We start from the raw sequence: 57,671 nt of genomic DNA on the forward strand, positions 1-57,671 counted from the left end.
TGATTACAATCGCACTCGCATCCATTCGTCAATTGGTTACCTCACCCCGCATTTATGCGAAAAAAGGTACTACGAGCAACAGCAGATCGCTTAAATTGTGTGTCTACTTTCTTGACAAAGGTACATATTTTAGATGGGACGACTGAAATGGAGCGAATAAGCCATATTTTATTGGCTATATTTGAGGAGGCCAGTTCCAAGCTCGCCCCTCTTCCAAGAGGCGGACGTTTTGACTCACGCCGTTGCACGGCGGGGGCGACAATAGGCGAGATAGCGAGGGTGTAGAGGCGGCGAAACGACGAGCAGAGATATGCTAGTTTGTGACCGAAGGAGATGCGAGGATGAAAGGCAGAGTAAGCGGGGCGAGCGACGGGTAGCGGCAGCGGCAACGGCGCGATAGCGAGGGTGTAGAGGCGGCGAAACGACGAGCAGAGATATGCTAGTTTGTGACCAAAGGAGATGCGAGGATGAAAGGCAAAGTAAGCGGGGCGAGCGACGGGCAGCGGCAGCGGCGCGATAGTGAGGGTGCAGAGGCGGCGAAACGGCGAGCAGAGATATGCTAGTTTGTGACCAAAGGAGATGCGAGGATGAAACGCGGGTAAGCGGAGCAAGCGACGGCGACGGCAAGGGTGCGTTAGTGAGGGTGCAGAGGCGGCGAAACGGCGAGCAGAGATATGCTGGTTTGTGACCAAAGGAGATGCGGGGGGGTAGAGGCGGCGCAACGGCGAGCAAGGGAAAGGTTAGTTGGCGAGCATAATGGAAATACGAGTATGAAACCCCGATTTGGCACCTTACCCGACACAAAAAGCCGTCCCACTGCCGGCAAACTCGCTGACGGCGGGACGGCTTTTACGAGCTCACGCTTTCTTGCACACGTGAACATAAAACGGAAAAAAATTAATGCGTTCCTTCCACGCTAAGCGTCCGGCCTTGCGTGTCCTTCTTCATCGTGGACTGCGCAATGCGTTCCTGCAGCTTGGCATAGTACAAATCTTCGTCGATCGGCAGGTTGACCCAGTTGTCCGTCCATGCCGACAAATGCATCGCGTTCGACAGCGTCAGCCCCTTGATGCCTTCTTCGCCCGGCGCCAGCAGCGGCGTTCCTTTCAGCACGGCGTTCACGAAGTCCTGCGTGATGCCTTTGTGGCCGGTTTCTTCGCCTTTGACCGGGATTTCGCATTTCCAATTCTCCGGCTGCCCGAAGCCGCCCTTCCACGTCGCGTTGAACTCCGGCTCCGGCACGCGCAGCCGCCAGAACGTCAACTTGCCGTCTTCGATGACGATTTTGCCCCGGTCGCCGGTAATTTCGTACCGATTCGTTCCCGGCGCTTCGCCGGTTGTCGTGACGAACAAGCCCGTTGCGCCGTTCGCATACTCGACATAAGCGGTAACGTCGTCTTCCACCTCGATGTTGCGATACTTGCCGAACGAACAAAACGCGCGCACCCGCTCCGGCATCATGTCGATCGTCCATTGCCACAAGTCAAGCTGGTGAGGGTCCTGGTTCAGCAGCACGCCGCCGCCTTCTCCCGCCCAAGTGGCGCGCCAGCCGCCGGAATCGTAGTAGCTCTGCGAACGGTACCAGCTGGTGATGATCCAGTTCGTGCGCCGGATTTGGCCGAGTTCGCCGGAAGTGACAAGGTCGCGCAGCTTCTGGTACAGCGGGCTCGTGCGCTGGTTGTACATGATGCCGAACACTTTGCCCGACTGCTTCGCCGCTTCGTTCATCTCGCGCACTTGCTTCGTGTACACGCCGGCCGGCTTCTCGACCAGCACGTGCAGCCCTTGCGCAAACGCCTTCGCGGCGCTGACCGGGTGATTGTAGTGCGGCGTCGCGATCAGAACGGCGTCGATTTCGCCCGAGGCGAACATCGCATCCGCGCTGTCAAACAACTTCACTTGATCGCCGAAACGAGATTTGACCCATTCCAGCCGGGCCGGATTCTCGTCGCAGATAGCCGCCAGCGTCGCGCCTTTCACTTCGCGCTTCATCAGGTACTCGGCATGCATGCTGCCCATATTGCCGACGCCGAGGATGCCCAATCTTACGTTGTCCATAGTCTCCTCCTAGATCGTATTCGCCAGGAAGTCCGAAAGCTCCGCGGCCTGCGTGCGGCCGGTTGCGGCGCGCCGTCCATCGCGTGGCGTAGGGGTGGTATCATTATACCTTACGCCACCGCAAAGAGCCAAGCCTTTCATGAGCGGCCAGGGCCGCGCCGCAGCGTGAACAGCGTCGCTTCGGGGCGGCACAGGAAACGAACCGGCAGGATGGTCGTGCCGATGCCGCGGTTCGTATATACGAGCAGTTGCTTGTCGTCCGGGCCGATACGATGCAAGCCTTGCACATACTTCGCCCCGTATTCGGGCAAAAATACGGCGCCGGCAAACGGCAACCGGACTTGCCCGCCGTGCGTGTGGCCGGAAAGCTGCAAATCGGCGCCATACCCGGCGGCGATATCGGCGAATTCCGGCTCGTGGGCCAGCAGCAGCGTAAACGGCCTGGCTCCATTCGCTCCCCCCGCCTGCGGCCCCAGCGCCCGGACGGCATCAGGCTCGCCGTGCACCATATCGTCCACGCCGGCGATACGAATCAACGCTTGTCCGCGCGTAACGAGCCGGCTCTCGTTGACCAGCACCTGAAATCCGGCCTGCTGCAATATCGACGTCACGGTCGCGGCGCTCATCATCCGGCGATAACCCCAGTAATCGTGATTGCCCAGCACCGCCCATTTGCCGAGCGGGGCGCGAATGTTGCCGAGCAGCCGGACAACCTCCTCCTGTTTCTCGTGATCGCTGCGGGAATCGTACAGATCGCCCGTAAACACGAACAAATCCGCTTCCAGCCGGTTCACCCGGTCGATCAGTTCTTCCAAATGCCTGTTGTACAAATGATGCCCGAGATGAATGTCGCTCAGCTGCACGATGCGCATGCCGTGGAATTCCTGCGGCAAGGATGGAAAGGCAAGCGCAACGCGCTTCAGTTGGACCCAGAAACGTTCCCCCCAGCCGGCATATACGCCTGCAGCAGCGGCTGTGGCGGCCATTCCCAGGCAGAAGGCCAATGCTTTTTTCAAAAAACTCCTTCGGCTGATCGAAACTTCATCGTTCACTTGGGATCACCTCGATTGCAGCATGCCCTCAGGATGCCATATTTTTCTCCTCCGCACAAATCGGGCTCCAGCCGCCGCAAATATACTGGACCTAGGCCCAGCTTGTCGTCCTTCCGCGGACCGTTCCGCGCCGGCGAAGCCGTCCTTTACAATGATAGTAACGATACTATGCGACGAGGTGTTTGCGATATGAACTCGAAAGCCAATAGCGGACAACGCGTGCTCATCCTGACCGGACAATTGGGCGACGGCCATCGCCAGGCCGCCTGCGCGATCGTGGAAGCGTGGCGCGAGCTGAAGCCCGGCGCGGAAGTGCATGTAATCGACTATCTCGAATGGACGCATCCCCATCTGCACGAACTCGGCACCAGCTGCTACAAGAAGTGGGTCACCACGATGCCGTCGATGTATGGCTATTTGTTCGAATTGACGCGGCGCCAGGGCCTGTTCTCCAAAATGTTCCGCAAACTGCGGCTGTTCCGTACCGAGCGCATGATGGCGCTGCTGGACGAGGTGCGTCCGGACGTTGTCGTCAGCACGCTGCCCGCCGCGGCAGGCGCCATGTCCTTTCTCAAGGAGCACGGGCTGACATCGGTGCCGACAGTCACCGTGATCACCGACCACACCGATCACAGCTATTGGCTGCACCCGAATACGGACCGCTACCTGGTCGGCTCGCAGCGCACGCGACGGATGCTGATCAACCAGCAGGTGCCGGGGGCTCGCATTGAAGTGACCGGCATCCCGGTACGGCGCCAGTTCGGCTCCGTGGACGGCGACCGGGCCGCGCTGCGCGAGCGGCTCGGGCTGAAAGCCCACGCCCCGGTCGTGCTCGTCATGGGCGGCGGCTTCGGCATGATTGGCCTGCCGCTGCTCGATCTGCTGACGGAAGGCGATCTGCCGGACAATCTGCAGTTCGTGATCGTTTGCGGACGCAACGAAAAGCTGCTGCGCAAGCTGACCGCCGAGCTCGGCGACATGGGAGGCCGCATAAGACTGACCGGCTATGTAGACAATGTGCATGAGTGGATGGCGGCCGCCGATCTGATCGTGACCAAGCCCGGCGGCTTGACGGTATCGGAAGCGCAGTCGCTCGCCTTGCCGATGCTGCTGTTCCAGCCGCTGCCGGGGCAAGAACAGGACAATGCGGATTACCTGGTCGAGGCGGGCGTCGCCCTGCAAGCATACAGCCGCAGGGAACTTGCGACAATCTTGATCTCCCTCTTTCAAAATCCGCAATTACTTACTACAATAAGGAATAGAGCGAAACGACTGCAAACGGAAAGCGCCAGCGCGAACGTCGTCTCCGCCATCGCCCTCGCCTGTCCCGCCGCGATGGCCGCCGCCGGACCCGTTCCGGCCCCGGCCCTGTTGGCCGAAGCCTGACTATTCGCCCGTTGCTGCCGCACAACCGATAAGGGACTGATGCGAAATAACGTGACGGATATCCCGCAGGATTTTGCCGGAGGACAAGGAATCGAAACCGCCGCGTAGCGGAGCTACGCAAGGTTGAAGAAGACGCAGTAATCCGGCAAAAGACAAGGGATAGACCCATGTTATTTCGTAGCAGTCCCTAAGTTGAAGATTCGGCCGACCGAACCCGCTGCGGCGCTTCGGTCGGCCGATCGTTCGATCGTTTCCGCTAGCTGCAAGAGGAGGGAAAGATCGTTTCCATGAAAGAGAAGCTACTATGGGCATGCCTGATCTTTCTGACCGTCTACATGGCCATCCCCTGGATTGTAACGCGCATTCTCGGCCTCGGCATCTTCCGCCGCGCGCGCAGCCACCGGCAAATCGCCTTTACGTTCGATGACGGTCCCGATCCCCGCTATACGCCGGAATTGCTTGATTTGCTGCAGGCGTACGGCGTGAAAGCAACGTTCTTCGTGCTCGGCGCCAAGGCGGAGCGTTATCCCGAGTTGATCCGCAGGATCCATGCCGAAGGCCACCAGATCGGCATCCACAACTACACGCACTTATCCAATTGGCTGATGACGCCATGGACCGTCCGCAGCAAACAAGTCGGCCGCACCGAAGCGATCATTGCCGATATTACCGGCGTCCGCCCCACGTATTACCGCCCGCCCTGGGGGATCATCAACTTCGGCGACTTCTGGCTGCGCAGGCGCTATCGCATCATCCTCTGGTCGCTGATGGGCCGCGACTGGGACCACGGCGTTGGCCCGGAGAAGCTGAAGCAACGACTGCTGAACGGCATCAAGGGCGGTTCGGTCGTGCTGCTGCACGACAGCGGCGACACGTTCGGCGCGGACGAGGACGCGCCGGCGCACATGCTGCGCGCGCTGCGGGAAGTGCTGGCCGAGGTGACGGCCGACGGCTACGAATGCGTGCGCATCGACGAGCTATACGCCGCGGACAGCAACCCCGCCGCGGCGCTCGGCATCCCGCGGCGCATGCTGCGCAGCGCCTGGATGCTGTGGGAGCGGCTGTTTCTGAAGCTGCTGAACATCCAGACCGTCAACAAGCTGGACCCGCTGCTGAAGCTGCGCGTGATCGAATATACCGGCAGCGAGCCGCTTACGTTTCCCGACGGCGAGCAGTTTCGCAAAGGCGACCGGATCGCCGAAATCCATTTCGACAACGACATGCTGCTGCAGTTCAGCGTCGAGTCGCGGTCGCCCGTGCAGATGGCGCTCCACATCATTCGCGGCATGGAGCGGCAGCTGCCGATGATTCTGAAGCTGCTGAATAGCGATCCGAAATATTCGGATGTCAAGGGGCTGTACGGCATTACCATGATCCACCGCGGCAGCAAAAACCTCGGCTTCGCCGTATTCGACCTGCCGAAGGGCGTTTTCGCTGTTGTCACCCGCTACTACTTGCGCGTCGTGATGTATATGCTGCATCCGCAGGGCAAAGAACGGCTGAAGACGAAACCGGAGCTGCTCGTGCCGAAAATTATCGCCATGTCCCGCAAGGAAATGATGAGCCGCTATATTGCCTGAAGCACCCGCACCATCGGGGCAACGAGAAAACCCGGACCAGATCGGTCCGGGTTTTCTTCATTGTTGCAGCGCAGATGCTTATTCGTTCGGCAGCTGCAGCGGTTGCGCGGCAGGCGCCGACGGTACCGCGGCCGCCGCACTCGCGCCACGCTGCGTCAAGCCTTTGATCAGCTTCTCCACATCGATGCCGGATACGCTCTTCAGCATTTCCGGCGCCGTCGCCATCAGCGACGTCACGTAATTGCTCACCCGTGCCGCACCTTCGCCGTGCCCGGTATCGACGACGGTCAGCTTGTCGATGTTCTTCATTGGTTCGGCGATGCGTCCCGCCAGCTCCGGCAGCATCTTCACGATGATGTCGAGAACCGCCGCCTCGCCGAACTTCTGGAACGCCTCGGCCAGCTTCTCCTTCGCTTCCGCTTCGGCAAGTCCGCGCAGCCGCGTTACTTCCGCCTCCGCGGTACCTTTCGCCCGCTCGGCGTCGGCCACCGCAAGCCCCTCGAGCCGCTTCATCTCCGCATTCGCTTTTGCTTCCGCTTCGATGCGGTACTGCTGGGCATCGGCTTCGCGCATGCGCTTCGCCTTGTCCGCCTCCGCCGCCTGTTCGACTGCGTACCGGTCGGCGTCCGCCTTCTTCTTCACTTCCGCGTCGTATTGTTTCTCGCGAACGAGAATTTCTTTCTGCTGCAGGTCGATTTCCCGCTCCTTGCGCACGATCTCGACCTTCATCTGCTCCTCGACGACCGTCTGCTTCGCCCGCGCTTCCTGGATGAAATACGCCTGATCGGCTTCCGCGCGCGCCGTATCCTGCTCCTTCTTGAACGCGGCTACCTTCAGCTCGCGCTCTTTCTCCGCTTCCGCGATGTTCGTGTCGCGAAGCAGCTCGGCCTTCTGCCCTTCTTCCGCCGCCCGCGCCTTCTGGATGCGCGAGTCGCGCACCGCTTCCGCTTCGGCAATTTCCGCATCGCGCTTGACGATGGCGATACGCGGCTTGCCGAGCGCGTCGAGATAGCCTTGCTTGTCGCGCACGTCCTTGATGGTGAACGATACGATCTGCAGCCCCATCTTCTTCAAATCTCGCGCCGCAACGCCCTGCACCTCTTGCGCGAACTTGTCGCGGTTGCGGTATACTTCTTCGACCGTCATCGAGCCGAGAATGGCGCGCAGGTGGCCTTCCAGCACTTCCTGCGCCTCGCTCTTGAGCGCGTCGATCGGCTTGCCCATAAACTGCTCCGCCGCGGTCGCGACGTCTTCGACGGCGCCGCCGATCTTGATGATCGCCACGCCGTCGGCGATTACGGGCACGCCTTGTTCGGTGTATACTTCCGGGGTCGACACGTCGAGCTTGTGCGACAGCAGCGACAGAAACTCCACTTGCTGGAACACCGGCCAGATGAAGGCGCCGCCGCCGCGGACGATTTTGATTTTGCGGCCGGCTTCGTTCTCGTCCTGCGACACGTTTTTGTTGCCGAGGAACGAACCGGAAATAATCATCGCCTGATCGGGTCCAACCGTTTTGTACCGCGCCCAGAACGCCAGCCCGAAGATGACGATGACCGCCACGACTGCAACAGGGATAATGAGAAAATCGGGAAACTGATCCATACTATCAAACTCCTTCGCTTGTATTTTCAAAGCGGGATACATACACCGCGCCGTCGTTCACTTCGACGATCACGACTTGTTCCCCCGCCTGAATGGCCACGTTCTCGAAGCTGACCGCCACCTGGTTCGTGTGCCCCGCCCCGGTGCGGATCAGCACTTCGCCGAAGCCGGAAACGGGAATCGGCACGATCACTTCGCATATCCGGCCCGCCAGCTCCGCCATCGCAAACCCGGTCGACCGTTCGCTGCGCTTCATCGGCCTGACGTAGAAGGCGAGAATGAGCCAGCCGGAGATGGTCGCAAGCAGAAGCGCGGCGATCGCCGCTCCTATGGCGCCGAAAGGGGAATATTCCAGCAGCAGAATGCCTGCGCCGCCGAAGATCGTCACCGCCCCGGCCACAACCATCGGCTGGAAGAAGTCGACGGATAGAAAGTCGAGCACCCCGTCCATGGCTTGGCTGATTACATCGCCGAGCAGAACCGAAACGACGGACAGCAAAATCCCGAATGCAAAGCATCCCCAGAACAGTTGCTCCAAAACGATCCCTCCCAAGGCAAGTCATCGTTGTTCCAGAAGCTGGACATATCGGCGCGAAAGAGCGAAAAAACAATTGATATCAGGAAAAATGCGGAGATTATTGCGGAAATCCGGCTTAAAACAGTCAATTTCGGCGTTCTATCGTTATATACGCCGAATTTTGACAAAAGTTTCAGCATTGGCAAACTTTCTGGTAAGCTGATCATGACGGCTTGTAAGCGGAATCGCGAACAAACACACGATGATGTTTACGGTCGAAATCGACGCAAGTTGCAAAGCGAGTCAGGAGAATCCGAACGAAATGAGTAAACATGGTAAAAATATACGGATTTTCAGCGGCGGCCAGCTCGGCGAATGGGCGCTGGCCGGCATCGCCCCTAGCGACATCCTCGTCGGCGCCGACCGCGGCGCGTTGTTTCTGGCACGCTCCGGCCTGCACCTGCATTGCGCCTTGGGCGACTTCGACTCGGTGACCGCCGAAGAGCGGGCGGAAATTGCCTCAGCCAGCCTGGAAACGCTTGCAGTCGATCCGGTCATGAAGGACATGACCGACACCGAAATGGCGTTCGAATGGGCGATGGCGCAGCGCCCCGCGTCGATTGCCGTCTGCGGGGCGCTCGGCACGCGTTTCGACCATGCGCTGGCGAACGTCCATCTGCTGCGCCGGGCGCTGCGCGGCGGCGTGCCGTGCGCAATCGAGGACGCGCACAATAGCATCGAGCTGATCGGCCCCGGCCGCAAGCAGCTCGTCCCGGGCCGCTTCGCCCACGTTTCGCTGCTGCCGCTTACGGATGAAGTCAGCGGCATTACGCTGACCGGGTTTCGTTACCCGCTGCACCGTGCGCGGCTTGCCATCGGCCAATCGCTCGGCGTCAGCAACGTGCTCGAGCAGCCGTCCGGCACGATCGAAGTCGGCACGGGCGAGCTGCTCGTCATCCGCAGTTCGGATTGAATCTGCAATTATATCAGCCTGATCGCGCGGATCACGTTGTCCGCGTAGGCAATTTTGATCACGTGGCTGCCTTTGTCGTAGGCCAGCGTCGCCCCGGACAGCTTCATGACCGGATCCGCTCCAAGGCCGTAAAACAAATCGTCCGCCATCGTCCGCACGCATTCGGCGCGCTCGTCCTCTTCCAGCGCTTCCCAGTCGGCCGCTTCCATCTCCAGCCATTCGTGCACGCCTTCCACGCCGCCGATCGCGTCGGTCAGTTCGTCGATAATGGCTTCGTATTCCCGGTTGAATTTGACGCCCATCGTTTTTCCCTCATCTTTCGTTTGCGCCATGTGCTCCAGCCAGCTGCAAATTGTTGATTGCTGCTACCTGCATTTTACACGAACCGGACGCAAAAAGACACCAGGCAGGAATTGGCGGTCCGATGCAGAATTGATGATGCAGAATTGATGTTGAGAAAAGGCGGCGATGGCTGCCCATTATTTTGTTACCGGACAGGGGGATCATCCTTTTGACTGCAGTAGAAAGACGATTGGCCGAGCTTCGCGCCTTCCAGGCGCCGCTTACGGCGCAGCCCGACCTCGAGGCGTTCTGGGAACGCACGCTGGCCGAGAGCGCCGCGCGAACGCTTGACGGCGAAAGGACATTGACCGCAACGCCGCTGGCTCACGCCCGCGTTTATCGCGTCGCCTACCGCGGCTTCGACGAAACGCCGATTCACGGCTGGTATATGCTTCCCGCCTTCCCTGCCGCGGGCGACGGCGCCAAGCTGCCTTGCGTCGTGCTGTTCCACGGGTACCATGGCGACAGCGGTTTCCCCGAGCAGCATGCCTCTTGGCTGCTGATGGGCTTCGCCGTCTTCGCCATCGATATTCGCGGCCAAGCGGGGGAAACGGGCAACCTGCTGCCGCAGACGCACGGCATGACCCGCGGCTGGGTCAGCCAAAACATTCTCAACCCGTACAGCTGTTACTATCGCGCGATCACGGTCGACTGCGTGCGCGCCGTCGATTGGGCGGCGGAGCAGCCCGAGGTCGACCCTTCGCGGATCGCCGTAGTAGGCGGCAGCCAGGGCGGCGGCCTGTCGCTCATCACAGCGGCGCTGAGCGACAAGCCGGCCGCGGCCATCGCCACCGTGCCGAACATGTGCCACATGGACTTCGGCATCATGAACTCCACCGGCTCGCTCAGCGAATTGGCCGGCTTCGTCTCGCGTTTTCCCGACAAGCTCGGCGACGTGCTTCGAACGCTCAGTTACTTCGACAACATGAACCTGGCGCACCGGATCACCATTCCGATCTTCGTATCGGCTTGCCTGAAGGATACCGTCTGTCAACCGGAAATGGTGTGCGCGGCGTTCAACCGCATCGCCTCGAGCGAGAAGCGGCTCGACCTGTACCCGTTCGACGGCCACTACGTCAGCCCGTTCCACCATCGCGAATCGCTCGACTTCCTGATCCGGGCGCTGCGCGGCCAAACGGCAGGCTGACTTGCGTAAGCGGGCGGCAACCGGCGCATACTATTTCGTGATTCCATCACGGAAGACGGAGGTTGCCCGCATGTCCAAACATAAACGCATGAACCCGATGTCCGGCGAACCGATCGATGTCGACGGCGTCTACGCCAACGAATGGGGCCGCGAAGAAATGCTGAAGATGGGCGATACGTTCCCCGCCGACCCGCAGCTCGGCAGCACCGAATGGGAGTTGGTCAGCTTCCCCGTCGACAACGAATCTCTGCGCCATACCGTCGATCCCGAGCTTCGCAACGAAAGCGACGAGCGCAAAAACCGCAGCCGCATGCCGCACCGCCCAGGCGAAGAGCGCGGCGACCAGTAAGCGCCCCGACGTGCAAAGGCCCCGTACCCGGATGATCCGGTACGAGGCCTTTTGTTGTGTTAGCGCGCCAGCCGCTTAAAGCCCGCTCCACCAATCGCTGATCCAGCGCCATGCCGGCGCGCTTACCGCGGCAACCGCGATCGCGGGGAGCAAGTTGGCGACGTTGATTTTTTTGATCTCCAGCACGTTGAGCCCGACGCCGACGATCAGCACGCCGCCTACGGCCGTAATTTGGCCGATCATGCCGTCCAGCGCCGTTTGGCCGATCCAGCTCGAAAGAAACGTCGCCCCTAGCGCGATGCCGCCCTGGTACAGAAACACCGGCGCCGCGGAGAACAGCACGCCGACGCCGAGCGTGGAGGCAAACATGATCGCCGAGAAGCCGTCCAGCATCGCTTTGGAATACAGTATATCGTGGTTGTGCCGAAGGCCGCCGTCCAGCGAGCCCAGCACCGCCATCGCCCCGACGCAATAGATCAGCGTCGTCGTGACGAATCCTGCCGCCACCTTGCCGTTCCCGCCCCCGCCGAGCGAGGCTTCGAGCTTGCGGCCGATATACTCGAGCCCGCGCTCGATCTTCAGCACTTCGCCGAGCACGCCGCCGACCACAAGACTGAAGATCAGCAGCAAAATATTGTCCGCCTTCATCGCCATCATGCCGCCCAGCAGACAAACAGCGAGGCCAATGCCTTGCAGCACCGTCGTGCGGATGCCGGAAGACAGCTTCGGCAGCAGCAGGCCAAGCAGCCCCCCGCCGACGATGGCCAGCGCGTTTACAATCGTCCCCCATAGAACCATTCGTTGCCCTCTTTCCCGCACAATCCCGTACCGACCGAAAGCCTGTCCATAACCCTAGTAAAAGGTTTATGATGAAAACATTCATGCCGTTGATCCGCAACCTTAACAAGTATAGCAGATTCCCTATCCTTGCTGCGGGGAATTTTGCGTACGACAACAAAGCCGGGAGGTGCGGCACACATGCCGACAAACGAAGCTTTTGACATTTACGACGCACAGGGAAACCCGCTGGGGACCGCAACACGCGCGGACGTACACCGCGAAGGCTACTGGCATCGCACGTTCCATTGCTGGGTCGTTCATCCCCGTTGGAACGGCGAACCGTCGGTTCTGCTGCAGCTGAGACACAAAACGAAGGATACGTATCCGGACAAACTGGATATTTCGGCCGCGGGCCATTTGCTGGCGGGGGAACTCGTGCCGGACGGCATTCGCGAGCTGAAGGAAGAACTGGGGCTTGACACCGCGTTCGACGAGTTGATCGACTGCGGCATGTCGGCGGCGGAAAGCATTGTGCCGGGACAGTGGACCGACCGCGAGTTCAATCATATTTTCGTATATGAATGCGACAAGCCGCTGCGGGAATACGCATTTCAGCGCAGCGAAATCGCCGGCCTGTTTTTTGTGAGCCTGCGCGATTTCAAACGGCTGGTCGCAGGCGAAGCGGCAACGATCGCCGCCCGCGGCATCGTAGTGAACAAGGACGAGACGGATGTCGCGGATGAAGACCGGACGATCGGCCTGGACGATCTGACGCCGAATTCAGCCGCTTATTACGAGCGGCTGTTCGCGGGCATCGAACGCATCGCTCCCGCCGCCGGGATCGGGAGGGAAGCCCAGTGAAGCTGTTCATTGTCGACGCGTTTGCGTCGTCGCCTTTTCGCGGCAATCCTGCCGCGGTATGCATCCTTCAGTCGCCGCTCACGGACGCTCGCATGCAGCAAATCGCCGGCGAAATGAATTTATCCGAAACGGCGTTCCTGTTGAACAAGGAACAACATTACGAGCTGCGGTGGTTTACCCCGCTTGCTGAAGTAGATCTATGCGGCCATGCGACGCTGGCGAGCGCGCATATTTTGTGGGAAGAGGGGCTTGCCGGCGGCGATGCGACCTTGTCGTTCTCGACGCGCAGCGGCATATTGTCCGCCAGCAGGAAGGGAGACAGGATCTCGCTGCATTTCCCGCTGGAGCCGGACAGCCCCTGCGAGCCGCCGCAAGCGTTGGTCGACGGATTGCGAACCCCGTTTCGGTACGCCGGGCGCAACCGGTTCGACTATATCGTCGAGTGCGCAACCGAAGCGCAGGTGGTGAACGCGGCGCCCGATTTCTCCCTGCTGCGAACGCTGGATGCCCGCGGTGTGATCATGACGAGCCGTGCGGACGATCCGCGCGTCGACTTCGTGTCGCGCTGCTTCTTCCCTGCTCTCGGCGTGAACGAGGACCCGGTGACTCGGCGTGAACGAGGACCCGGTGACCGGTTCCGCGCACTGCTGTCTCGGTCCGTACTGGCAGCGGCGGCTCGGCAAAAACGAATTGACCGCCATTCAGCGTTCGGCAAGGGAAGGGGAGCTTCACCTGCACGTGCTGGAAAGCGGAATCGTGATTTCCGGGCAAGCCGTCACCACCCTCCGCGGGGAATTGATCGTCTAAATCGCCGCCTCCCCTATTCTGCCGAACACAACGATTCATCTTCTGCTCGGTTATCGTACTTTAATAAATCAGCTTCAAAAACAATACGAGGGGCTGCTTTTTGGTGCAAAAACAGATGCTCGGCGCGGGCTGATCTTAGCTTAAATGTATAAATACAGTTAAAAGCTGCCACACAGGCTCGTTTGATGCATTTATGTGCAAATGTGCGCTTGAATTCTCCAAAATGAACCACATATCGGAAAATAACGGGGATTACGTGTATTTTTACAGTTTAGTTGTCCGCATCGGCGGTTTAGGTCGAATTTAAGTGTATTAATGTCCTTAAAGGTAGCCAATTCCCCCCTTGTACAATAAGGCCATGTTTTATTGCCTATTTCGCCAAAAACGGGCAGCCGCTTCGAAATAGCCAGCGAATTCACTGGCTATTTCGCTTGAAATGCCTATTTGAAGGCGATCTGGGGCAAATAACCAATGTTTTCACTGGCTATTGCAGGCGGGCCGGGCGATAGGGGGCCAATAGGCCATTTTTCATGGGCTATTTTCGTTGCCGAGCAATAAATCGGTCCACCAAGGGGAGCGGCTCGCCAGGATAGGCTTCTTGCAGCAGCACGCGAGTACGCTCGTACACGAAACAGCGAAGCGGAAGGATTGCTCTGGAGAAGCTGAGCGCTGCGTTCGCCTTTGTTTTCGGATGGTTACCTTGGCCCCTTAATTCCCGGCATCCGAAATCAACAAGCGATCGGAGGAACAGCCCTTCCGCGCAGCGGCTGCAGTGTGAAGCTCGGTTGCGCTTCCTAGCTCCAGCTATATATGCAAAAAACCGCCCCCGGCGGCAAAAAAACTGCTGCGGGGCGGCTCGAGTTCGTGCCCGTTTACTTCTTGTACTTCGCAATCACATCGTTGGTCTTCGCGGAAATATTGGCGATCGCCTGCTTCGGTGTCGTCTGGCCGATGAACAACCGCTGCATCTCCGGAAACATCGCCGCTCGCATCTCCGGATAACCTTTGATCCCCCAGCCCGAATCGACGACCGGCCATTCCTTCGTCTTCATCGACAGCTTGGCCAGAAAACGCAGCTCGGGATCGCTTACCACCCAGGCCGGTTCGTTGCCGAGCGGGTTGAACGTTTTGGTCGCGCCGGCAAAAATCGTATTTTCGTTCATCGACCAGTACAGAAACTTTTTCGCCCATTTCTCGCGCGTCGCATTCCCGGTCTTGAACGCCACGCCGAAGCCGATCTCCGTCTTGAGCGCCGACTTTCCCGGCGTCGTGGACGGAAAGTTGACGTACATGTACTCGTGCGGGGCGGCAACGGAGCCATCCTTCAGGCCGTTGACAATCAGATCGGAATGCGTGGCGTTCGCGACAATCATGCCGTTCTTGCGCTGCCTCCACAGATCGAGCGCATTGACCGAGGTCAGCGTTTCCGGATGAGGGTTGACAAGCCCTTCATCGACAAGCGACTTCAGGAATGCCAGCGCCTGCTCCGAACCCGGACTGTCGGCCGCGGTAAACTTGGAATAATCGTCGTTGAACAGCTTCGCCCCGAACGACACCAGCAAATTGTTGTACAACTGGTCCCCCTGCTCGTTCAACGCAAACAACGTCAGCCCGTACACGCCTTTCTCCTTGTTCGCCACCGCCTTGAGCGCCGCCTTGAATTGCTCCGGCGTCCAGGTGCGATCGGGGTTTTGCGGCAGCAGGTTCTCCGCCCCCGCTTCCTTCCACAGCGACCGGTTCAGCAGTAAAGCGACTTGCGTCGCGTAATAGGGCATCGTGACGATGTCGCCCTTTACCGACACCATCTTCATGATATCGAGGTTTTTGTGAATTTGCACCAAATCCGTCGGAGGCAAAATATCGTCGAGCTTGAGCAGCGCCCCCATCTGCCCGTAAGCGAGCGTCCGTCCCGGGTAGTCCATCAATATGTCGGGCGTCGTTCGGGAGGCGATGGCGGTCGTTATTTTTTCATTGACGAGGTCGAACGGGATAATTTCCACATTCACTTTGACGTTCGGAAATACCTTGTTCCATTCCGGCACCAGATCGTCCTTCACCCATTCGCCCGGCTTCTGCCCCGGTTTGTAGGTGCCGACCTGGGTCATCCAAATCGTCAGTTCCGCCTTTTCATTGCGATCGTAGTTCTGCCCTGGCGCGGCGGAAGCCGGCTGGCTTGGTTTAGTCGTGCGGCCGGCGGAATCGCCGCTTGCCCGGCTGCAACCGACGGCGAATGCCGCCATTGCCGCAACAAGCAGCACCGACAGCCCGATGCGCGTTGTTCGTTTGCCGGATCTATGCCGTTTTTTCATGTTCGGCAACCTCCCCTACCTTCGACCTTACCGTTTTCCGCCCCCCGCAGTCAAGCCCTGTCTGTCTTAAACGACCTTTCCGACCCTGCGATTCATCAAAAATGCAGGTTCGATTCGCAAAGGTCCGCACGGCATTCGCTGCGTCAGCGGCAGACGGACGTTGCAGGATTTTGCCGGACGATAGCGAATGTTGTCTACGGGGCACGGCTCCATTCCAAAGTCGAGGAAGGATGATCGTTTGTGAAGGACAAGTTGAAAGGCCTGGTAGTTGGCCTGACGTTGGGCACGCTGGTAACCGGTTCGCTCGCATACGCCACGAACAGCACGTCGATCGACGTTTATTTCCGCCAACTGAAGTATATGGTCGAAGGTGTGGAGAAGCCGATGGGCGATTCGCAGGGCTTCATCTATCAGGACACCGCCTACGTGCCGGTGCGGTACGTCAGCCAGGCGCTCGGCAAGGACGTCAATTTCGACAATGACACAGGCACCGTCTGGATCGGCAAAAATTACGGCGGCGACGGTCGGCAGCAAATTGCGGCTTATCAAGGCGGCACGGTGACGAAAGCGGAGTTTGACAGCTACGTGGCGGCGAACTCCTTCTACAACAGCCGCATGCTAAGCGGCACCCAGGAGTCGCAAGTGCGCGGCTACATCGCCATGAAGCTGCTCGCCGCGCAGGCCGGCGACGCCTACGACGCGGATGCGGCCAAATCGGTCGACGCCCAGTGGGGGCAGGTCGTGCAATATTTCGGCTCTCCGGAAGCCGCACTTGCGCAGATGAAGCAGTGGAACGCCAATGAATACGACTTGCGGCAATATTTGACGCTGATGTTCAAACAGACCGCCGTCCTGAAAACGAAGGTGGACGACTCCACGCTGAAGACGCAGTACGACAAGCAGCGCGCCGCCGATCCCGCGGCGTTCGTGACGGCGTCGGTGCGGCATATTCTGATCGCCACGCAGGCAAGTACAGCCGGCGGAACGGCGCGCACCGACGAACAAGCGCTCGCCCGCGCCAAGGAAGCCTTTGACAAACTGGCGGCCGGAGGCGATTTTGCCGCGCTGGCGAAGGAATATTCCGACGACCCCGGCTCGAAGGACAACGGCGGCTTGTATGCGGATGCCGACTTGCAAGGCTACATCGAGGAATTCAAGAACGCTTCGGCGACGCAGGAGATCGGCCAAATCGGCGAGCCGGTGAAAACGGCGTACGGCTATCACATCATTAAAGTCGAATCGCGCAAAGTCAAAACGTTCGACGAAGTGAAAGAGCAGCTGCGCCAGCAAGCGATCAGCGGCATCTACCAGCAGTTCGCGGCAACGGAGCTGCCGGGGCTGATCGAGTCGATCACGCTGCCGCAACCGAGCGCTCAGCCGAGCGCGGCGCCGCAGGAGTAAGCGGCGGAACGAAAGGAACCTCCCCTGTCTCATCGACAGGGGAGGTTCTTGATTTATCGAGTCTGTCGGGCGCTCCAGACATGTAACGCTTTCGAAATAGGCCATTTTTTATGGCCTATTTCGCAGCAACAGCGGCGGGCACGCCCGCCAGCCCTAACGCCCGCCCGGCGTCAGTTGATGAACGCCGCCTTCTGCAGCAGCCGCTTCAGCATAACCGCGGCTTCCGCGCGCGAAGCGTTTGCGGCCGGCTCGAAGCGGCCGTTGTCGCGGCCGTCCGCGATCCCGGCGGCGGCGATCGCCGTTACCGCCGGCTTCGCCCAGCTTGCGATCGACGCGTCGTCGGCAAATGCCGGCGTACTCGCCTTCGCGCCTTTGCCTTCCGCACCCGCATAGGCGAGCGCGCCGGCAACCATCACCGCCAGCTCCTGGCGGGTAATCGGAGCGTCCGGACGGAATGTGCCGTCCTCATAACCGGTGACGAGCTTCGCCTCGTAAGCTGCCGCAACGGTGCCGCTGTACCAGGTGCCGGCCGCAACGTCGGCGAACGGCTTGCCGCTCTCCTCGCCGAGCCCAAGCGCGCGGACGAGGAGCGTCGCGAATTGCGCCCGGGTCACTTTCGCTTCGGGAGCGAACTCGTCGTCGGCCACGCCCAACACGATCAGCTTCGTCGCCAGCAACTCGACATCCGCCTTCGCCCAGTGGGAAGCCAGATCGGCGAACGATTTGCTCGCCTGGATCACGGTGTACACGCTGTTGCCGTTGCGCTTGAGCGTTGCCGTCCAGCTGCCGTCGCCGCCCCGCTCGAAGGTGGACGGAACGAACGAAAACGTGCCGTCTTCATTCAGCACCACGCCGGTAGACTCGTTCGGGTTGACGTTGTTCGTATTCAGGCCGATCGACCGGCTGACATACGTCGAGCCGAACGACGAAATCGTCTGCGAGCGACCGTCCGGCGTCGTCACAGTGAGCGAAAAATCGACCGCACCGGCAATCATCGTGCCGCCGCTGCCCGCTGCAGCGTCATTCGCCTGCCCTTGCTGCTGCGGCGTTGCGTTCGATACGGTCACGTTCACCGTCAATTGATCCGGCGAAACGCCAAGTTCTCTCGCAATCGCGGCAAAATCGACAGCAGCGACCGGCAAGTGGTACGAACCGTTCTCCGTGGCAAAAATAACCGTTCCGTTGCCGCCATCCGCCGCCGATTGCAGCGTAGCCAAACCAACCTGCACCTGGACGGAATCGCTGCCGGTACCGGCGACCGCAACGGTGACCGGGCCGCCGGCGGCGTTGGCGATCGCCTGCCGTAAATCGCTGTCGCCGACGGAAGCGACGGCTTGCGTGCTGCCGTCCGGCGCCGTCGACACTTCCGGCTTCACCGCAACTGCAGGCGTCGCGGTTGGCGACGGAGTTGGCTTAGCGGACGGCGACGGGCTGGCCGAAGGCGTCGGCGAGCTTGACGAACCCGGCGAGCCGGAGCCGCCGGTCCCGTCGCCGGAGCCCGTACCGCCGTTGTCCGTATTCAACGTGATCGTTTGCGACGCCGTTTCGTTGCCCGCGCCGGCGATAACGGTCAGCGTGCCGAGCGCCGTGCCGGGGATATGGAAATCGAACGCGTATTGTCCGTTCGCGTCCGCTTTGACGACATCCGTCGCCACAAGCTGGCGATTGGAGTCGATGACGCGAAGCGTCACCCAGGCTCGCGCAGCGTACGTACCCGACACGTGTACGGAATCGCCGTAAGCAACGTAGGTGCGATTCGCGGCGAGCGATACGCCGGACGCCGACGCAGCCGGCAGAACGGCAGTAAACAAAAGGACGGCAAGTAACAATAACGCAACCGTTTTTTTCATCGTCGCCACCGCCTAGTACTGCAGAACGATCGGGTTCACCGCCGGATCGTCGGACAAGTCGTCCACCATGTAAACTTCAACGATGTCGCCGGGCATGACGTTGAATTGCGCTTTTGCCGCGGCCTGAACGGTGTCGTAGTCGGCTCTGACGGCAACAAGTCCGAGCTGCGTGCCGTTCCGCGAATGTTTGAACACCAGCGTCTCTTCCCCGGCATGCGCCACTTGCGGCGTTACCGTCGCGCCGAACGTCTTGAAGCCCGAAACGCCGGCATTGACCGTCAATTTGCTGATCCCGCTTGCCGTCGTTCCAACGGTATAGGTTGCATTGGAAGTCGACGTTACGCCGTAGTACCCCGCCGTAATTTCATAAACGAGCAGCGTGCCGGAAATTTCATGCGCCACCATCAGCAGCGGCTTGCCGGTCGGGCTTTTCTCCGCCGGCACGAAATATTGGCCTTCCGGTCCGAGGTCGTCCTGACGCGGATCAAACTGGGTTTTATTCGTCAAATTTTGCCGGCGATTGTTTTCGTAAGTGACGTACTGCGATTGCGCCGGATTCGTAATATCGAACATCATAATACCGCCTGCCCGCTCCAGCCCGACAAAAGCGTAAGGTTTGCAGTATACCGTACCTACTTTCACATCTTCCGGTTCGGGACCTTTGCTGGTGCTCCGGTCGTCCGTTTTGACATCGTCGTTCGATACGTTATACAACTTCTTGAAGGCGTCGGTCGCAAGCACGCGCTCGAACGTATTGCCGCTGTCGTACACCGGACCTGCCGCAATGTTGGAAGCATCCCAAATCGAAAAGGATCGGGCGCCAAGCGTGTACAGCGCATCGTATACCGGAGATCCGCCCCTGCCGTATGCCGCCTCGTAAACCGCCGTCGTTACTTTCAGGTTGCCGATTCCGTTGTCATCCAGTTGAATAGCCGCTACTATATCGTCCAGTTGCTGCTGCGAATACACATTTCCATATTTGGCCGGATCCAGATGCAGCTTCGATTTCAGCTTGTTGACTTCGTCTTCGTCGTGCGTAAAGCCCCAATCCTTCCGCGAATCGCCTTCGTTGGCGGTCAGCAAATACGTTTTGCCCCCGCTCTGGAACGATGCGATGCCATCCGGCATATACGTGCCCAGCACCGGCCAGTTGGCGATGTTCATGCCGCTGTTGGTCGCGGAGTCTTTTTTGGAGGGGTCGAAACCGTTGCCCGGCAGCGCATAATTTTTATAACCGAGACCGCTGACATGCGTGTACTGTTTGGTCGCCAGGTTCAGCGTTGCGATCGCATTGTTCTCCTGCAGCGACACATAGGCGAATTGGCTGTTTGCGTCAACCGTTATATATTCGGGTTCGAAGTCCTGCACCCAGTTTCTGTCCGTACGGTAAACGTTGCTGGTCGTCGGGTAGATCCGCACATTGGCGTCGATATCGCTTTCCGTCAATCCGCTGAAATCGACGTCGGTTGCTTTCGATTGGTCGATCGATGCAACGCCGCCGGAAACGTCGATGATGGTGACGGAGCCGTTGGGGTCATTTACGGAATTGGTGTCCGGCTCGCCTTCGTTGGCGACCAGCGCCTTTGTGCCGTCCGGCGTGAATGTAATCATGTCGGGATGATAACCCGCGCTTACCGAAGTGAGGAAATTGCCGTTCTTGTCAAAAAAGGCGACATACCCGCGATTCGGCTTCGCCGCCGGTACGGCTACCGCTACCAGATCGAGCGTCGGATGCACGGCAACGCTGGTCAGATCGTTGAAGCTCGGATGGAGCGGCTTGATCGGAACCCGCTTGATCCCTTCGGTTACGCTGTATGTGTATTTCGTTACCGAAGTGGTTGCACTGCGGGTCGCCAAATTGCTCATATCGATAATATCCAGCGATTGGGCGGTCGGATCGCCATTGACGACAAACGCTTTTTTCGTTGCGGCGTCATACGCGACGATTTCAACCCCGCCGTCGCCGTTGACGGCCGCTTTGTTCGAATCGTAGCGGGCAATCAAATTCAGCTTGAATTTTTGCGACCCCGTGGTGTCGGTGGCTGCCGACACGCCTGCTCCTCCGGCGAACGCCGAAGCCAAACCAGTCGTAATCGCCAGAACCGCCGCCAGCTTGCTCGTTTTTTTCACTGTCGTTCATCTCCTATCGATTGAAGTTCGACAATCCCGTCCATTTTACTTGGCAAGCGTTCCGGGAACGTCAACGGGAAGTGGATCTTTTGTAAAGGAGAACGAAAATGGGGCGAACGTTTCCATTTCGTTATTGACAGTGATAACGAGAACCAATATCATTGAGATGAATTCTCAGGCAGATTCGACTTTGACTCGAAGAAAGAAGGCTGCTGTGTGAAGAAGATCAACTATTGCTGCCGCAACTTGAAGAAGGGCGCCAAACCCGTCTACAAAACGATCAAAGCGGAATTCCCCGGCATCAAGCAGAAGAAACGCGATTGTCTCGGCAATTGCGGCCTGTGCGCCAAACAATGCTTCGTCAAGCTGGGCAAACGCGAAATCATCAAGGCGGCCAGCCCGGAACTGCTGTATAAAGAGCTGAAACAGCGGATAGGATGAAAATGGACATGGAAAATGTTATGATACATGCAAACCTGTTGTGGATTCTCAGTCCGCTCGCATGTTTGCTGATGGCGCTGGCCATTCTCTACGTGTGGGGGCTGAGGGCCAAATAATCCTTGGCGAAGGCGGTGCTGCCCATTGATGAATCAGTCGCTTAGCGATGCGCTGAACGAGCAGATGAATTTCGAGTTTTACTCCGCCCACGTCTACCTGGCCATTGCCGGGTATTGTTCGGGGGAGAGCTTGGACGGCTTCGCCAACTTTTTCATCGTACAAGCCGAAGAAGAACGTTTCCACGCGATGAAGATGTACAAGTTCCTGAACGACCGCGGCAAAAGAGTGACGTTGACCGGCTTCGATGCGCCGAACAACGACTACAGCTCCGTGCTGCAGGCGTTCGAGCATGCGTTTCAGCACGAGCAGATCGTGACCAAGCGGATTTACCATTTGTCCGATCTGGCCATGAACGACCGGGAGCATGCGACCATTCAGTTTCTCAAATGGTTCATCGACGAGCAGGTCGAAGAGGAAGCGATGTTCGACAACCTGATCAACAAGCTGAAGCGGATCGATCAGGACAGCAACGCATTCTTCATGCTGGAAGCGGAGCTGGCCCAGCGCGTATTTACGCCGCCGACGACGACGCGGTAACGCTGGCAGCGTTTGGCAGACAAACCCCCGTTCCGAGTCGGAACGGGGGTTTGTGTTTGCGGGGAGTCCGGTGTCCAATTGGTATGAGAGGGTATGCGGTTGGGAACGTTCTAAGAACAATTTTCAAATTCTGGGATTTGGTCTGATGCGCGAAACATGGGACTTCGTATGACTGGAAGAAGTAAAAATCGAGCGATCCACGCGACAACCATTTGAAATCCAACGTTTGCTCTCTTTTCGAAAATTTTATACGTTTGACGCAGGAGCTATTTTGACGTAGACATTCAAATCACTTCGCTGCCGGAAGAACCGCTCTATTATCATATTCCGCTTTCCATTTTGCGAGCATGGCGGTGACATCGCCGTCGCTTGTAATCAATTTCCGGATGTCGTCACTATGCGATCCTCGAAGTCCGTTCCACACATCGTTATCGTAAAAGGATCCCCGTTTGGCATATTCCAATTCTTTCAGAAATCCGTTCCATATCGGGTGTGTGGACTGTCCGCTCGCTTCTGCGACCGCTTTCGTCACTGCTAACTGGCTGCTTCCCCAAAGCGCAGCGCCTTCGCCTGTCGGCATACCGATATAGCGTAGAAAACGCCACGCTGCATCTTTGTGTTTCGATTTGGCGGAAATTCCGAGCCCTTCCACATACAACACGTTACCGCGTCCTCCCTGTGGGAGTGAAGGCAACCCAACTAAGCCGATATCCGGATCCTTGATCTGGTAAGCCCAGTATGAAAACTCGAACGCCATAGCAATCTGTCCTGACATTAACGATGGAATGCTATACCCGCTGTCTGGAGCGGCTACATGGTAGGTGCGGAACAAGTCCGCGTACAGCCGGATGGCATCCGCAGTTTTCGGACTGTTCAGGTATCCGTCCGACTGACGGTTCGATCCCAAGTACCTGCTCTGATTGGCAATAACAAGTGCCTCTACCATTTCCACATCGTAACTAAAATGCACCCCGTATTTGCGGCCGAGATCGGTTTCGACGGTCAGCTTTTTAGCCGTTTCCACAAAATCGTTCCATGTCCACCCATCCTTAGGATACGGAATCTTTTGCTCATCGAACCTTTTTTTACTGTAATAAACACCCATCGTATGTACATCGAACGGGAGCGCGGCCAACTTGTTATCCAGCATGACCGCTTCCAGAGCCCCCTTATAATACTGGTCGGTATCAATCGACTCCATCTTAAAATAGGGAATCAAGTCCACCGAAGCACCTTGCCGAATCGACTCATAAAATGCATTCGCACCAAGCTGTATGATGTCGGGGGAACTATCGCTTTTCATCAACTCCAGCGAATTGGAGTTTCCCGGCAGGACGGATACTTCCACATGAATGCCGGGATTCTCCGCCTCGAACTTTCGGGCCATTTCAGAAATATAACCGTATCCCGACCCATATTCTGCGGTCGCCGCCCGTAGAACGACTGATTCTTTCGTCCCGGCCACTGCCAAGGGAGGAACTTCAGGCATATCACCTGACTTTCCATTGCATCCTGCCGAAACAATCGCAAATACGGTCACAGCAATTGCCGCCGACCATTTTTTTCCTCGTATCCATTCCATTCCGGTTACCCCTTTGAAATACAGAATTTGTCCTACTTCCCCACTAACATAATAAGAGCAATAAGAAACTGTTAGCAATGAGACACGTTAAAGCGGTTTCCATCGATGGCGTAAAATCGGTATACTCAAACTTATTGATGCCAGTCATACATGAAAGCTAACAAAAAAGATATATAATATTGATTTCGGTATGTTAAGAAAATCATACCATGGTTTTTATTAAAGAATTCTGCCCGATAGTTGAGCGAACCAACTAGAAACGAAAATAAGCGATAGGTCAGTTCCATCGCCGCGCTATCGTGCTCCGTTAGCGCAATCGATTGAAAACGATAGTTCCGTGTGAATGCATTACAAATTTCGTTGTTCAAACATGTGGAGGAAGCTAGCGGAACCCAGCGCCCTTATTCATGGGCACAACCCGATGAATCGCATCGCAACGGAACTCAGCGCCGTTATTGGGCGATTGGCAGGCGCATTTGCACCATTTTTTGCTGAATAACGGCGCTCAGTTCCGTTAAGCTTGCTTATAACCTATTATTTCGTCCGGTAACGGCGCTCAGTTCCGTTAACTCCAGTTCGAACTAATCTGCCCGTCTACTTCAACAAACGAAAAGGAGCTGCCACGAAGGAGCTCCTCTACTATCGTATCCTTAAGGTCGCTGCGCACAACTAAGCTGGAACGTAAGTCAACCTGATCACCTGCGCGCCAATTCGATCGCTCGCCACGAGGCGCAGCGGCGGCCGCGGACCGGCGAAGAACGGCTTGCCGTGACCCAGCACGACTGGATGGAGATAGAGTCGATACTCATCAACGAGACCGAGCTCCGTTAGACTGTGCGCCAACTCCGGCCCTGCAACTTCAATCACCCCTTTATGCTGAGACTTCAGCTCACGTATGGCTGTAGCGAGGTCGCCCTCGATCAGAGAAGCGTTCGGACCGACGGACGTTAGCGTCCTCGACACCACCCACTTCGGTTTGCTTTGCCACGCCGCTGCATATTCCCGTTCAGGCGCATCCCATTCAAAATGGTCTCCGTCCCAATACTGCATAATCTCGTACATGCGGCGCCCGTACAGGCTGCCCGCCAGGCCGCGCACGTCGTCGATGTAATGACGGAATAGCACGGGGTCGGGCTGGAATGCCGTGTGGTCGTGGTCGACGAACCCGTCCAGAGACTGATTCAATGCGAAAACAATCTTTGCCATGCGACTGACTCTCCTCTCTTGTTTGCTCGCCCATTCATCATCGGGATTATTTGTTCCATATGCAGCCTCCTTCCCTAATAGTTCGTCTATGAGATTCAACTATCCTGCCGTCAGTTTAGTTGAACTTGGTTAGTGGCCGCTTATGCGCTTTCCGGTACCTCGCGCACCTCCCTGCGCGGAGTGACAGGGGTTGATGGCAGTCAGCAGTCAACCTCAAGCTCCCGACAAACCGCAAAAACCTCGTTCCGGATCGGAACGAGGTTTTTACAGATCAGCAGCAGATCAGCTATAGTTGTGCGACCGCTCGACAGTGCCGTCCTTGCGGTGAATAATTGCGCTGCGGTTGGCGTCCGATGCGAGCATCCGCGCCTCGTGGGAGGCATCCGCCTTCGTCTCGAACAGCTGCTCCGGCTCGTCCTCCCCTTCCGCCTTGAGCGCCCATCCGTCGTCATGCGGCACGACATGCCAGTTGTGCCGTCTCCGGCCATCGCTGCCGCCGTAGCCGCTTCCGGATCGCTCCATCTCTTCGCGCCGCGGCTCATCGCGATGCTCCGGATGATCGCGGGCCCATTCTTTCGCCTGCGCCGTAGCGATGGCGATCGCCCGCCCTTCCCCATATCCTTCATCCAACAGCGCGTTGGCGATTTCCACCGCTTTGCCGCGCGTGCGGGCATCGAAATTTTTCAGCGAATCGGGGTAATCCCGTTTGGTCCATGGCATCTGAACCGCCTCCTGTCTCACAGTTTGCAATAACACCGGTGCCTGACACCTGTTTTTTACCCGCCCGAGGCCGCCAAAAAACATGGAAGAATCGGGAAATCGCCCTTTACATGACGAATCGCATGAGTTATTATTTAAATACGTAATTACGTAATTAAATAATATATGAGGTGTCGAAAATGGAACGCGATTTGGCGCGGGAAATGGACAGTCTGAATCGGCAGTTTGCGGAAATGAGGCAGCAGCTAGGCGAAATGGAGCGGCTGTTGCAAGGGAAGGCGGAGGAACGGCAACAAGGAACGGATGCGGGGGGAAAGTCGAACATCGCCGGAACGACGACGGTAACGGCTTCCGAAGCAAGCGACACAACGGCGCACGCGGGCACGCTCTACTATTCCGGCGCCTATCGCGGCAGCCGGTATGATTTTCGCTGGCAGCCGCAGGAAAGGAAGGTCGACGGCCTGCTTGCCGTCGACGGGGAGAAGGCGGCGAAAATATTGGCCGCCATCGGCCACAAGCAGCGGCTCGACATTGTAAAGGCCGTGCTGCAGGAGCCGCTCACCGGACCGGAGCTGGTCGAGAAGCTGGGCATGGGCACGACCGGGCAGCTGTACCACCATATCAAAGCGCTGGCCGGAGCCGATCTGCTCGTGCAGGAGGAACGCGGCGGCCGCTATTCGGTGAGCGGGAGCCGGGCTTTGCCGCTGCTGCTGTTGCTGGCGGCCGCGGGCGACCTGCTCGATACGAGCGACTACATCGACATGACGGCCGTACGCGCCGATCCGGCCGACTTCTTCGGCGGCGGCGCGCCGAATCCGAACCCGCTGCTGCTCGCGCTGGCGGAGAACAGCGTACTGGAGCATCGCGCCGGTTACTGCAGCGAGCTGCATCTGTTCCTGCACGAGGACGGTTCGGCCACCGTGGCGGACAACGGGCGCGGCATCCCCGTCCAAGTGCTGGCAGCGCAAGAGAAACCGAACGCGCAGGCGGTGCTGACCGACATGCGCCGCCAGGCGGAGCATGCCGCTTACCGCGCGCCGGGCGCGGAGAAAGGCATCAGCCCGGTCGTCGTCAACGCGCTGTCGCGGCGGCTGACCGTCGATATTCGCCGCGACGGACACGCATATCGGCAAGAGTACCGCAACGGCATCCCGCAAACCGCGCTCGCCGTCGTTGGCGTCACGCAGGAAACCGGCACCGCGGTCACGTTCGAGCCGACCCGCGAGCTGTTCGCCGCCGGTTTCGACCGGGCCGCGCTGGAGCGGCGCATCGCCGAATGGCATGCGGCCTATCCCGGCTTGCAGGTACGGCTTATCGGCGGCGCATAAGCGGATTGCCCGCTGGAAACCGTATGAAGAGCCGGCGAACCGGCAACGAAAGGAGATTCGCCATGAGCAAGGAGCAGCATCACTCCGCGCAGCAGATGGAAGCGGCGGAGGCGCAGTCCGACGCCGATATCACGGGGCGCGGCAAGGCGCAAGCAAGCGCCAAGCAGTCCGCGGCGGACCAGGCCGCCGCGAAGAAACACGGCAAAAGCTCGCAGTAGCGCATGCCGCTTCGGCGCGTTACGTTTGCGCCGTGAGCGGATACTGGAACGCGCCGTCCGGCAGCGGCCAGTCCCCGCGCACGAACAGCAGCGAATCCGCCGCAGCGGCCGCGGCATTCGCCAGCGCCGGGCCGGCCAGCAGCCGGTCCGGCGTAAAATGAAACACGACAAGCTCCGCCGCGGCAGGCATCACGGCAGCGACAACACGCTCCCAGCCTTCTTCGCGGGCGGAGACGATGTCGTACATGTGCAACTCCGTTCCTTCAAGCTCGCACGCAACGATCGTTTCCGCTTCCTCCGCGTACAACAGCCCGCCGGACAACACGTTCAGGAAATACCACATGACAAGGCCCGCACCGCCCGACGCGTCGAACGAACGCGACACCGGCACCCGGCTTTGCGCCAGGCGGAACGCCAACTCGCGGTCGGCGGCAACGTCCATATCGAGCGACCGCCAGCCCATCGAAGATCGCGGCCCGAAAACGGCCGCAGCGCATGCGTACCGGCATTCCGCCACCCGGCGAAAGCCGTATTTCGGATAAAAGTCCAGCACCCGTTCATTGGCGAACAGAAAGATCGGGGCATCCTCCGGCGAGTACAACTCCAGCACCCGTTCCATCAGTTGGCGGGAAAGCCCTCGTCCCCGCCAGTCCGGGTGCGTCATCACCGTGCCGATCTGCAAGGCAGGGACATCCGTTCCCCCGTTCGGGGTCGACAGCAGCATTCGGCTGACCGACACGTTCGCCACGATGTCGCCGTCCGCCGCAGTCGAGTGGCACCGGTAGTTGTCGCCCCAATACCCGCCTTGGTACCAGCGCTCGAAATCGATGCCGAATACGCGATGGGCCAGACGATTGAAGCTGAGCCGGTACGCATCGTGATGACGGTAATGATCGATGAAGCGCAGCCCGTCCGCAGCGCGTGCGAAGTTGTCCATCCCTTCCGCCGCTACTCCACCAGCTCGCGGTACTTTTCCGCCGTCAGCAGCTGCGCAAGCGCCGCATTCGCGTCGCCCGCCACTTCGACCTCGACGATCCAGCCGCCGTCGTACGGAGCCTCGTTGATCAGCTCCGGCCGCCCGACCAAATCTTCGTTGCAGGCAACCACTTTGCCCGAAACGGGGCTGTACAGGTCGGACACCGTTTTCACCGATTCGACCGTGCCCATCGCCTGCCCTTCTTCCACTTCGGCCCCGATCTCGGGGAATTCGACGAATACCACGTCGCCCAACTGGTGCTGGGCATAGTCGGTAATGCCGATGCGCACCCTTGCGCCCTCCACCCGCACCGCCCATTCATGCTCGCTGCTGTAGGCCAACTGCTCTCTGATTTCGCTCATGCGACTCACTCCTATTTTGCATATACTGGTTATTCTGGGGCGTGTCTGAATACTCCGAGGGGAACAGATTGGGCCGAATTTTCGTTCCATGCAAGGAAGTTTTGCGCAGGCTTACCGGGGGTAAGTCAAGCAAAACTGACGCAGCAGGGGGCGAAAAGGCGGTGCAAGATGACCTCGAGCGGGTTTTCAGACACGCCCTACCATATCCCGATCCGTCGAAACGTCAAAAAAGGACATGACAAGGCTTCATGCCTGATCTCTGTCCCTGATGCCTGAGAGTTTCGGCCGATCCGTCCGTTCGTGCGTACGGCGGCGTTACCCCTTTGGCGGCTTGTATGAACGCTCTCTCCAGAGCCGTGTCGAACGGAGGTACGTTTACCTGAGAGATTGGCGGCCAGCCGGCAAGCGTGGCGCGTTTGCTCCTTCGGTGCCGAACGGGCCCGCGGGGCCGTTCGGTCTCTCCCTACCGTCGTCATCCACCTATGCGGTTGGTTATGCGAACGTTTCCAGATTACGGCACGGGCCGCGGCCGTGTCAAGACAGCGCCCAAAATTTCCCCTCCGCACAAAAAAACATTGACACCCGCCGAAGCCGTACGGTTATAATTAGCCGACGGATAACGCAACATACATACGGAACTTCATACACGCGGATGAACGTCAAGGGAGAGCTTACCGCACCGCGGTAACGCCGAAGGAGTAAGCCCGCACGGGTGAATCTCTCAGGCAAAAGGACCTTGGCCGGACGCATCTCTGGAGAGCATTCCGCTCAAGGCGGAGTCACCCACGGGGAAACTTGGCCGCACGCGCGGCGCAAACGCGCGGCTCCCGGCAAGGCAACTCTCAGGTACAAAGGACAGAGCGAGAAACCGGCAAGCCCCGCAAGGGGGCGGATGCCGTTTCTTGGCTGTCCTTTTTTTGGCGTTATCCCAAATGACCGAAGGCGCGAGGTGACCAGACATGTCGGAGCCGCTTAAGCGTACGCCGCTGTATCCGTGCTACGCGCGATTCCCCGAAGCAAGATGCATCGATTTTGGCGGCTGGGAGCTGCCTGTCCAGTTTGCCGGCATCGGCAAGGAACATGAAGCCGTGCGCGAACGCGCCGGCTTGTTCGACGTTTCGCACATGGGCGAGTTTATCGTCGCCGGCAAGGACGCTGAATCGTTCCTGCAGCGGCTGACCACGAACGACGTCGCCAAACTAGTCGACGGGCAGGCGCAATATACGCTGCTTTGTTATCCGGACGGCGGCACCGTCGACGATTTGCTCGTGTACCGGCTCGGCGAAGGACGTTACATGCTCGTCGTCAACGCCTCGAACATCGACAAGGATTTCGACTGGCTGCGGCAGCATCTCGGCAGCGACGACGTGACGCTGGAGAATCGCTCGGCCGCCACGGCGCTGCTGGCGCTGCAAGGACCCGCGGCGGCGGCGATCATGGCCGGGCTGACTGCCGATTCGGCGGTTGGCGCCCTGGCGCCGTTCCGCTTCGCGGACGGCGTCGCCGTCGCCGGCGTACGCGCGCTGGTGTCGCGCACCGGCTACACCGGCGAAGACGGCTTCGAGCTGTACGCCGCGGCCGAAGACGCCCCGGCGCTGTGGGACGCGCTGCTTGCCGCAGGCGCGCCGCACGGCCTGGCGCCGGTCGGGCTCGGCGCCCGCGACACGCTTCGCTTCGAAGCGAAGCTGCCGCTGTACGGGCAGGAGCTGTCGCCCGCTATTTCGCCGCTGGAGGCCGGGCTCGGCCCGTTCGTCAAGCTGGACAAAGGCTCGTTCATCGGCCGCGAGGCGCTGACCGCGCAGAAACGGGACGGCCTCGCGCGCAAGCTCGTCGGCGTCGAGCTGCTGGAGCGCGGCATCCCGCGCGCGCACTATCCGGTCTACGCCGACGGGCGCCAAATCGGCGAAATCACGACCGGCACCCAATCGCCGACGCTGAAGCGCAACCTCGGGCTGGCGCTGCTGGAGACTGCTTATGCGGCGCCCGGCACCCCCGTCGAAGTCGACATTCGCGGCAAACGGCTGCAAGCGCAAGTCGTGCCCGCCCCATTCTACAAACGAACTGCGCAAGGAGGCGCCGCCCAATGACACCGCATCGCTATTTGCCGGTCACGGAAGCCGACCGGGCCGACATGCTGCGCACGATCGGCGTGGCCGATATCGGCGACCTGTTCGCCGACATTCCCGCCGAAGTCCGCTACAAGGGGGCGCTGCCCGTTTCGCCGGCGCTCGACGAGCCGGCCCTGCTGCGCCACATGAACGCGCTCGCCGGCCGCAACGCCGACAGCGAACGTTATGTCAGCTTTCTCGGCGCGGGCATTTACGATCACCATATTCCCGTCGTGATCCAGCATCTCGTTTCCCGCTCCGAGTTTTATACCGCCTACACCCCTTACCAGCCGGAAATCAGCCAGGGCGAGCTGCAGGCGATGTTCGAGTTCCAGTCGTACATCTGCGAGCTGACCGGCATGGCGGTCGCCAACGCCAGCATGTACGACGGCGCTACCGCGCTTGCCGAAGCCGCCGCGCTGGCGGCGGGCGCCACGAAGCGCAGGAAGATCGTGCTGTCGCGCGCGGTGCATCCGGAAGCGCGGGCGATTGTAGCCACGTCGGCCCGGGGACTCGGGCTTGACGTTGTCACTGTCGGCAGCGCGGACGGCCTGACCGATCTGGCGGAGCTTGAAGCCGCGGTCGACGCGGACACGGCGGCGGTTGTCATGCAGTCGCCGAACTTCTTCGGCGGCATCGAACCGCTGCGCGACATCGCGAATGTTGCCCACCGCAGCAAAGCGCTGCTGGCGGTAAGCGCCAATCCGCTGTCGCTCGGCTTGCTGGAGCCGCCGGGCAAGCTCGGCGCCGATATCGTCGTCGGCGACGCGCAGCCGCTTGGCATCCCCGCGCAGCTCGGCGGGCCGACGTGCGGCTTCTTCGCCGTCAGCGAGCCGCTGATGCGGCGCATGCCGGGCCGCATCGTCGGCCAGACGACGGACAAAGGCGGCAAACGCGGCTTCGTGCTGACGCTGCAGACGCGCGAGCAGCATATTCGCCGCGAGCGGGCGACGTCCAACATTTGCTCCAACCAGGCGCTGCTTGCCTTGTGCGCTTCCGTGTATTTGTCGGTGATGGGCAAAGCCGGCATCCGCGAGGCGGCCGAGCTGAACGTGCGCAAGGCGCATTACGCGGCCGGCCGGCTCGGCGCCATTCCCGGCGTCAAGCTTGCTTTCGCTGCGCCGTTCTTCAACGAGTTCGCGCTGAAGCTGCCGGAAGGCGCCGACATCGGCGCCTTGTCCGCCCGGCTGCTGGAAGCCGGTTACCTCGGCGGCTACGAGCTCGGCCGCGACTACAGCGAGCTGCAGGGGCATCTGCTAGTCGCGATAACCGAACGAAGGACGAAAGCCGAAATCGACGCTTTCGCGGAACGACTGGAGGCGATTTTGTGAAACCCGAACAATCGCTCATTTTCGAGCTGAGCAAGCCGGGCCGCGTCGCTTATTCGCTGCCCGCATGCGACGTGCCGGATGACGCGCCGCTATCCGAGCTGGTGCCGCAAGAGCTGCTGCGCAGCGAACCGGCGGCGCTGCCGGAGGTGTACGAAGTCGACGTCATCCGCCACTATACCGCGCTGTCGCGGCGCAACTTCGGCGTCGACAACGGCTTTTACCCGCTCGGCTCGTGCACGATGAAATACAACCCGAAAATCAACGAAGACGTCGCCCGCCTGCCCGGCTTCGCGCGCATCCATCCGTATCAGCCGGAAGCGAGCATTCAGGGCGCGCTGGAGCTGCTGTACACGCTGCAGCAGGACCTCGCCGCGATTACCGGCATGGACGAGGTGACGCTGCAGCCCGCCGCCGGCGCGCACGGCGAATGGACCGGGCTGATGATGATCCGCGCCTACCACGAAAGCCGCGACGAACGGCGGACCAAAGTGATCGTGCCCGATTCGTCGCACGGCACGAATCCGGCCAGCGCTACGGTCGCCGGCTTCGAAACGGTCACGATCCGCTCCGACGAGCGCGGCATGGTCGACCTTGACGCGCTTCGCGACGCCGTCGGGCACGACACCGCCGCGCTCATGCTGACGAACCCGAGCACGCTCGGCCTGTTCGAGCGCGACATCGTCGCCATCGCCCGGATCGTGCACGAAGCGGGCGGATTGCTCTATTACGACGGCGCCAATTCGAACGCCATCATGGGCATCACGCGCCCCGGCGACATGGGCTTCGACGTCGTGCATCTCAACCTGCACAAAACGATGAGCACGCCGCACGGCGGCGGCGGCCCCGGCGCCGGCCCGGTAGGGGTGCGCAGCCGGCTCGCGCCGTTCCTGCCGAAACCGCTTGTGGCTAGGCGCGAGGATGGCTCGTATTATTTGGACGGCGACCGGCCGCAGTCGATCGGGCGGGTCAAGGCGTATTACGGCAACTTCGGCATCCTCGTGCGCGCCTATGCCTACATCCGCACGTACGGGCCGGAAGGGCTGCGCCGCGTATCCGAAACGGCCGTGCTGAACGCCAACTATATGCGGGTGCGGCTGGAACCGTACTACGAAGCGCCGTATCCCGGCATCTGCAAGCACGAATTCGTGCTGTCCGGCCGCAAGCTGGCGGCGGAGCACGGCGTGCGCACGCTCGACGTCGCCAAGCGGCTGCTCGACTTCGGCTACCACCCGCCGACGATTTATTTTCCGCTCAACGTCGAGGAGTGCCTGATGATCGAACCGACGGAAACGGAAAGCAAAGAAACGATGGACGCGTTCGTCGACACAATGATCCGCATCGCCGAAGAAGCGGCGCGCGAACCCGAGCTGCTGCTGAACGCGCCGTACGATACGGCGGTTCGCCGCCTCGACGAAGCGACGGCGGCGCGCAAGCCGGTGCTGAACTGCTCGTGCGGGTAGCGCGTTCCAGCCGCTGACGACTGTACCGGGCTTATGCCCCTCATATGCCGCAACAAACAACCCGCAGCGATCTCCTGCGGGTTATTAATCGTTTTATCACCTGGAATGCTTCGTGGCATAATTATCGAGCTTTTGCAGAAACGGACCGATCCTCCTTTCGGATGACAGCGCCCACCGCAGCCCTTTCTCCGTCAAGGGAAATCTATTAAAGGAGGACAACACCAGATAGGAACTAAGCGGGAACCGCAACCAGGTACGGATTAACTTATAATCGGTTTTATTCAGTTTTGCGATGCGACGGTAACCGTTTAAAATCGCCTCGGCGATCTTGAAATTCCACTTGTGGTCTTTGCATGAATTGTAAATGATCCGGTACAAATCATACGCGCGCAAATCCACATGCAGCGTTTCGAAGTCAAGGAGGTTGGTTCCTTTGGCGTTCATGATAAAATTGCTCGGCCCTCCGTCGCCGTGGCACAACACGCCGTGCGCCCGCGGACGCTTGCGGTACGAGAAGTATCCGCTGCTCCGCAGCAGCGCTCTCGCCTTGCTTGCGTACCGTAACATTTCCGGCCCATGGCGCCGGATGAAAACGGCAATCGCCGTATTGCCGTAGCCTTTCCTGTTCGCTTGGGCAATTTTTTTTTGCATATACCGCTGTCGTACCTGAAGCGTTCGGGGCCATGTATCAATCTGGCTATAGGAGAAATATCCCTTAAGCCCGTTGTGACCGGCCTTATGAAGCCGGCCCAGGGCGATGCCGCATGCCCGCATGTCGCCTAAAGAGCGAGGGGAAGGCAATCTCCCGGCAAGCCAGGGAGTCAACACATATAGCTCGTTTTTAGAGGAAACGGCATAAAGTTTAGCCCCTGCCGGCGTTTGCGGATTGCGCCAGACAAGGCGAAGCCCCTTATTGTTGCTGCGCAGCAGCATACGGTCGATCCACTTCAGCCGCGCAAGCGGCTTTGGCATTCGTTTCAGGCTGTAGCTTTGCCCATTTCGGGCGATAACCCGGAATATCCCTTTCCGGATTTGTTTATGGCCCACAACCTTAATCCCAAACTGTTTGGCGATATTGGAAACCGATTGTTCACTCATGGCGTTCTTGCTTTCTTCAAGTCAAAAAACAACGACTTGTAGCGCAGGGCGACTTTTCGCCATCTATAGCGGGCAGCGACAGCTTTTGCATAAAGCCGCCTTCTCTTCGTAGCTTCCTTGTTTCCCCACGCAGCGGCAATGGCCCGGGCGATGGATTCTCCGTTTACGGAACGGATAACTTGCGCATTCCGGTTATTGACAAACTCCCTTAGTCCGCCCGACAAGGTCGATACCAGCGGCACTCCGTTCGCCATCGCCTCCAGCGCCACAAGACAAAACGATTCTTTTCCGCTCGGCACGATCACGGCGCCATAGGATGCGTACATTCGTTGAATCGCATGATGCGGGCGGCTGCCCGTCCAGCGGATGCGTTCCGAAACGCCGAGCTGCTTTGCAAAGGAGCGCAAGTGGTTCATATATCTGTCGCTCCCGCTGCCCACAACGGTTAACCGAACATTTTTGCGCGAACGGGATAATATAGCGACGGCTTTGATTAAAGGCTTGATGCCTTTGGACGGAATAAGTCTGCCCACGAAGAGTAAATGCTCGGGTGTACCGCCCGTGTGCCTTGAAACGGCATTCACTCCGTGCGGAATGACGGCAATACGGCCTCGTACGCCGCCATATAACCGACTGGTCGCTGCCGCTTGCCACCTGCTTGGAACGACGATCCTCCTCGCTTGGCGAATTAATCGGGCCTGATTTTTTCCGTGCGGCGAACGAATCCCTGCTGAAACGTTTGAATGGCAAGTATAAACGATGGCGACGCGAAATTTGTTCCCGGCTGCTGCCGCCGCATCGGCAAATTCCGTGCTATGGATATGGATCAGGTCCGGTTTTCCCAAGCCTGCGGCAGCAGCCGCCCGTAAAACGGCATTTGCCTTGAAAGCGCGTGCGGAATGCCTGAATGGAGGCGCCTTTTTCGGTATCCTTACGATATGCATATTGCCTCCCGGTTTCGAGACAACAAGTTTGCCGGAGCTGCCGGAACACAGGACCTTGATCTTCACACCGGTCTTGCTCAGCATTTGGCTCAGATAGGTTGCAACAATTCCCAATCCGCCGACAATATTCGGTTGAAATTCGTTCGTCATGACCCAAACTTTCAGGCTGTTGTCGCTTCCCATGAGCATCCTCCTTATACCGCTTCCGAATATATTTATGTAGCGGCGAAGCGAAAGGTACGACGATAATGGGGCGGAAATAATACCGTCGTTGGTCCCAAAAAAGATTGACGGTCATACTCTATAATGTCGGAGCTGAATAACGAATTTGCGGGAGGTTGCCGGTCTTGAGAAGTGTACTGATCATGGTTAAAAACTTGTGGTCGGGAGGCGGAACGGAAACTTACATATTGACATTGGCGCAATCCTTGCAAAAACGTGGATATCGGGTAGGGATTTATACGTCGGGCGGAACATGGCTGACATTTTTTCGCCAAAAGGGGATACGGCTTCACATTGCGTCTTCGTACATGGATTCTCAGGAATTGTTGAAAAAATTGATGTCATTATACCAGGTCTTGCATGCCAATGATCAATACAGCATTTCGCTTCTGGAAACGTTGCGCCCCCTCTCGAATAAGGTCATTGTAACCATTCATGGGAAATATTTTAAACCCGATGCTGTCAGAAAAGCGAGCGGGATAGCGGATGCCGTCATTGCGGTTTCGCTGCCCATCTATCATTACGCCGTACGCTGCGGCGCAAAGCCGGCGAAGACACGCCTCATTCCCAATGGGATCGCCATTGAAACCTTTCGGCCAAAGGGGACGAAATCGTTTCGCAAAAAATACAACTTCCCTCCCCGTGCTTCCGTCATCGGCTATGCCGGCCGATTTACGTCGCAGAAATTGCCGCTGGGCCGGCGCATCTCCCGATTGCTGCGATCGTTTAAGGCCAGGAAATCGAATATACGCGTGATGATTGCAGGAAGGCATGCCAAAAAATATGTTCAAGCAACCGGCCGATACGTTGTAGCCGGGCTTGTTTCGAATATGAGCGATTTTTATCGATCGTGCGATGTTGTGGTCGGAACCGGTCGGGTCGCATTGGAGGCGATAGCTTGCGGTAAACCGGTCCTCGCGGTCGGAAACCGCGGATATATCGGACCTGTGACCGTAAAAAACTTTCGCTATGCCTGGAGAAGCAATTTCGGGGATCATCAAGCAAAACGAGTGAAATGGACGGACAGGCAATTCATAAACGACTTGAATAACATATTGCTATTGAAAAAAAACGTCGTCAAGATACGAACGTTTCAAGTCCGGAAACGGATGATCCGTAAGCTTTCAAGCCGTATCATGATCGAGAAGATCGCCCGCTTGTATCAAAAAAACACCGCTACGATCAGCGAAGTGAACGTGGGGGCCGATCAAGCTCCCGATCCAATTGCTTATGCCGATCAAACTCCCGACCTCCCCCAAAATTAGCCCATAAAAAATGGCTTATTCGTCCCATTTCGCCCGTCTCGTCAAGAATAACCAGCGAAAACACTGGCTGTTCTGACCCAATCGCCCCGAATTCGCACAACACACCCGCCAACTGCAATTTGACTTTCCGCCGCGTCCGGAAGCCGCTCCAGCTTATGTGGTAAACAAAGGATAATCCAGGTCATGAGATGACTCTATCTTGAGGATCGGGTCGGTTGCTACAATAAGTGCTGCACACACTGTATACAACGTGTGCGATGCGGAAAGGAGCGATGCCCGGTTCCGGCATTCCCTGGAGCGTTCGACCTGCGCCTGTTTTCAGCGCGACATGCGGCCGATTCCACGGCATCCGGACAACACGTCAGCAAGCGAGGCACCGGCAAACGATTCACGCCGGATGGAATACGACCGTCCGCGACGCGGCGAATTCGAACAGGAGGTAGGTTATGAACAGAAAGATGGCATTATGGGCAGGCTGCTTCGTTTTTTTCGCTTGTTTCGGCGTTATGCTGGCAACCGGCGGCAACTCCGTCTACGCCAGCCCGGTCAAAATTACGCTGTCCCCTTCGATGGTCACGAATACGTCGGCGCTGGGCGATCCGACGCTGCTCGTCGACGAACAAACGACAGCCGGCGATCCGGCGGGCGGCAGCGGCGGCAATCCGACGAACGGCTGGCACGGCGGATGGAATACAGCCGATTATCCGCTCACCGCCTATATCGATCTTGGCCAATACTACGACTTGACCGACATTTATTTGTACGATTCGACCGGCACCGGCAGCTTCACCGTTTCGTCCGGTTCGCCGGGCAGCTGGACGCAGCTGTTTGTCGATTCGCTGAATACCTACAACCATTGGAGCGCGCACTCCGTTTCGGCCACGACCCGCTATATCGGCGTCGCGATGGGAACGCCGAACTCCTGGGTAAGAGAACTCGTCGTTTACGGCACGCCGAGCGGCGATACGACACCGCCGGCGGCGGTCTCCGACCTGGCAGCGGCTTCGTCGACGGCGAGCACAGTTACGCTGACGTGGACGGCGCCCGGCGACGACAACAATACCGGCACCGCGGCCTCGTACGACGTCCGCTACAGCACGTCGCCGATCAACGCCGGCAACTGGGCGAGCGCTGCGCAGGCAACCGGCGAGCCGACGCCCGCTGCCGCCGGTACGGGGCAAACGATGACAGTCGGCGGTCTGGTGTCCGGCACGACGTATTATTTTGCGATCAAAACCGCGGACGAGGTGCCGAACGTTTCGGCGATTTCTACGTTGACCGCCAGCATCGCCACGGGCGCAGACACAATCGCGCCGGCGACCGTGACGAACCTGCAGGTCGTCTCCGTCACGTCGACCACCGCCCGGCTGAAATGGACGGCGCCGGGTGACGACAATACCCTCGGCACGGCGACATCGTACGATTTGCGCTACAATACGGTTCCGATTACGGCAGGCAACTGGGGTTCTTCGAAGCAAGCCAGCTTCGAGCCGGCGCCGCAAGCGGCCGGATCGGACGACTATGCGACGGTGTATGGACTGAACACAAGCACGCTTTACTATTTTGCGCTGAAGACGACGGACAAGGCATCCAACATATCCGCCCTGTCGACCGGCACGGTCAGCTATACGACGCTGGCCGCCACATCGGGCACCGCCATTCCGCTCAATCCGTCGATGGTGATCAACGAAACGGCAAGAGGCGACGCAGGCATGCTTGTCGACGAGCAGTCCGACCCGCGCGGCGGCACGCCGACAACGCCGACCAGCATTTGGGATTACGGCAGCGGCACGTTTTATTTGCCGATATCGGCTGTCATCGATTTGGGCGCGGAATACGCGCTGACGGATATCTATTATTTTGACGGCGTGGGCGGCGGTTCTTCGGGCTTTACCTTCTCCAGCGGCTCGCCCCTCGGCTGGACTGCGCAATTCTCGGATGCGCTGAACCAGACGAACAAGTGGGTCGGGCGTCCGTTTAACGTCACAACCCGGTACGTGCAAATTTATACTGGCGTTTCCAGTCAGAAGGTGGGCGAAATCGTGCTCTACGGTACGCCGGTCGGCACGCCTGCCGCCCCGCCGACACCCGTCCCGCACACAAAACCGACGATGAACGAGTTGATGGGAGTCAATACATTCTATGGCGACCCCGTCGACAAGATGGCCGTTGTCAACAATGTGCGCGAGTACCACAACTGGGTGTGGGACGAAGGAGCGCTTTCGTTCGGCACGCTCCAAACCGGGTACGCCGGTCAATATCCAAACAACCTCAACAAGTTCAATGGCAGCTATTCCACCGATAGCGAAATTGCCAGGAACTTCGACGACTTCTACGACAGCATCGACAGCGCAGGCTTGCAGACGCTCCCGGCCATACAGGCAAGCGTCAGCTGGCTGACGACGGCATTGTGGGACAAGCCGGTCTCGACCGGTGAAAGCGCGACAAGTCCGGCGTCCTATGCCGAACACGCAGACCATATGTTCCAGTATGCGGCACGGTATGGCAGCACGGCGGTGGCCGACAACAAGCTGAAGCTTGCGGCGGATCAGCCGCGCAGCACCGGAATGAACCTGCTGTCCTATATCGAAAACGCCAACGAGCCGGACAAATGGTGGCAGAACCGTTCGGGTTACTTTACCCCGTACGAATTCGCCGCGATGACGAGCGCCGATTACGATGGCCATCAAGGCGCAATGGGCAACACGGTCGGCGTTAAAAATGCCGATCCGAACATGAAGATGGTCATGGGCGGACTGGCCAATACGAATGTGGATTACATCAAGGCGATGAAATTTTGGTCCGACGTCAATCGCGGCGGCAGCATCCCGTTCGACGTCATCAACGTGCATCATTACAGCAATGTCACGGTGTCTGGCGTCACCGTCGGCATCAGCCCGGAAGACGACCATCTGAAGGATCAGTTGAAGAGTCTGGTCGATTACCGCGATCAATATATGCACGACCAGGAGGTATGGCTGACCGAGTTCGGCTACGATACGCATCCGGCCTCGGTGCAGCGGGCGCCGGCAATCGCACCCAAATCGCAGCAAGACGTGCAGGCGGACTGGCTCGTCCGTTCTTATCTGGCAGCCGCGGCAGCGGGGCTCGACCGCGCCTATGCGTATTATTTGACCGATGTGAACAGCAGCGACTCGACAAAATACAGATCGAGCGGCCTTATCGGCCAACGGGGCGACTGGACGCCGAAAGTGTCGTGGTACTATGTGTACACGCTGCGCAATACGCTCGGCAACATGCGCTATCTGGCCGAGCAAAGCTCGGGCAACAGCAATGTGCTCGTCTACAAGTTCAAGAACGCAACCGGCACCGGCGGCGCTTATGTCGTCTGGTGCAAAACAAGCAACAACACGACGGTGCCGGGTTATTCCTTGTCGCTGGCCGGCAGCCCGACAACGGCTTCGCAGGTGACGCTGGCGAACGGCGACACGGACGGCGTCACGTCGGCGCTGACGATTGCCGGCGGCAGCGTAACGGTGAACGTCGGCGAAACGCCGATCTTCGTGCTCGTTAACGACATGCCGTAACGTCTTTTTTCCGCAAGCAAAAAAGAAGGCGACCGGACGCCCCTAGCGCGTACGTTCGCCTTCTCTTTTTGTATCGCCGTTTTATTCGTCTGCTTTACTTCGCTTTACTTCGCCGCCTTGATCGCCGCGTCCGCCTTCTTCTTCATTTCCGCCAGAGAATCGTCGATGCTCGCCACGCCGAACAGCGCTTTTTCCGCTTCATTTTGCAGGATCGTGTTGATTTCGTTGTAGGCGGTATAAATCGTGTCGGTGTAGGACTTGGCTTCATAGTTCAACACAAATTTTTTGAATGCCTCGACGTCCACAACCTTCGCTGCATCCGGACCGAGCATAATCGCCGCCACAGCGTCCTTGTTGTTTTTCTTCCAGGTCGGAATATGCCCGACTTTCGCCAAGTCGACCGACCCTTCCGTCGAGAGCCACTTCAGGAATATCCAGGAGGCTTCCTTTTCCTTCGTGTTTTTGTTCATGGCCAGGTAGCCGAAATGCTTCAGACCGCCGTTCAGCACTTCCTTCTGATCTTTCTCCAGGGTCGGGAGCGGCGCCACCGTTACCAGGAAGTCGCGCGGATAATCCTTGGTATTGCTGATAAAGCGCGAAATTGCCGTCGAACTGATGGCCATCGCCATTTTCCCCTGCAGGAAAAGCTCGTTGGTCGTCGACTTGGTCGATTTGTATTCCGTGTACGGATATTGATATTTGTCGACGTTTTCGATTTTGTTCTTGAACTCGAGCGCTTTTTTGTACGCCGGGTGATCGAAGTTGGACGTTCCATCCGCTTTGTACCAAGCGTCGGCGCCGAGCAGTCCGCGGACCGGAAGCGTCCAGTAGTAGTTGCTCAGATAGTCGGAGGAACCGTATACTTTGCTGCTGCCTTCGCCTTTCGTCATCGCTTTCGCATAAGCGGAGTATTCGTCCAGCGTCCATTTCTCCGGCACCTTCAGGCCGGCGGCGTCGAGCATTTTCTTGTTGATGAATACGGCGTCAATCTGGGAGGTCGTCGGCAAGCTGTAATACTTGTTGTCGAATTTGTACGTATCTTGACCGAATTCCGCACTCACATCGAACTTGTCCCTTGCGATAAATTCGCCAAGATCCTGGAGAACTCCCTTCTTGGCGCGGGCTTCAAGCCGGGTCAGTCCGTAGTTGAAGAATACGTCAATTTGCTGACCGGCTATGAGGCTGGTGTCAATTTTGACGTTGCCTTCATCGTTGTTCGCGAATTGAACGTAATCCACCTGGATTTGCGGATACTTCTGATTGAATTTTTTGATGATTTCCGCCGGGCCCTGGTCCTCGGCCCATGCCGCCCACCAGTTGATTTTTGCCGGTTTGATCGTCGGCGCCGGCGTTGCCGACGCGGCCGCCGATGCGGACGGACTTGCCGCCGTACCCGCAGGCTTCACCGATGAACCCGCCCCCGATTTGTCCGATCCGGATCCGCCGCAGGCGCTGAGCAAGGAACCCATCATGGCCACGCTTAACGATACCGGCACCCACCATTTTCTGTTCATCCAAATCCTCCCCATTCGATTTTGCTTCCGCCGCGGCATTCGCTTCCGCGAAGCCGACAGATGACCGTTTCATCGGTATAGCGCTTACAACACAAAGTATAAAGCGCGGCACGAATGGTCTGAAGGAACGATTTTTTCGGAATGGTTCATTTATTTTGGCTTTGGCGCGGGATGTTCACTAATTTTTGAACGTTGTTCGAAATTATGCTCCTGTCGGCTCGAGCGGAACTGGCTGGGACTCATCCCCTTCTCTTTTTTGAACGCGCGGCCAAAATAATTGATATTGTCGTACCCCACCTTCTCGGCGATCAGGTAACTGGGGAGCTCCGTCTGCGTGAGCAATTCCGCCGCCTTCTCCATGCGGATTTCCGTCAGGAACTCGATAAAGCTTTTGCCCGTTTCCCGTTTGAACATCGAGCTCAAATAGCTGGGGCTCATGTTGACGATGCCGGCGGCGCCGTTCAGCGTAAGGTTCCGGGCATAATTCGTCTTCATGTACCCGATCAGGCGGCGTACTTCCTCGCGATACTTCTCCCGGCCGGCCTTCAGAAGTTCGCCCGCGAACGACTCGAAGAGCGAGGCGAACCAAGCCTGCATGGCCTCGATCGTCTCCTGCTGAAGCAGTTCGACATGAATCGGCGCAACGTGGGGGTAAATGCGTCCCCACTCGGCTCCATGCCGCGCCGCGATTCGCTTGAAGGCGTGCACGATTTCCATGAACATGCCGATATCCTGATTGCGGTAGCATCTGCCTGCCGCAAGCCTGGTGAAGATCGTATCCAGGAGCCGTCCCAGTCCGCCGCTGTCACCGGTATCCGCACAGCGCTCCATTTCTTCTTCATCGCTCTTATCGAACAACACCATGCCGGCATGCGCAAAAAAGGCCGGATCGTACCGGTAGCACTTGCCAAGCCCGCCATAAAATGCGATCTGCAGCGCCTCTCTGGCCTGCAGGAATGCCGGCTTGAATCCGCGGGACGTTTCGAACCTTTCACTGAGGCCGATGCTGGCCTCCATATTCAGAAAGCGGCGGATCGCATGCAGCAGAGGATCCATGTTCGTCGGGCCGGTATCGTCCGACCCGGCGTCAATCGGTACGGACAGCAGCGCCACGAATTCGCCGCTCTTGTATTCCGTCACATGCAGACAACGTCCGGAACAATAAACGTCCGCCAATTGCTGCAAAGCGCTCTCCATTCCGATATTCGCCGCATCCACGGGTCCGTGCGCCCTGACGATCATCACCGCCCAAGCGTTCTTCGCTCCGTCCTTCTGCGCGAACCAGGCTTCCGACTCCGCACTGTCGACCGTCTCGTCGCATATGAAACGAAGCATCGTCCGCTTCAACCTTTCCCGGTCGGTCGCAAGCTCGGCGCCGCTTCCCGGATCCTGCCGGGTAACGCGCCGCCCGAGCTTGGCCGTCGTCGTCTGCAGCAGACGAATCATTTCCGCCGGTTTCACGGACGCCTTTAAGATATAATCTTCCGCTCCCAGCTTCATCGCTTCCCGCACATACATATAGTCGCTATGGCTGCTAAGGACGATAAACCGAATGAACGCGTACTTCTCGCGAATTTCGGCAATCAGCTCAAGGCCGTTTAGTCCGGGCATGACGATGTCCGTCAGCACGATATCCGGCATATGCTTTTCGATAAGCTCGCGGGCTTGCAGACCGTCGCTCGCGGTGCCCGCCACCTCGAAGCCGTGATCCTCCCAGGGGATCAAGGAAGTCATGCCAATGCGCACCAGCATTTCGTCGTCGGCAATGATGACTTTATACATGAGCCCCTCCGTCTGGTTCAAGTTTCGGCAGCGTAATGGCGACCGTTGTCCCGCCCCCCGCTGCGCTCCGCACGGCAATGCCGTATGCGCCGCCGAAATGCAGGCGAATCCGCTCATGCACGTTGAGCAGCCCGATCCGCTCCCGTACCCGTGGCGGGGACGTCCCGGTTTCGGCAATCGCGGATTCGATCATGGCCAGCTTGTCTGCGGCAATGCCGGTTCCGTTATCCCGGATGGAGAGCGATACTTGCCCCTGCACTTCCTCGCCTTCGATGTCGATCGTCTGAACGCCGCTCACGCCGGGAAAGCCGTGAACGATGCTGTTCTCGACCAGCGGCTGCAGCGTGAACTTCACGATGGCGCACGACAGCAAATGCTCGGGAACGTGCGTATGCAGCTCGATTTGCCCATTGAAGCGAATATTTTGCAGCGTAATGTAGCTTTCGATATAGTCGATTTCCTGCCGCAGCGTAATGATGTCTTCTCCCCGGCCGATACTGGCTTCCATCATGACGGCCATATGCGAAATCATATCGCCGACTTCCCGATCGCGCCGCATATACGCCATCCACTTGATGTTGTTGAGCGTATTCAGCAGGAAATGCGGATTGATTTGCGCCTGCAGCATTTTGAAGCGGAGATGCTCCTTCTGCTTCTGTTCGTCCTTCACGTTCTGGATCAGCCCCTTCATCTGCTCCAGCATGCCGTTGTAGGTCGTCATCAGCTCCGCAACCTCGTCCGTCCCCCTCACCATAATGGCGCTCACTTGCAGATTGCCCTTCTCGACCTTGGCCATCTTGAGCTGCAGCAAGCGGAGCGACCTCGTGACTCCGTAGGAGATCGTGCCGGCCACCAGAATAAAGACGACGATGATGCCGCCCATGGCATACATATACACTTCCCGCAAATTGACCATTTCCGCAAAAACGGCATCGTACGGCATGAGCTGCGCGATTTTCCACCCGGTCGGCGCGATCGTTCGGTAATTCACGATATAGCGTTGCCCGCTCAATCGTTCGATAAACTGTCCTTGTTCGGAATCGGCCATTTGGCCGATCACGGCTTCTTCGGACTCGGGAGCGGTCCATAGCTCCCGATCCGAACGATAGATCACCTGTCCGTCCGCTCCGGAGAGCATGACATGTCCTTCCAGCGCACTAAGAACAACCCTCAGTTCGCTGGACCCCAGCATGACCATCACGATGCCGACGTTCCTTCTGTTATCGGCGGAATCGATCGATTTGGCGACGATTACGAGCGGTTCTTTTTTGTAATAGCTGACCAGATTGGCTTCCTCGTATACCCACAGAAACCGGTTTTTCGCCGCCAGCGCTTCCGGCAGCCAGGAGAAGCTTTCGAGCGTCGCCTTTTTTTCCGCCTGACCTTCCAGCGAGGAATACAGCTGCCCGTTTCCGTCCATGATGACGGTGTAGAACCGCATTTTATACAAGTAGGTGCTGTTCAATTTGGCGATGATTTCATCGGTAATCCGCAACCGCTCATACAAGCTGTATTCGCCGGGCGATTCCAATACGCGTTCGACCGGGCGGTCGATGCTGACCAGCGTGGCGGCGGACATCATCTGTCCGAGCACGTCTTCCATGTTGCTTTGGGTCAGATGAAGCGATTCTTGCACGGAGGCGCCGATTTTCTCGGTAATGATCTCTTTGAGCGATTGGAAGCTGTAATAGAGCGTAATGCCGAACGGGATGATGAGGCAGACGATCACAAGCGTGAATATTTTGCTCTGCAAGGTGCGGAACCGCATGAATCGCCACGGACGCTCCGTCATGACTATCGTGACCCCCATCTTGTTGCCGCCGGCATGGCGAGTATATGTTGTAGTTTACCACACCAGGCTCGGCGGTTGCTTAAGAATGCGGCCTCAAGCCCGGAAAGCCGGATTCCCATAAGGAGTCCAGCCTTCTGCAGCAAACGGCGTTCCGAACCGTGCGAATTAAAAGCCATAGACCTCGATTTCAATCAGCCGGGCGGTATTGTCCGTCCCATGGCTCGGGTCCGATATATTCATCCTGAGCTTGGCAGTCGTAATTGCCGTGAAACTCAGGTCATTGTACTGTCCCAAGGAACCGTCCATAATATTGTCGGCAACGGCAGCAACCGTCACCCACGTACTGCCGTTCCAGTAGTCGATGCTATAATCGTCGATCTGATATCCCGCTCCGCCTCCCGGTTCCGTACCGCTCCAAACTTTCACATTGGTAATCATTTTGCCGCTGCTCCACTCCAGCTGGTAATAATGGCCGGCCTGTGCAGCTGTGGAGAGCCATCTGCTGGTGTAGCTGGTCTTATCGCCGTCTACGGCTTTATCCTTTGTATAAATCCCGCTTTCGCTATCGACGGTTATGGTTGCATTCCCTGCTATATTCGAAATGATGCCATAAACTTCGATTTCGATCAGTCTGGCCGTAAGATCCGTTCCATGGCTGGGGTCCGTGATATTCATTCTTAATTTATCCGTGGAAATTGCCGTGAAGTTCAGGTCATTATACTGCCCTAAGGAACCGTCCTTGTTATTATTTGTAACAGTTGCGACCGTCACCCACGTACTGCCGTTCCAATAGTCGATGGTATAGTCATCGATCTGAAAACCGGCGCCGCCTCCCGGCTCCGTACCGCTCCAGACTTTTACTTTGTTAATGATTTTGCTGCCGCTCCACTCCAGCTGATAATAATGACCGGCCTGCGCGGCGGTAGACAGCCATCTGCTGGTATAGGCGGTCTTATTGCCGTCTACGGCTTTATCCTTCGTATAAATGCCGCTCTCGCTATCAACGGTTATCGTCGCATTTGCCGCTATATTCGAGCTGCCGTATACCTCAATCTCAATCAAACGGGCGGTATTGTCCGTCCCATGGCTCGGGTCCGATATATTCATCCTGAGCTTGGCAGTCGTAATGGCCGGAAAGACCAGGTTATTGTACTGTCCGAGGGAACCGTCCTTATCATTATTCGTGACGGTAACGGCGGTCGCCCACGAGCTGCCGTTCCAATACTCGATGGTATAGTCGTCGATCTGGTAGCCCCCCGAACTTCCCGGCGTTGTACCGCTCCACACTTTTACCTGATTGATCGCTTTGCTGCCGCTCCACTCCAGTTGGTAATAATGGCTTGCTTGGGCGGCTGTAGATACCCATCTGCTGTTAGTACTGGTTTTATTGCCGTCTACGGCTCTATTTTTCGTATTGCTTCCGCTTTCGCTATCGACGGTTATGGTTGCAAGAGGGGCAATATTGGATGCCGGGGCCGCGATATTGGATGCGGCATACGCCAGATTGAACCGTGCCAACCGTATTTTCGAATTGCTTTCCGCTTCATATAGGCACAGGATCGTCTTGTCTTGCGTCACTGCGAGATCGGAATACGCGGCGGAATTCGGATTGATCACGCTCCCGTCCGACCACGTCTGACCTTCATCATAACTGATGCGGATATTCATGTTAGAGCGATTAGGTCCTATCGGATTGGAGAAGAGCAAGATGTCCTCTCCTCCGTCTGCGACGGTCGAATACCTGATCACTCCCGCATGTACGGTGGGATTTACCAATTCGCCGTGATAGCCGCTTTGCGCAAACGTCAACCCGTTGTCCGAGCTCCTGGACCACCCTCTTTGATTGTTGCTGCTGTCCTGATGCCTCCAGTTTAAATAAACTTCGCCATCCGTCGTCATCGCAACTGCAGACTCATTGGAATCCGCAGGACCTATTGCGCCGACTTTCCACGTTGCCCCATGGTCATCGCTATACAACAATCCTGCTCGCTGGCTTTCATAATCTCCTGACACTTTGGGCTGGGCAAAAGCCGGAATTATTAATCGGCCGCTGTCAAGCTGAATGCCGTGACTATTATTCCCGGGAGATGCATAACTTCCTGCCGCGTCGGCTATTACCGATACCGCTGTCGGCGCAGACCAGGTAACGCCATCGTCATCGCTCGTAATGATATAGAATGGAGCCCAATTAACCGCGCTGCTATGAGCAAACGCACTTGAACTGCCATAGCCGACGACAGGTATTTTGAAAAAAGTAATAAAAATTTTGCCTGTTGTTCTGTCTTGCACGATAGGTCCGATTCCGCCCGCCCAATCGGTGCCTCCGTTAAAAACGGTTTGTATGCCGGACCACGTTTCACCCGAGTCCGTACTTCTCCGCACTTGTATATCCGTCGGATTGCCGAAATCGGCAAGGCCGTCTTTGCGCCAACCGGTAGTAGCAATAACCGTTCCGCTCGTCGTAATCAATAGTCCCGGCAATCTAGGATATTGACTTCCCGACTGTTGAAATAAGTCTTGCTGCTGAATCCACGGTTCTTCCGCAAGCGCCATTGCAGGTTTTGCGATCGATACGATCATGATCAACAGTACAGCGCTTAAGAAGCCAACCAGGCCTGCCGCTGAAATTAATCTTTTTCCCCTCATTTTAACTAACCTCCCAAATGAATGATCATTTCCGTCAGGCAATCGGACTTGGCAGCCGGCTTTCCGTCAACCGTCACTGTCATCCCTTCGTCGATCGAAACATTCTTCTGGCACCCGTGCTTTTTCCACGATACGGTGACGAGTTTCCCGTGATAAAGCACATTTTCCAACCTAAAGTAGTCCCACCCCATATCCAGCGGTTTGATTCGGACCGTGTCGCTTTCCTCCGGAATAATGCCGACGATTCTTGAGATCAAGATGGCATTGTAATAGGAATGAAAATAATCGTAAACCTCTTTATTCCATACACCTGTCTCCGGATTGATGCTCTCGCTTGTATTAACAACGTTGTTCTCCTCGTCCTGAATCTGGGAGGCGGTCCACTTCTGCCAAAGATCCCGAAACAGCTTGACATAGGCCTGTGCGCGTTCGAATTTTTGTATGGAAGCCCCCAGACCATCCAGTGCGATGGCATTCGAAAAGTGCCAGGACGGACCGTTCCAGCAGCATGGATACGAATACGGGTTGCTTGCCGACGCGTGAGGGCCGACGAGCCATACATTGTCCGGTGCGTACGCCGGGCATTTCCTGGATACCGTAGGAATAGGGTAAGCTGCGTAAAATTCCTCCGGGTCGCCCAAATAGTCATACATGGCCATATGCTCTTCCTGAACCATATCCGTCAATCCCGGGAAAAAGCCTGCTACGCTCCTGCTCAATAATGCTTTGGCATCGGACCTTGGTTCCAGGTCATAAAAGAATCGCGACTCTTCGTCCCACATCTTGGACATCATATTTGCTCTCAGCTTGCCAAGCTTGGCTTGATATCGATCCGCTTCGGCGTATCTTTCTTTTAAGGCCAGCATACGATGCAATGCCTGAAGGTTGGCGTACAGGAATACGGCTTCGTCGATCCGTTTCAACGCGGTTTCCCGCTCCCGGCTAAAGGGTGCGCTCCTGGTATGGTCCCACTTTGGCTCCGTAAACTCAAAAAAGCTTGGTTGATACTCCATGGCCGTTCTCCATGTTCCGGTTACAACCGGAAGCATGTCCTCTTCATCGACAAATTGCTCGCCCGATTCCCAATTCACAAAATCAGCAATCCGGTCCACATAAGCATCGATAATGGCGGGGTCATTTTGTACAAGATACATATTCCATATAGCGGCTGGAAAATAAGTCAAATAGGTGTCGCGGAATCTCCCCTTCTCCATTCCCTCCTCCACCTGACTGTCAAGAAGACTGGCTGCGTAGCCTTGACTGATCGACGGGTCCCTTAGCCATTTGGCTTCATCGATATGCATGGGAGCGCTGCAGCAGCATGGAACGGAAATGACATCCTTGCCTTCATAGAAGCAAGCCTGTTGAAAGCAATCGATTTGCGGATAGATCAGATTCTTGTACACCAGATACCATCGGTAATAATATACTTTCTCCACGTCCCCGGACGAACACGAGAATGCGGGGACATTTTCTTCGAACCAGCGAATAAAATCGTTGTCGTACCTGCTGTAGAGGTTTGGTTCATGATCGATTTGCCGGATAAAATCGTTTGGATTCATCGCTCCCGTATGGTCCATATAGCCTGCGACGACAATCCTTGTTTGCCGATTTCCAGCCAGGATCAAACGTTTCTTTAACGTACCGTTATCCTCTTGCACCCGAAAGCCTGCGGCGTATATGCACACTTCCGTTTTTGCCACATGGCGGAATATTTTTCTGGCATTGCATTCAACGTCGAGTTTGGTAATGACGTGGTCCTTCCCCTTATTGTCATAACGGAGAAAAAAGGGATTGGCCGTAGCGGAACGATGGTTTTCAAGCGACCGGCAGAGGGTATCGATTTCCAGTTCGACTTCCAGGTCATGCTCTCGCCGGTTCCGAATGTCCAGGATCGCAACAAACCTGTCGCTTCGGTCGATGAATTTCTTCTCTTCGACGATCAGGCTCTCGGACCGGAACTCCATTTTGAGCCCCGTTGGCTCCCAGCGCAAGCTTGCGCATTCGAAGCGGCAAGGTTCTCCGTCGATTCTGGCATTCAGCCTCCACAAATAATCGTAGGGGACATTATTGATCGTTACATAACTTATCGAATCGGATACGAAACCGGGGCACTTCTCCATTCTCCGCACCCACAGCCTGTTCCCGGCCATATCCGTTCTTATGGGGGTTGCCAGCATATCGATAATAAAATCCACTATATGCCTCCTCCCTATTGGATGCCGTCACGCTTTACCGACCATCCGGAATCGCGCCTGCTGCGGCTGAAAACGGCATCATCGAGTTGAATGCCGAACCCCGGCAAATCCGGAATGGTTACCAAGCCGTCTTCTATGCGGTAGGATGAGCCGTCGATCCCTTCCGCATCGGCAGGATCCCACTCTATAAATTCAAACCCTCCAACGGCTCCGGCCAAATGACCGCTCGCATAGTTGCCAATGATGTTGCCGTAGCTATGCGGCGCGGAGCCTGCTCCCCAGGCATCGAGCCGGGCGCCGAGATGGAGCCACTCGGAAAATCCCGGCTTCATGATGTCGTATTGAACAACATCGATGATTTTCTCTCTCGCCCACTCCATCAGCTGAGGATCCGCCTGGCCTTCGCCGTCGGCAATTTTCACGTTCATCCCGTGCTTCGTCATCCACTCTTTTAAATCTTCATACAACACCCGGTCTTCATGAAACGCTTCCTCGATCCAATACAGAGCGCAATCCTTCGTTTCCATCAGCACTTCTTTCGTCATATTCAAGGTATAGCCGTTATTGGCATCGATCATAATTTTGCCTTCCGGACCGGCGACTTCCCTTACCGCCCGAATGACAGCGATGTCCCGCTGCAGCCCTTTCCGCGTTTCCATCCAGCGGGCTCCCCGGCCCACTTTGATTTTGAAATGACGGTGGCCGCGATCTTTGCCTTCCTGCGCCTCGCGCTTCATCCAATCGATCGCCGCCTGATCGTCGGTCAGATGCAATTCGTCAAAATATAATGTCGTATCGTAGCACGGCACTTTGATTTCGTTCTTTCCGCGAGAAGCAGGACCGCCGGGCCAGGCAAACAAATCGTATACGGACCGGCCGGCAAGCTTGCCCAGCCAGTCCAATAACGGAAACTCGAGCGCGCGGAACTTTTCCTTGACGGTACCGTTTTCCTCAAACATGTCCGTTGCCGATGCGCCAATAAGCATCGTTGCTTGTTCCTTGCTTATTCTCGACATGCCGAAGCCGGTTGTTTCCCCGATCCTGACTCTGGCCATACGGGCGACAGGGCTTCGCCCCCGCGCAGCAAGTCTCGCGTTGCGGCCTGCTTCTCTTGGACGTTCCCCCGGAAGCGTCGCCCATTCGATTTCGTCCAACCGATACGACGCTTGCAAACAGGTCAAAACCATAAGTTGGACCTCCGTCAATGGAATGATCAACGAACTGATTCAACTACCCGGCAACCGTATCCAGCACGGCGCCGTCCGCTCGCAGCAGCGCTTGCAGCTCGCTTACGTCGATTTCGCGAGGCGTAACGCCATGCTTGACCGCCAGCCCGGCCGCCGTGCCGGCCGCTTGGCCGGTCGCCATGCAGCTCGGCGTCAGCCGGGTCGTGGCGAGCGCTTCGTGCGTCGTCGAAATGCAGCGTCCCGCTGCCAGCAGGTTGACGATCGTGCGGGAGACGAGGCAGCGGTACGGGATGTCGTACGCGCCGTCGCCGCCGACCCATGCCGCCGTCACGCCGCGGCCGTCCGGCGAATGAATGTCGATCGGATAGCCGCTGCGGGCGATGCAGTCTTCGAAGCGCGCTCCCTGCACGACATCGTCCATGGTCAGCGCGTACAGCCCTTCGAGCCGCCGCGTTTCGCGCACGCCGATCTGCGAGCCGACCTGGGAAAGCGAGGCGTTCTCGAAGCCGGGCAAGCAGCGGATCATGAAGTCGGCGTACATGAGCACCTGCTTGCGCCCTTCCTCCTCCGCCAGCGTCAGGTCCTCGACGTTCGTGCCGTCGAGCCCTTGCACCCGCGTCGTGTTGACGAGCACCTCGTCGTCGCCCGGCCCGGTGAAGAACAGCACGTCCTGCCGCTTGATCGGCAAATTCGCTTCGTTCCAATGTTTTGAAAACCCGCCGACGCCGGTCAAATGCAGCTGCGGCAGCTCGGCGATCGGCGTTTTGTCGTTAAACTCGTCCGGATGGTCCAGCATGTACGCTTTGACCTTGTGCAGGTCGACGCCTTTCATCCGGAATTTCAGCGTCATCGGCTGCATCAGCTTGTCGCCGTCCCGGCCTTTCTGGTAAGGCGCTCCCGACAGGTGCACGATATCCGCGTCGCCGGTCGTGTCGACGAACACGCTCGCACGAATGCGGATGCGGCCGGACTTGCCGGTGATCTGCACGGCCGCGATGCGGTCGCCCTCCGTTTCGGCGGCGTCGGCGAAGCTGTGCAGCAGCAGTTTGACGCCGGCTTCGCGCAGCATCTCGAGCGCCAGCACCTTGTACACTTCCGGATGGTACGGCGTAACGGTGCGGACGAAGCCGACCGTACAGCGCATATGCCCCGGCGAAGCGTTCCGCTCCATCAGCCGCTCGATGATTTCCTGCGCGATGCCTTTGATGACCTGGCGTCCGTCCATCGTGTGGAACGTCATCCACGGATACACGAGCGCCGCCGTCGACATGCCGCCGACGAAGCCGTAACGCTCGACAAGCACCGTACGCGCCCCGCTGCGTCCGGCTGCGATCGCCGCATTTACGCCCGCCGGTCCGCCGCCGATTACCACGACATCCGCTTCCATTTCTCTCATCATCGTGTCGTTCTCTCCCTCTTATTTGGGGTATTTAGGAAATGTGATACTCTTCCAGCACCTGGCGAATGCCTGCCTTGCCGTCTTCCGTAAGCGGCAGCAGCGTCGTGGCGATGTGGTCGTCGCAGACGCCGAGCTGCTTGAGCGCGTATTTGTGGCCGTTGCCCCAATGCTTGCCGCCGCCATATACCATGCGCTGGATGTGCAGCAGCTCCTTCTGCAGCCGCCGCGCCTCGGCGGTGTCGCCGGCTTGCGCCGCCCGGAACAGCTTGACGCAATGGTCGATGCCGAGGCTGCTGATGCCCGGCACGATGCCGTCGACGCCGTTGCGCACGGCCAGGTCGAGCGTTGTTTCGTCGCCGTGCAGCACGGCGAAGCTGTCGCTGGCGCCAAGCTCGCGCAGCAGCGGGGTGTGGTTGAACACGTTGCACTTGACGCCGATGATGTTGCTCTCTGCGCCCAGCTCGAGCAGAATGTCCGTCGGGATCAAATTGTTCGTATAAACGGCGTCATAGATGACGAGCGGCACGCCGGCGTTCCGGCTAAGCGACGCGTAGTAGTTGAACAGCTCGCGTTTGTCGCGCGTGTTGTAGTAGTACGGCGGCGTCAGCACGATCGCTTCCGCGCCGGCGTCGATCGCCGCGCGCATCGTTCGTTCCGTCAGGCGCGGGCCCTGCTCGGACACGTTGACCAGCACCGGAACGGCGCCTTTGACTTCGTCGGTAACGATTTCGACCAGCCGCTTCTTCTCCTCGCCCACAATCATCGGAAATTCGCCCATCGTGCCGAGAATGAACAAGCCGTTTACGCCTTTGGCGATCAGCCGGCGGACGAGCCTCCGCGTTCCCGCCTCGTCGATATTTTGCCGCTCGTCGAGCGGGGTGACCATGGGACAAATGACGCCTTTCAGTTGATCTGCTTTCATGTTGGTTTCGCACCTTTCACATATAGTGGGGCCAGGCGATTGCCGGCCGTGTTACCCTTTGACGCCGCTTGACGCGATGCCCTGAATAAAATGCTTCTGAAACACCAGGAACACGACCATGATCGGCAGTACGGCGCAGGTAGCGCCGGCCATGACGAGATTCGTGCGGATGCCTTCCTGGTCGAGCAGCGCCTGCAGGCCGACGGGAATCGTAAACAGCTGCTTGCTTGTGATGAAGATGAGCGGGTCGAGATAGTTGTTCCAGTTCGCGACGAACGACAGGATGATCAGCGACACGAAGCCCGGCTTCGCCAGCGGAATGACGATGCGCCAGAAGATGCTCGCGTGCCCCGCGCCGTCGATGAACGCCGATTCGGAAAAGTCCTTCGGGATGCCCATAAAAAACTGCCGCAGCAAAAAAATGCCGATGATGTTGAACATGCCCGGAAGGATGAGCGTCCAGTGCGTGTCGTATACGCCGAGCCAGTTGAACAGAATGAACCGCGGCACCAGCGTTACCTGGTGCGGAATCATCAGTGTCATCAAGTACACGAGGAACACGGCGTTTTTGAAGCGAAACTCGATTTTGGCAAAAGCGTACGCAGCGGCGGCGCTGACCAGCAGCGTGCCGGCGATCGTAATAACCGTCACCTTCACCGAGTTGTAGAAAAACCGCGAGAACGGGTAAAACTTGTTCTGCCACACATCCCGGTAATTTTCGAAATGCGGATGCGCCGGAATCCAGCGGATCGGAAACTGGAACACCTCGGACGGCTGCTTGAGCGAAGCCGACAGCATCCACAGAAACGGCAGCACCATCAGCAGGCCAAGCGCCGTGACGAGCGCTGTGACGAGCAGCTTGGAGAGGCGGGTTTTCGTTTGCTGGCGCGTCGTCTTCATGAGTAGGTCACCCACTTTTTCTGCTGTCTCCACTGGATGAGCGTGATGATGAAGATGATCGCAAACAGCACCCAGGCGATGGCCGACCCGTAGCCGAATTTGTAAAAGCGGAACGACGTCACGTAGATGTAATGCACCAGCACCGAAGTCGAGTCGCCGGGCCCGCCTTGCGTCATGATGTTGACGGGGCCGAAAATTTCGAACGAATGGATGATGCGGGTGATGAACAAAAAGAACGTCGTCGGCGACAGCAGGGGCAGCGTAATGGAGAAAAACTTGCGCACCCCGCTGGCGCCGTCCACTTCGGCCGCTTCGTACAAATCTTTGGAGATGCCCTGCAATCCGGCCATGTAAATAATCAAATCGTAGCCGAGGCCGTTCCAGATCATCATCATCATGAGCGACGGCAGCGCCCATGTCGTGCTGCCGAGCCATTTCGGCGGATTGTCGACGCCGACGGACAGCAGAAATTGCGTCAGCGGCCCTTGCGACGGATGCAGCAGCGCCATCCAGACCACCGAAGCGGCAACAATCGTTGTGATGTACGGCATGAAATACACGAGCCGCAGCGGTCCTTTCATGTACACCTTGCTGTTCAGCGCCATGGCAAGGACCAGCGCGACCGCCATCGTCACGGGCACGACGACGATCGTATAAATGCCATTGTTGCGCAGCGAATGGTAGAACAGCCCATCCGAGAACAGCGCGCGGAAATTGTCCAGGCCGACGAGCCTGATGTGGCGCAGGCCCGAGACCAGGTCCCAGTCGCTGAACGACAGCACGAGCGAAAACACGATCGGGAACAGCATAAACATCCCGTATCCGAGCAGGCTGGGGGACAGGAACAGCCAACCCGCCGCCGCTTCTTTTTTTGGATTCATTTGATCACCTTCATCCCCGTCTTGTTGGTCTCGTTGCCATTATAGGCCGGGCGGGCGGCAGCTCAGAAGGAATGATCTTCGCGATTGTTTTCATCATTTTTGCCGGTTGGGCGTGATGTTCACTTTTGTCGGAGGGATGTTCATTATTTTTCGATGGAGTGGGTGGACGACGGCGAGGGCCAAGCGGTGCAGACGATGCGAGGCAGAGACACTGCTAATTTGTTAATGGAGTGGGGCTGCCGGCCATGAGCGTGTTGTTGGCGGAGTGCCAACGGGCTGCCTCCAAAGAATAGCCAATGAAAAATGGCCTATTCTCCTCTTTTTCGTCATCACACAAGAAATAGCCAGTGAAAACACTGGCTATTCCCTCGAAACGTACCATTTCAGCGCCGTTTGCGCGTAATAGCCAGCGAAATCGCTGGCTATTTTCGCCTTGCCACCCCAAAACGGGAAAATAAGCCACTTTTCACGGCCTATTTAGATGCCCCGCCGGCTGCATCCGCACAAAAAAACGGCGGAAGCCCGATCGCTCCCGCCGTCCTTGCGGCTTGCGCCGCGCCTGCGTCCGTCAAAACTCGAACAACGACTTCATCGGCACCCACAGCTCCTGGCCTTCCGCCGCGTTCTCCCAGCGATCGAAATGGGGACCCATCACTTCATGCCAATCGGCCGGCGTGTTGCTCGTGTCGAGCAGCCCCTTCGGCTTGATGTCGCTGACGACGCCGGGATGCTCGCAGTACGAGAAAATAAACGACTCGTGCGTGCCGATCGTATACGTCTTGTTGAAGCTTTCCGGCGTCTCTTCCTGCAGCTGAAAATGATAAAACACATAGCTGGCGAACATGTCCGGCTTCAGCCGCGCGAGCGCGCCGGCGCGCTTCTCGACCTGACGGTCGCCGCGCCACGAAGAAATGTCCACCGGATCGCCGTCATGGAAAATGTCGATCATCGGCACCGCCAGCCGCGCGCCGGCGACACCCGGCCACGACTCGAGCCACTCGCCGGCGGCCGGCTCCCATTCGAACGCCGCGCGTCCCGCCGTCGTTTCGAAATAAACGCACACGACCCGGTCGTGGCGAAACGCCGAAAACGTCACCACTCCCGCGCCTTCCAGCGCGCGCCGGCGCTCCGGCCCGCTTGCCGCAACGAAGCGTTCGAACGCTTCCTCCGCTCCCGGCTTGACCAGCGACAAATACATGCCCCGCTTCATCCACAGTCCCCCTAAGCCGGTATCGAACCGCTTTTACCAGAAAATATCGGTTTTGCCGCGCAGCTTGCACACCGCTTCCGCGAAGAAGAAGTCGGCGTAAATGATCGGCACGTTGACGTGCGTCCGCCGCGGGAAGTTCGCCGTCGAGAAACGCAGCAGCCCTTCCTCCTTCGGATCATCCCATGCGCCGCACGTTTCGTCAACCCGCCGCAGCAGCCGATACGCCGCGTTGCGGTACAGCTTGGCCTCCGCCTCGGGCAGCAGCAGGCTCAGCTCCAGCATGCCGTCGGCCGCGCAAATCGATGCGCTGGCGTCCATGCCCATGCCTTCTTCCCACGGAGCGCGGAAATCGTACGGCGGCAAGCCGTTGTCCGGCACGTTCGCCAGGAAGAAGTGAGCCGTCCGCTTCGCCGCGAGAATGTAGCGCTCTTCCTGCGTATAACGCGCGCTGATGGCCATGCCGTACAGCGCCCAGGCGGTGCCGCGCGACCATGCCGAGTCCGGCGCGTAGCCTTGGCCGCCGCGCGATTCGATGCGCTCGCCGGTTTCCGGATCGAAGCAAACGATGTGGTTGGTCGAACCGTCCGGCCGCAAAATGTCGCGCAGCGTCATGTCCGCATGCGCCATCGC

Annotated in this window: 45 protein-coding genes and 3 riboswitches (1 of these 48 running past the window's edge); of the genes, 17 read left to right on the plus strand and 28 right to left on the minus strand. The window is 58.1% G+C overall.

The window, feature by feature from the left end; all coding sequences use genetic code 11:
- Positions 1-897: 897 nt before the first annotated feature.
- Together EXY20_RS33125 and EXY20_RS33130 are read right to left on the minus strand one after the other, a co-directional pair.
- Entirely contained in the window at positions 898-2,058 is a 1,161-nt protein-coding gene (locus EXY20_RS33125; protein ID WP_135556715.1) for a Gfo/Idh/MocA family protein, read from the minus strand.
- 137 nt (positions 2,059-2,195) lie between these two features.
- Positions 2,196-3,110, minus strand: a complete 915-nt coding sequence (locus EXY20_RS33130; RefSeq protein WP_268966450.1) for a metallophosphoesterase — start codon at positions 3,108-3,110, stop codon at positions 2,196-2,198.
- 189 nt (positions 3,111-3,299) lie between these two features.
- Between EXY20_RS33130 and EXY20_RS33135 the strand changes: the two genes are divergently transcribed.
- Together EXY20_RS33135 and EXY20_RS33140 are read left to right on the plus strand one after the other, a co-directional pair.
- The gene (locus EXY20_RS33135; RefSeq protein ID WP_167859699.1) at positions 3,300-4,496 is read left to right on the plus strand and encodes an MGDG synthase family glycosyltransferase; all 1,197 of its coding nucleotides are present in this window, start codon (positions 3,300-3,302) and stop codon (positions 4,494-4,496) included.
- A 287-nt stretch (positions 4,497-4,783) separates the two neighbouring features.
- Positions 4,784-6,076 (plus strand): polysaccharide deacetylase family protein, encoded by a 1,293-nt coding sequence (locus tag EXY20_RS33140; RefSeq protein WP_135556717.1) that lies wholly within the window; start codon positions 4,784-4,786, stop codon positions 6,074-6,076.
- A 78-nt stretch (positions 6,077-6,154) separates the two neighbouring features.
- Here the strand turns inward: EXY20_RS33140 and EXY20_RS33145 are convergent, their stop codons facing one another.
- The gene (locus EXY20_RS33145) at positions 6,155-7,681 is read right to left on the minus strand and encodes a flotillin family protein (protein WP_135556718.1); all 1,527 of its coding nucleotides are present in this window, start codon (positions 7,679-7,681) and stop codon (positions 6,155-6,157) included.
- Positions 7,682-7,685: 4 nt separating this feature from the next.
- Positions 7,686-8,219, minus strand: coding sequence for a protease (locus EXY20_RS33150; RefSeq protein ID WP_135556719.1), 534 nt, complete (start codon positions 8,217-8,219; stop codon positions 7,686-7,688).
- Positions 8,220-8,520: 301 nt separating this feature from the next.
- On the opposite strand from EXY20_RS33150, the gene EXY20_RS33155 reads away from it, so the two are divergent.
- The gene (locus EXY20_RS33155) at positions 8,521-9,171 is read left to right on the plus strand and encodes a thiamine diphosphokinase (RefSeq protein WP_135556720.1); all 651 of its coding nucleotides are present in this window, start codon (positions 8,521-8,523) and stop codon (positions 9,169-9,171) included.
- An 8-nt stretch (positions 9,172-9,179) separates the two neighbouring features.
- On the opposite strand, the gene EXY20_RS33160 is transcribed toward EXY20_RS33155, so the two are convergent.
- Positions 9,180-9,503 (minus strand): hypothetical protein, encoded by a 324-nt coding sequence (locus EXY20_RS33160; RefSeq protein WP_235886321.1) that lies wholly within the window; start codon positions 9,501-9,503, stop codon positions 9,180-9,182.
- A 179-nt stretch (positions 9,504-9,682) separates the two neighbouring features.
- Here EXY20_RS33160 and EXY20_RS33165 point away from each other — a divergent pair, with 179 nt between their 5' ends.
- Both EXY20_RS33165 and EXY20_RS33170 read left to right on the plus strand, forming a co-directional pair.
- A complete protein-coding gene (locus EXY20_RS33165) occupies positions 9,683-10,660 on the plus strand; it encodes an acetylxylan esterase (RefSeq protein ID WP_135556721.1) in 978 nt (325 codons plus the stop codon).
- A gap of 70 nt (positions 10,661-10,730) precedes the next feature.
- Positions 10,731-11,009 carry a hypothetical protein gene (locus tag EXY20_RS33170; protein WP_135556722.1) on the plus strand — a complete coding sequence of 93 codons (279 nt, stop codon included), beginning with the start codon at positions 10,731-10,733 and terminating at the stop codon, positions 11,007-11,009.
- Between the two features lie 75 nt (positions 11,010-11,084).
- Here EXY20_RS33170 and EXY20_RS33175 read toward each other — a convergent pair whose 3' ends face one another.
- Entirely contained in the window at positions 11,085-11,807 is a 723-nt protein-coding gene (locus tag EXY20_RS33175; protein WP_135556723.1) for a DUF554 domain-containing protein, read from the minus strand.
- 180 nt (positions 11,808-11,987) lie between these two features.
- On the opposite strand from EXY20_RS33175, the gene EXY20_RS33180 reads away from it, so the two are divergent.
- Positions 11,988-12,650 (plus strand): NUDIX hydrolase, encoded by a 663-nt coding sequence (locus tag EXY20_RS33180; protein ID WP_135556724.1) that lies wholly within the window; start codon positions 11,988-11,990, stop codon positions 12,648-12,650.
- Positions 12,647-13,609: a PhzF family phenazine biosynthesis protein gene (locus EXY20_RS40825; protein ID WP_456238574.1), complete on the plus strand. Its 963-nt coding sequence runs from the start codon at positions 12,647-12,649 to the stop codon at positions 13,607-13,609. The genes EXY20_RS33180 and EXY20_RS40825 overlap by 4 nt, the downstream gene beginning before the upstream one ends.
- Before the next feature lie 720 nt (positions 13,610-14,329).
- Here EXY20_RS40825 and EXY20_RS33190 read toward each other — a convergent pair.
- A complete protein-coding gene (locus EXY20_RS33190; RefSeq protein ID WP_135556725.1) occupies positions 14,330-15,766 on the minus strand; it encodes an extracellular solute-binding protein in 1,437 nt (478 codons plus the stop codon).
- A 240-nt stretch (positions 15,767-16,006) separates the two neighbouring features.
- Between EXY20_RS33190 and EXY20_RS33195 the strand changes: the two genes are divergently transcribed.
- Positions 16,007-17,167, plus strand: coding sequence for a peptidylprolyl isomerase (locus EXY20_RS33195; RefSeq protein ID WP_135556726.1), 1,161 nt, complete (start codon positions 16,007-16,009; stop codon positions 17,165-17,167).
- A 170-nt stretch (positions 17,168-17,337) separates the two neighbouring features.
- On the opposite strand, the gene EXY20_RS33200 is transcribed toward EXY20_RS33195, so the two are convergent.
- Complete coding sequence (locus EXY20_RS33200) at positions 17,338-19,017, minus strand: S-layer homology domain-containing protein (protein WP_135556727.1); 1,680 nt, start codon at positions 19,015-19,017, stop codon at positions 17,338-17,340.
- Positions 19,018-19,029: 12 nt separating this feature from the next.
- The gene (locus tag EXY20_RS33205) at positions 19,030-21,147 is read right to left on the minus strand and encodes a choice-of-anchor I family protein (protein WP_135556728.1); all 2,118 of its coding nucleotides are present in this window, start codon (positions 21,145-21,147) and stop codon (positions 19,030-19,032) included.
- A 216-nt stretch (positions 21,148-21,363) separates the two neighbouring features.
- Here EXY20_RS33205 and EXY20_RS33210 point away from each other — a divergent pair, with 216 nt between their 5' ends.
- Together EXY20_RS33210 and EXY20_RS33215 are read left to right on the plus strand one after the other, a co-directional pair.
- Positions 21,364-21,588: a DUF1450 domain-containing protein gene (locus tag EXY20_RS33210; RefSeq protein WP_135556729.1), complete on the plus strand. Its 225-nt coding sequence runs from the start codon at positions 21,364-21,366 to the stop codon at positions 21,586-21,588.
- A 144-nt stretch (positions 21,589-21,732) separates the two neighbouring features.
- Positions 21,733-22,242, plus strand: coding sequence for a ferritin (locus tag EXY20_RS33215; protein WP_135556730.1), 510 nt, complete (start codon positions 21,733-21,735; stop codon positions 22,240-22,242).
- A 289-nt stretch (positions 22,243-22,531) separates the two neighbouring features.
- On the opposite strand, the gene EXY20_RS33220 is transcribed toward EXY20_RS33215, so the two are convergent.
- From EXY20_RS33220 to EXY20_RS33230, 3 genes are all read right to left on the minus strand, one after another.
- Positions 22,532-23,824: an extracellular solute-binding protein gene (locus EXY20_RS33220; protein ID WP_135556731.1), complete on the minus strand. Its 1,293-nt coding sequence runs from the start codon at positions 23,822-23,824 to the stop codon at positions 22,532-22,534.
- Positions 23,825-24,493: 669 nt separating this feature from the next.
- Positions 24,494-25,030: a dihydrofolate reductase family protein gene (locus EXY20_RS33225; protein ID WP_135556732.1), complete on the minus strand. Its 537-nt coding sequence runs from the start codon at positions 25,028-25,030 to the stop codon at positions 24,494-24,496.
- 282 nt (positions 25,031-25,312) lie between these two features.
- The gene (locus EXY20_RS33230) at positions 25,313-25,750 is read right to left on the minus strand and encodes a DUF2188 domain-containing protein (protein ID WP_135556733.1); all 438 of its coding nucleotides are present in this window, start codon (positions 25,748-25,750) and stop codon (positions 25,313-25,315) included.
- 179 nt (positions 25,751-25,929) lie between these two features.
- Between EXY20_RS33230 and EXY20_RS33235 the strand changes: the two genes are divergently transcribed.
- Positions 25,930-27,078, plus strand: coding sequence for a helix-turn-helix domain-containing protein (locus tag EXY20_RS33235; protein WP_135556734.1), 1,149 nt, complete (start codon positions 25,930-25,932; stop codon positions 27,076-27,078).
- Positions 27,079-27,140: 62 nt separating this feature from the next.
- Positions 27,141-27,296, plus strand: coding sequence for a hypothetical protein (locus tag EXY20_RS39320; RefSeq protein ID WP_167859700.1), 156 nt, complete (start codon positions 27,141-27,143; stop codon positions 27,294-27,296).
- A gap of 19 nt (positions 27,297-27,315) precedes the next feature.
- Here EXY20_RS39320 and EXY20_RS33240 read toward each other — a convergent pair whose 3' ends face one another.
- Both EXY20_RS33240 and gcvH read right to left on the minus strand, forming a co-directional pair.
- A complete protein-coding gene (locus tag EXY20_RS33240) occupies positions 27,316-28,233 on the minus strand; it encodes a GNAT family N-acetyltransferase (RefSeq protein WP_135556735.1) in 918 nt (305 codons plus the stop codon).
- An 11-nt stretch (positions 28,234-28,244) separates the two neighbouring features.
- Positions 28,245-28,634: a glycine cleavage system protein GcvH gene (gene gcvH, locus EXY20_RS33245; RefSeq protein ID WP_135556736.1), complete on the minus strand. Its 390-nt coding sequence runs from the start codon at positions 28,632-28,634 to the stop codon at positions 28,245-28,247.
- Positions 28,635-28,991: 357 nt separating this feature from the next.
- Positions 28,992-29,109: riboswitch (glycine riboswitch) on the minus strand.
- 177 nt (positions 29,110-29,286) lie between these two features.
- A riboswitch (glycine riboswitch) is annotated at positions 29,287-29,381 on the plus strand.
- A 3-nt stretch (positions 29,382-29,384) separates the two neighbouring features.
- Positions 29,385-29,495, plus strand: a riboswitch (glycine riboswitch).
- Between the two features lie 98 nt (positions 29,496-29,593).
- Between gcvH and gcvT the strand changes: the two genes are divergently transcribed.
- From gcvT to gcvPB, 3 genes are read left to right on the plus strand one after another with little or no spacing between them, the layout of a single operon-like run.
- Entirely contained in the window at positions 29,594-30,721 is a 1,128-nt protein-coding gene (gene gcvT / locus EXY20_RS33250) for a glycine cleavage system aminomethyltransferase GcvT (RefSeq protein WP_135556737.1), read from the plus strand.
- Positions 30,718-32,073: an aminomethyl-transferring glycine dehydrogenase subunit GcvPA gene (gene gcvPA / locus EXY20_RS33255; protein WP_135556738.1), complete on the plus strand. Its 1,356-nt coding sequence runs from the start codon at positions 30,718-30,720 to the stop codon at positions 32,071-32,073. The genes gcvT and gcvPA overlap by 4 nt, the downstream gene beginning before the upstream one ends.
- The gene (gene gcvPB / locus EXY20_RS33260) at positions 32,070-33,533 is read left to right on the plus strand and encodes an aminomethyl-transferring glycine dehydrogenase subunit GcvPB (RefSeq protein WP_135556739.1); all 1,464 of its coding nucleotides are present in this window, start codon (positions 32,070-32,072) and stop codon (positions 33,531-33,533) included. Before gcvPA ends, gcvPB begins: the two co-directional genes overlap by 4 nt.
- A gap of 96 nt (positions 33,534-33,629) precedes the next feature.
- Here the strand turns inward: gcvPB and EXY20_RS33265 are convergent, their stop codons facing one another.
- Both EXY20_RS33265 and EXY20_RS33270 read right to left on the minus strand, forming a co-directional pair.
- Positions 33,630-34,631 carry a phosphotransferase gene (locus EXY20_RS33265; RefSeq protein WP_135556740.1) on the minus strand — a complete coding sequence of 334 codons (1,002 nt, stop codon included), beginning with the start codon at positions 34,629-34,631 and terminating at the stop codon, positions 33,630-33,632.
- Positions 34,628-35,758: a glycosyltransferase family 4 protein gene (locus tag EXY20_RS33270; protein WP_135556741.1), complete on the minus strand. Its 1,131-nt coding sequence runs from the start codon at positions 35,756-35,758 to the stop codon at positions 34,628-34,630. Before EXY20_RS33270 ends, EXY20_RS33265 begins: the two co-directional genes overlap by 4 nt.
- A 164-nt stretch (positions 35,759-35,922) precedes the next feature.
- Between EXY20_RS33270 and EXY20_RS33275 the strand changes: the two genes are divergently transcribed.
- Together EXY20_RS33275 and EXY20_RS33280 are read left to right on the plus strand one after the other, a co-directional pair.
- Positions 35,923-37,062 (plus strand): glycosyltransferase, encoded by a 1,140-nt coding sequence (locus EXY20_RS33275; RefSeq protein WP_135556742.1) that lies wholly within the window; start codon positions 35,923-35,925, stop codon positions 37,060-37,062.
- A 446-nt stretch (positions 37,063-37,508) separates the two neighbouring features.
- Positions 37,509-40,610, plus strand: coding sequence for a fibronectin type III domain-containing protein (locus EXY20_RS33280; protein ID WP_135556743.1), 3,102 nt, complete (start codon positions 37,509-37,511; stop codon positions 40,608-40,610).
- A gap of 104 nt (positions 40,611-40,714) precedes the next feature.
- On the opposite strand, the gene EXY20_RS33285 is transcribed toward EXY20_RS33280, so the two are convergent.
- From EXY20_RS33285 to EXY20_RS33340, 12 genes are all read right to left on the minus strand, one after another.
- Positions 40,715-42,124 (minus strand): extracellular solute-binding protein, encoded by a 1,410-nt coding sequence (locus EXY20_RS33285; protein ID WP_135556744.1) that lies wholly within the window; start codon positions 42,122-42,124, stop codon positions 40,715-40,717.
- Positions 42,125-42,274: 150 nt separating this feature from the next.
- The gene (locus tag EXY20_RS33290) at positions 42,275-43,906 is read right to left on the minus strand and encodes a response regulator (RefSeq protein ID WP_167859701.1); all 1,632 of its coding nucleotides are present in this window, start codon (positions 43,904-43,906) and stop codon (positions 42,275-42,277) included.
- Entirely contained in the window at positions 43,899-45,716 is a 1,818-nt protein-coding gene (locus EXY20_RS33295) for a sensor histidine kinase (protein ID WP_135556746.1), read from the minus strand. The genes EXY20_RS33290 and EXY20_RS33295 overlap by 8 nt, the downstream gene beginning before the upstream one ends.
- 147 nt (positions 45,717-45,863) lie before the next feature.
- The gene (locus EXY20_RS33300; protein WP_135556747.1) at positions 45,864-48,344 is read right to left on the minus strand and encodes a galactose-binding domain-containing protein; all 2,481 of its coding nucleotides are present in this window, start codon (positions 48,342-48,344) and stop codon (positions 45,864-45,866) included.
- Between the two features lie 5 nt (positions 48,345-48,349).
- Positions 48,350-50,542 carry an MGH1-like glycoside hydrolase domain-containing protein gene (locus tag EXY20_RS33305; protein WP_135556748.1) on the minus strand — a complete coding sequence of 731 codons (2,193 nt, stop codon included), beginning with the start codon at positions 50,540-50,542 and terminating at the stop codon, positions 48,350-48,352.
- Between the two features lie 14 nt (positions 50,543-50,556).
- Positions 50,557-51,729, minus strand: a complete 1,173-nt coding sequence (locus EXY20_RS33310; RefSeq protein ID WP_135556749.1) for a mandelate racemase/muconate lactonizing enzyme family protein — start codon at positions 51,727-51,729, stop codon at positions 50,557-50,559.
- Positions 51,730-51,772: 43 nt separating this feature from the next.
- Positions 51,773-53,128 carry an FAD-dependent oxidoreductase gene (locus tag EXY20_RS33315; protein ID WP_135556750.1) on the minus strand — a complete coding sequence of 452 codons (1,356 nt, stop codon included), beginning with the start codon at positions 53,126-53,128 and terminating at the stop codon, positions 51,773-51,775.
- Between the two features lie 31 nt (positions 53,129-53,159).
- Positions 53,160-54,050 carry a dihydrodipicolinate synthase family protein gene (locus tag EXY20_RS33320; RefSeq protein WP_135556751.1) on the minus strand — a complete coding sequence of 297 codons (891 nt, stop codon included), beginning with the start codon at positions 54,048-54,050 and terminating at the stop codon, positions 53,160-53,162.
- A 51-nt stretch (positions 54,051-54,101) separates the two neighbouring features.
- The gene (locus tag EXY20_RS33325) at positions 54,102-54,950 is read right to left on the minus strand and encodes a carbohydrate ABC transporter permease (RefSeq protein ID WP_135556752.1); all 849 of its coding nucleotides are present in this window, start codon (positions 54,948-54,950) and stop codon (positions 54,102-54,104) included.
- Positions 54,947-55,831 (minus strand): carbohydrate ABC transporter permease, encoded by an 885-nt coding sequence (locus tag EXY20_RS33330; protein WP_135556753.1) that lies wholly within the window; start codon positions 55,829-55,831, stop codon positions 54,947-54,949. Before EXY20_RS33330 ends, EXY20_RS33325 begins: the two co-directional genes overlap by 4 nt.
- 568 nt (positions 55,832-56,399) lie before the next feature.
- A complete protein-coding gene (locus EXY20_RS33335) occupies positions 56,400-57,041 on the minus strand; it encodes a hypothetical protein (protein WP_135556754.1) in 642 nt (213 codons plus the stop codon).
- A gap of 33 nt (positions 57,042-57,074) precedes the next feature.
- Positions 57,075-57,671, minus strand: partial view of a glycoside hydrolase family 88 protein gene (locus EXY20_RS33340; protein ID WP_135556755.1) — the 3' portion only. Its footprint extends 543 nt past the window's final position; the window shows 597 of its 1,140 coding nt (coding positions 544-1,140); its start codon lies off the right edge, out of view; it ends in the stop codon at positions 57,075-57,077.

The sequence above is a fragment of the Paenibacillus cymbidii genome (genome assembly GCF_004764705.1).
GTDB lineage: Bacteria > Bacillota > Bacilli > Paenibacillales > NBRC-103111 > Paenibacillus_AN > Paenibacillus_AN cymbidii.

Bases quoted from the DNA above. Each gene is read 5' to 3' on its own strand.
- EXY20_RS33125 (WP_135556715.1), bottom strand. From the start codon at position 2,058: ATGGACAACGTAAGATTGGGCATCCTCGGCGTCGGCAATATGGGCAGC.
- EXY20_RS33135 (WP_167859699.1), top strand. From the start codon at position 3,300: ATGAACTCGAAAGCCAATAGCGGACAACGCGTGCTCATCCTGACCGGA.
- EXY20_RS33140 (WP_135556717.1), top strand. From the start codon at position 4,784: ATGAAAGAGAAGCTACTATGGGCATGCCTGATCTTTCTGACCGTCTAC.
- EXY20_RS33145 (WP_135556718.1), bottom strand. From the start codon at position 7,681: ATGGATCAGTTTCCCGATTTTCTCATTATCCCTGTTGCAGTCGTGGCG.
- EXY20_RS33155 (WP_135556720.1), top strand. From the start codon at position 8,521: ATGAGTAAACATGGTAAAAATATACGGATTTTCAGCGGCGGCCAGCTC.
- EXY20_RS33160 (WP_235886321.1), bottom strand. From the start codon at position 9,503: ATGGCGCAAACGAAAGATGAGGGAAAAACGATGGGCGTCAAATTCAAC.
- EXY20_RS33170 (WP_135556722.1), top strand. From the start codon at position 10,731: ATGTCCAAACATAAACGCATGAACCCGATGTCCGGCGAACCGATCGAT.
- EXY20_RS33175 (WP_135556723.1), bottom strand. From the start codon at position 11,807: ATGGTTCTATGGGGGACGATTGTAAACGCGCTGGCCATCGTCGGCGGG.
- EXY20_RS33180 (WP_135556724.1), top strand. From the start codon at position 11,988: ATGCCGACAAACGAAGCTTTTGACATTTACGACGCACAGGGAAACCCG.
- EXY20_RS33190 (WP_135556725.1), bottom strand. From the start codon at position 15,766: ATGAAAAAACGGCATAGATCCGGCAAACGAACAACGCGCATCGGGCTG.
- EXY20_RS33200 (WP_135556727.1), bottom strand. From the start codon at position 19,017: ATGAAAAAAACGGTTGCGTTATTGTTACTTGCCGTCCTTTTGTTTACT.
- EXY20_RS33215 (WP_135556730.1), top strand. From the start codon at position 21,733: ATGAATCAGTCGCTTAGCGATGCGCTGAACGAGCAGATGAATTTCGAG.
- EXY20_RS33220 (WP_135556731.1), bottom strand. From the start codon at position 23,824: ATGGAATGGATACGAGGAAAAAAATGGTCGGCGGCAATTGCTGTGACC.
- EXY20_RS33225 (WP_135556732.1), bottom strand. From the start codon at position 25,030: ATGGCAAAGATTGTTTTCGCATTGAATCAGTCTCTGGACGGGTTCGTC.
- EXY20_RS33230 (WP_135556733.1), bottom strand. From the start codon at position 25,750: ATGCCATGGACCAAACGGGATTACCCCGATTCGCTGAAAAATTTCGAT.
- EXY20_RS33235 (WP_135556734.1), top strand. From the start codon at position 25,930: ATGGAACGCGATTTGGCGCGGGAAATGGACAGTCTGAATCGGCAGTTT.
- EXY20_RS39320 (WP_167859700.1), top strand. From the start codon at position 27,141: ATGAGCAAGGAGCAGCATCACTCCGCGCAGCAGATGGAAGCGGCGGAG.
- EXY20_RS33240 (WP_135556735.1), bottom strand. From the start codon at position 28,233: ATGGACAACTTCGCACGCGCTGCGGACGGGCTGCGCTTCATCGATCAT.
- gcvH (WP_135556736.1), bottom strand. From the start codon at position 28,634: ATGAGCGAAATCAGAGAGCAGTTGGCCTACAGCAGCGAGCATGAATGG.
- gcvT (WP_135556737.1), top strand. From the start codon at position 29,594: ATGTCGGAGCCGCTTAAGCGTACGCCGCTGTATCCGTGCTACGCGCGA.
- gcvPA (WP_135556738.1), top strand. From the start codon at position 30,718: ATGACACCGCATCGCTATTTGCCGGTCACGGAAGCCGACCGGGCCGAC.
- EXY20_RS33265 (WP_135556740.1), bottom strand. From the start codon at position 34,631: ATGAGTGAACAATCGGTTTCCAATATCGCCAAACAGTTTGGGATTAAG.
- EXY20_RS33270 (WP_135556741.1), bottom strand. From the start codon at position 35,758: ATGGGAAGCGACAACAGCCTGAAAGTTTGGGTCATGACGAACGAATTT.
- EXY20_RS33280 (WP_135556743.1), top strand. From the start codon at position 37,509: ATGAACAGAAAGATGGCATTATGGGCAGGCTGCTTCGTTTTTTTCGCT.
- EXY20_RS33285 (WP_135556744.1), bottom strand. From the start codon at position 42,124: ATGAACAGAAAATGGTGGGTGCCGGTATCGTTAAGCGTGGCCATGATG.
- EXY20_RS33290 (WP_167859701.1), bottom strand. From the start codon at position 43,906: ATGTATAAAGTCATCATTGCCGACGACGAAATGCTGGTGCGCATTGGC.
- EXY20_RS33295 (WP_135556746.1), bottom strand. From the start codon at position 45,716: ATGGGGGTCACGATAGTCATGACGGAGCGTCCGTGGCGATTCATGCGG.
- EXY20_RS33300 (WP_135556747.1), bottom strand. From the start codon at position 48,344: ATGAGGGGAAAAAGATTAATTTCAGCGGCAGGCCTGGTTGGCTTCTTA.
- EXY20_RS33310 (WP_135556749.1), bottom strand. From the start codon at position 51,729: ATGGTTTTGACCTGTTTGCAAGCGTCGTATCGGTTGGACGAAATCGAA.
- EXY20_RS33315 (WP_135556750.1), bottom strand. From the start codon at position 53,128: ATGATGAGAGAAATGGAAGCGGATGTCGTGGTAATCGGCGGCGGACCG.
- EXY20_RS33320 (WP_135556751.1), bottom strand. From the start codon at position 54,050: ATGAAAGCAGATCAACTGAAAGGCGTCATTTGTCCCATGGTCACCCCG.
- EXY20_RS33325 (WP_135556752.1), bottom strand. From the start codon at position 54,950: ATGAAGACGACGCGCCAGCAAACGAAAACCCGCCTCTCCAAGCTGCTC.
- EXY20_RS33330 (WP_135556753.1), bottom strand. From the start codon at position 55,831: ATGAATCCAAAAAAAGAAGCGGCGGCGGGTTGGCTGTTCCTGTCCCCC.
- EXY20_RS33335 (WP_135556754.1), bottom strand. From the start codon at position 57,041: ATGAAGCGGGGCATGTATTTGTCGCTGGTCAAGCCGGGAGCGGAGGAA.